Source organism: Haloglycomyces albus DSM 45210, from assembly GCF_000527155.1.
Classification (GTDB): Bacteria; Actinomycetota; Actinomycetes; order Mycobacteriales; family Micromonosporaceae; genus Haloglycomyces; species Haloglycomyces albus.
Genome location: NZ_AZUQ01000001.1, coordinates 515,010 through 571,760 on the forward strand (window position 1 = coordinate 515,010; position 56,751 = coordinate 571,760).

Consider the following 56,751-nt stretch of genomic DNA (forward strand, 5'->3'; position numbering starts at 1 on the left):
TACATTGAAAACGAACGTTTCGACCTGGAGGAATATGACCTCGTCTGTTTCTTCGATGAAATCGAAGTTGGCGCCACGATCGACGTGGAGTTCTCAGTAACCATTACCGATGATGAGCCAGCAACTAACGGTAGCTTTTATGTTCTGAACGGGCGCGATTTCAGCCAAGAACCTCATTACGAGACCAACCTAGACAACAACTCCGCTGTCATCGGTCTCAATTCGCCTGACATTCTGAAGGATATCGACGAAAGCAATGACAACAGTGACCTTCCAGTTACCGGTTCCGCATTGACTTACGGAATCATCGGTGGCGCTGCTGCTCTGCTATCTGGGGCAGTATTGTTTTTCGTTGCACGGCGCCGCACGGTAAGGTAATCAGGCCTCACTTCACCCGTTTTAGTTGGGCGAACTAGCCTGTGGGTCCTGCTTCACGGCAGGACCCATTTTCTTCCTCCAATAACGTAATTATGCAAACTTATTTACGGCCCTATGGGAAGCCACCAGATTTCGAATGCAATATAGAACCGGAACTTGATATTTCCTCACCCATTAGTTCTTTTTGTGGATGATCTTCCTATTGAGTCGGAACTAGATGGTTCTTAGTGTGTATCGGACGTGCTTGCCGTGGAAGTATGATTTGATTCGGTCGCTTTGCTTTTGAACGCTCCAGAAGAACGACCGTACAGGGGCTTTCATCCGCCGTACATCGGTTATGGACTGGTCGGCCAGATCCCGTTTGAGGTCGGCGTTGACCATCTCGTCGGGGTTCAACTGAGGAGAATAGGGAGGCAGAAAGTGCAGTTCAATCGCCTCCGAACGGGCGGCTACCCAGTCCCGGACGGCTTTAGACCGGTGTACGGAGTGTCCGTCGAGCACGAGGTGGATCTTCGGCTTCACTGTGGTGATCAGGCGGTTGAGGAACGTCAGGAACACGTCGGTCGTGGCCGAGCCTTGCCAGGCGGTGAACATCATCGTTCCTTGCATGGAGATGGCGCTCATGGCGTTGATGCCGAATCTGTTTCCCGTCTGTGTCGGAACCGGGGTATGGCCCCGGTGTCCCCAGGTGCGGCCATATAGTTGGTCGGAGCGGACTCCGACCTGGTCGGCGAAGAAGATCAACGCTCCTTCGTCTTTCGCTCTCTGCCGCAGCAGAGGCCAGGACTGTTCGACCCACACGCGCTGGGATTCACAATCGGCCTCCACGGCGCGCTTATCCGGGCGTTGGAGGCTAAATCCCCACCGTGTCAGGAGTGTGCGCATGCCTCGATCGGTGTAGATGGCTCCGAACAGTTCCCTGGCCAGGACGGCGACTGTACGGGCGGTCCAGAGCCTGCCGACCATGCCGACGTCGTCAGGCGTGTGTGTCAGCAGCCTGTCGAGGAGGGCCTTTTCTTCGGAGGCGGTCATTCTGGTGCCCTCGCCGGGCCGCCGGCCCGGCCGCCGCGACCGGAGTGCCTCCCATCCGCCTTGTCCGTATCGGTCTTGCCAGTTGGCGATGGAATCGGTCGATACGCAGAAGACTCGGGTGGCCTCATCAGGGTCCATGCCGTTAACGACAGCGTGCATCACGCGCAGGCGCAGGGCTTCTTGGGCGACAGGCGACAACCGCCGCATGTCCATGCCGGGAGAATCATTCATATCAAGGACTAACGAATGAGGAACGATCAAGTTCCGCCTCAATAGTATGGACGTGCGACGGGTATCTCCCGCCACGCTGGGCGATGTGTCTTCACGTGATTCGCGCTGTTCACGACAGTATAGCCGCTGATGAGAGCGCACGCATGTTCTGTGCATCGATCGACTCGTTCGCTAACTGGCAAGACCGATACGATCACGGCGAATGGGCATCTCTTCGGTTACACCGACCAAGTCAGCGCACTGGTGTAGAAACAAAGATGAACACCACCGAAGAAAAGGCCGTCGGCAACTACCATAAGCCCATACCCCCGAATATATCGGCAGGAACAGGAGGATCTAGACGGTCCGCAAGGGGTCGATGTCGTAATGCGTGATCTGGTCGGAGCGGACTACACAGATCGTTGTATATGAAAACCATTGCGCCGCTGAGGGTTTAGCATCCAATACCCGGACAAGCCGGTGGGATGGCCACAGTACGCTTGGTGCGCGGCGGGCACTCGGAACACCGCTCCAAGGCGGGCCGGGCGTGGCTAACTCAGCGTCGCGGACAGATTGATCTGCATTTCTTGCCGCCCTATCCTCTTCAGTTGAACCCCGATGTTTCGGTCAAAAGTGACCCTCAACACGGACCCGACTGTTCAGTCCATCACCACCGTGAGGTCACTCTTTTTGGGGGCGTTCAAAAACAAAACGACCAGATTAGATCATACTTCCGGAGTAAGCATGTCCGATACACTCTAAGGACCTTATAGTTCCGTCTCAATATTGATTCTGACCGAATCGCCGAAACCGTCTGGCATGATTGACTCTGTATCTGTCCTGGCCACCCGACTTCCTATTCCGTTACAAACAAATTACCGCGAATGCCGGTCAGACGTCGACCCCCTAAGAACGATAGCCGTCTCCTCTGTCCCTATCGTTCTAACGATTTCAAGGCTCCCATGACGACTACGCCGGTTCCAAAATCCACCGTTGGAGCTTCCGCTCTGAATGCCCCCTACCGACGCCCCGAGTCGACCACATGGTCGCCTGGTCCGACCTCTTGTAGGAAGCCGGGAGCGAATACGGAAGCCACATTAGAAAGGAGTCAATCACCAGACAAGGAGGCTCATAGTGAGTGAAGACTACGACAAAGACCTGACCGGTAATGTACCTAAAAAGCTGTCGCGGCGCTTCCTAGGCAAAACGGCGATCGGGACGGCCGGAGCGTTGGCAGGTGCGGCAGCAGGGTTCGCCGGCGGCGTTGCAATGGGCCATGACGCGCGACAACCGGGAATGCCGGAAACCGATAAGCGTCGCTTTGAAGGTAAAAGCGTCCTCATCACCGGTGCCACCTCAGGAATCGGACGGGCCATAGCTCTGGCTGTGGCAGCCGAGGGTGGAAAGGTGGCTTTCTGCGGTCGGCGCGAAAACCTGGGCACTTCGGTGGAACAGACGATCCGTGATGCCGGTGGCGAGGCGAAGTATATTCCCGCTGACGTCACACACGAACAGGACGTCCGCGAGTTTGTGGACACGGCCGTAGACGAGTTCGACGGCCTCGACGTGGCTTTCAACAACGCTGGGATTACCATCCAGAAACCTCTCCACGAGTACACGGTCGATGAGTTCGACCTCGTCCAAGACACTAACCTGCGGGGTGTCTTCCTTTCCATGAAGTATCAGCTTCCCTATATGCTCGAGGCCGGTGGAGGCTCCATTGTCGTTACTTCTTCTAGTGCGGCGCTTGACTGCACGGATTCCCAATCGGCGTATTCGGCTTCCAAAGCGGGGTTGCTGGGACTCATGCGCTCAGCGGCGTTCGACTATGTGGATCAGGGAGTCAAAATCAACGCGCTGCTCCCAGGAACCACTGACACGGAACTGGTGCGAGGTGCGGCGGGAATGACGGGTATTCCCGACTCAGCGTGGACGGTAGCGGCAAAGCAATGGGCGAAGGGGCGTATCCCATTGCAACGCATGGCCACTGCCGAAGAGATCGCCGCCTTCGCGCTCATTCTTGGTTCTGACGACCATCCGTATATGGTAGCGCAGGAGATGACTGTGGACGGCGGACTGTCCGGGCACTCGTAAGGAGAGAACATTGTGGCGCTGAGGTTCGAGGTTCGCACTGCAGTCATAGCGGCCGTTAGCCTGGGATACCTGGCGACCTACGCGCGTCCGTGGGCCGATTTGTCCCCACAGAGTTGGATCTGTGCTGCAATCGCGACGGCAATCTTGATCGCAGTGGCAGGGAGGCCTCGACTCGCAACGGCTGCACTTGCCGGCATGCTGACGTTGACAAACGTTATGGCGGTTGAAACCTCGGTGATCATACTGATCAAGATTTACTTTGGCCTAGCTATGTGCGAAACCGTGGCCCGAAAAGGCACTCGACCGGCCCTGTGGGTTACGGGTTTCGCGATGGTGGCATACGCCGTTCACACCGCTGAAACGTGGAACAGCGATGCTTGGGGCACTCTTTTCCGGACCTCCACCGTCATCGGCGTACCCGTCATTTTGGGGCTATGGCTGTATGAAAGGGAGGCGCGGTCGGAAGCAGAGGTGCGGGCAGCGCGTGCCGCGGAGCGCACTGCTATAGCGCGTGAACTGCACGACCTGGTAGCACATCATCTCGCGTCGATGGTTTTGCGGACCAACATTGCTCGACACGTGGTCACGGATGCCGGTAAGCCGGTCCAGGAGGTTCTCGACGATGTTCACGCCAACGGAACCGAGGCTCTCGAAGACCTGCGATCATTGGTTGCCATATTGCGAGCAGGAGGCGATAGCGCTACCGCCGGCTTCCCTGATGAACCCGTGTCACAGGTTGCGCAAGCGGCAGTGGACAACGCCGTCCAGCTCGGTGCGCACGTTACGTCTACGGTCGATCCAAAAATTAACCTCCTGCCAAAGACAATCGGCATGGTCGTACTTCGACTGACACAGGAGGGGCTGGCCAACGCCATCCACCATGGCAGTTCCGAACTTCGGGTCGAGTTGGACGTGACCTGTGAACAGGATTCCCTAACTTTCGTCATGCGTAATAACGTTGGAGCGCAAAAAGTAGGACGGGTGAACACCGGTTTCGGACTTGCAGGGCTCAAGGAACGTGTCAACGTGTTCGGCGGTGACTTTCAGGCCGGACAGGAAGGCGACACATGGGTGCTCAAATCGAGTCTTCCCCTTAAGGAGTTCCAATGTTGATACGCATACTTCTCGCTGACGACCAACGCCTGGTACGCGCCGGCATACGGATGCTGTGCGAATCGGTCGATGATATCGAGGTGGTCGGCGAGTCTTCCGATGGAACCGAAACGGTTCGTCAAGCCACGTCTCTTAAACCTCACGTCGTGCTGATGGACTTGCGTATGCCACGCGTCGACGGTATCGAGGCTACTCGACGAATCATGTCCGCCCAGTCGTCGATCAGGATCGTCGCATTGACCACTTTCGACGATGACGATCACCTGTATCCAGCGTTGGAGGCAGGAGCATGCGGCTTTCTCGCTAAAGACGCCGATCCGGCCGACCTGCTCGCAGGTATCCGGCAAGCGGCCTCCGGCGGTACTCCCTTCAGCCCTCACGTATTGGATCGGCTCGTCCGGCGTGCCGTGGGAACAACACGGCCCTCGATTCCATCCGAATTGACCGGGCGCGAACGAGACGTTCTGCAGCTGATCGTCGCTGGAAAATCCAACGCGGAGATTGCTTCCGAGCTATTTCTCGGTGCCACCACCGTGAAGGCGCATGTGACGTCAATCATGACCAAGACCGGATGTTCGAATCGAGTAGAGCTGGCCGTTCACGCTGTCCGATCCGGCTGGATGTGATGAACAGATGGTACGCACCGAAGACACAGGGATTATTATGCGGCCGAGCCGCATGCTGGGTTGTTGTCAAGCATCCGTCTAACGACATTACTCAACCAGGAGAACCTCGCTTAGCGTTTAAGGGTGTAAGTACCTTCCAACACTGGAAAAATGTTGGCAACTCACCAGCGCAATGAGACGGGATGGTGTGGCTGTTTGACGCTGGAACCGGTTACGACTAATAACAGCCATCTTACTGCGACAACAGTACTCGTATTTAATAGAACCCAACGGAACATCACGTTGCACCACGGCCCGTCCTATCACAACTGGAATCGCACTTATTGATTCCGTGGCTGAGAACTAGAATGTACATATGGGATTGTCAGAACTTGTGTGGGACATGGATGGGACTTTGTTGAATACCAGTACCGTCGTCCCCGACGCCTTCATCAACGCGACCTTTGAGTTGAGCGGCCGGACGGTCACTCGTGATGTGGTGATCGGTCTCTATCCCGTAGGACCGCCGTCAGTGATTTTGGAACGCCTCATCGATAGATCACTGGAATCAGGAGAGGAGGAGGTCTATTATCAACACCTGAATCATGTGCAGGTGGAACCGTTTCCCGGAATCATCGATACTCTGCGCACTATAATCTATAATAACCGATACGTTGCCGTCGTAACCGGTGCGAGCCACCGCGCCGCGCAGATACTCTTGCACAATGCTGGTATTGCCTCAGACTTCATTGTGGGGGGCGATGAGCTCGACAACGGAAAGCCGGCACCGGATGGGCTTCATTACATGGCAACACAACTAAACGTGCCAGTCTCTAAGATTGCCTATATAGGCGACTCCCACATCGACATGAAAGCCGCACGAGCTGCTGGATGCCACGCATGGTCTCCCTCGTGGGGGCACATGTTCAATCCAACTACACCGGCCGATCGCGTTCTAACAAAACCCACCGATGCACTCGACTTTCTCAATTAGACCTAAGGGTACCAATCCGCCCCAGCAACAACGCAGCAGGAAAAGCGGCCCGAACTACATCGATAACGTTTACCATGTCGATCCCGGTCTCTGCGTCGTCGGGCAGTGGATCGAGACGGTCGGTGCCGTCGTCGACGGTTACTAGGAACGACGCGAAGTACTTGCCCGTGGGGGTCTTGATGACCGTGACCGAGGTCGGATCGGAGGGCAGTTGGCGCGACCCAGCGGCCTTGAGGTCGCCGAGCTTGGGCAGCCGCAGCAGCCCCTTGCCCAGCACCCGAAAACGGGCGGCTTTTGTGAACCGCGCCGTCTGTGTATTCGCCCGGCGTTTGAACCGCGGTGGACCGAAACGCGGCCCCTCCCGCCTCACCTTAAGGGAGTCAAAAAGGTTCTTATAGGCCCTATCGCAGTCCCGCAACGCTTGTTGCAACACCACTGCCGAAACCTCGGCCAGCCACTCACGTTCCGAGGTTTTCTTCGCCTCAGTGATCAGCGCCTTCGCCAACGACACATACGACGGATACTTTCCCCAGCCGCGTAGGCCGCTCTCCGGACCGCGATGGCGTCGTTGGGCACCGCGTCCGAACACACCCGAACGTCCGCGCGAGCTGCCGCCGCTGCGGACCCGTCAGATAGAGGCGAAACCGGTATCTCAGATGCACAGCAAAAAGAGTAACGGGAAGATCCGACATTGCGAACCAACCAGCCTCTAGAAAGGCGCTACACCTTCGCCCTGACAGACGGAGTACTGCGCCTGAAGACGATAGCAGGGTCGAAGTAATGCCTCGATTCGTTCCTACTCAGCCCCTATCACCTTGATGAAACCGAACGTCACACCATCCCAATAGTCAATCGCGTAAGGCGATTTCCCACAAGTGTTACCAGCCGTCTTCTGCATACTCTATCTACCCAAGCACGACTCTCTTCATCCGAACTTAATGCTGAAATGGCCCTTCTTGGTTTTATACGGTTCCAACATGCTCTGAAAGGGAAGTTCCACATTTTCGGGCGCAGCGAGACGCTTTCGAGCGAAACCCCCGGAGTCTTCAATCTCTATATGGAAGTCCAGTACATCTCCGGTTATGTACTGTGCCCTCTCAAGTGGCCACTGAATTTCAAACGGAGAGTCGGGGAGTACGGATTCGATGGGGCTCACCGAAATCCTTCCGAAGACCGGCTTTCCACGTGCCGTCCAGGATAGAAAGACCGATGGGTAATGCATGGACTGGTAGCCCTGGATCGTTCCCTGGAACAACAGATAGTCCTCTTTAAACGAAACATCTTCCAGCGATGCGGTGAAGTCGAGCGAAGTACGTGAACGCCTCTTTCGATCACGTGCTTCGGTGAGCGCCTTGCCCCAGATCTTGGTAATAGCATCACTTTCGAATTCCGCGGCACGCTTTCGCGCGTTCTTTCGCAGTTCGGACAATGACTGGGAATCCAATGCAGATACATTCGCTATTGTGTCGGCAAGGGCTTGCACATCACCGGGTGGAACGAGAAACCCGTTTTCTCCATGAGTAATGATGTCACTCGGGCCGTAGCGGATATCGTACGCTATCGGTATACAGCCATATCCCATACTTTCGATCAGAACCAGCCCCATCCCCTCCGACTTACTGGACAAAACACTGAAGGAAGCGGTTTCAAACTGTTCGATAGCCCGATCGCTGTACCCCATCAATGAGACGCTGGCAGCACACCCGGTTGTATCTATTTGATTCTGCAGGTCGTTCTCAAGTTCCCCGTCTCCGTAAATTTTAAGGCGCGCCTTGCTACCAGCCGATTTCAACAATGCCACAGCCGCAATCGCGTGATCAACCCGTTTAACATCAACTAGACGTGACAGCATCACGCCGGTATTGGGATCTCTTTGGTGGTCGGGGGCGTGTTCTGGAAGCTTGCGAGAGTTCGGAATGGGAACAACGTTTTCGGTATGGAAACTCGCCGTACGAAAATCGTCGACCTGCCGAGCCATCAACGTCACGACCAAATCATACGACGGTAGATTCCGCACTGTATCAAAGATTTCGCCAGTGAGGAAACCGGAGAGTCGGTTATAGTCTGGCCGCAAATGACACTCATGTAGTATCTGCGCCGTCGTCACATTCGGGCGCTGATACGAATACAGGAAATTCCCGATGAACCTCGAGTCGTTGATCAGAAAAGCCGGTTCGGTGCCCATCACGTGATCCAGCCAAGCAAAATAGAAGTCTCTGGCCCTCGTCCATTGGCTGACAGGGTCGCCTTTTCGGGAGAAGAGGACCATCCGACGTCCTCCCAGTTTGCCGCGCTTCTTTACGTCACGCTGGTCGGATAGTAGATGTATTCCATTGGGGCGGAAGTAGTCAACTTGTAGAACGTCACCGGCAGAACTCAAACGAGTAGATGACGGTTCCCCAGTATAAGGAAGCAGCTTGGTTTCAACCTTAGTCGGCACCGCCCCTTCAAAAGCCTTAATTAGTTTCCGATCGGACATTCGAGCCAGTTCATGCCAAAGATTACGCAGACGAGCTTTACTACTAAGGTGTCTTGATTGACGCAAACGACGAGACGTGGTTTTCAGGTCCATATCAGGCGACAATGTGAGGATATCGATCCTGCGACTGGTAAGACGAGAAAAATCGCTGTTTCGGTTGAGACAGGCGTTTGTCAGTCCCCCGAAATTTTCAGGAATTGACCAGGTAAGACCGAATATCGGTTCTTGAGGCAGCGAACTCTGAGCATTCCATCGATATCTGATAGTGTGCATCGGGCAATGCCTCCGTCACGTTTCACTGCGCAGTAACAATCAAATAACGACGGCCCCCTATGTCAAGTTACGTTAGTAACCAGCCAGATCTCGAAGACACGTACCTGTGGACAGCGAATTTGAACAAACGGCACGGCCGTTCGTCGATATAGCAAACGATGAAAGAGATTTGAGGTTTAAATCGGTTCGAAGCGCCGTGGGTATTTCTTTCCCGGGCAACAATCATGCTTCTGTCGAACGTTCATTTCGATATAACCGATTCGATTACTCGTTGCTATGAGCGGGAGCGCTTATATGACGATTCTCAAGCTCGCCCTGATCGACGCGAACCCAGACGGATTCCCGCGAGATTTGGTCCATTTCCCCAGTTCAGCGCCATGAAGCAGTCGCGGCACCTACCTTTTTCGTAGCTTGAGCATGAGTCGGCAGCATCGGTAGACATCACCTGATTTAACCGACATTGGCGGGTCGACATCGTCGCACTACCTGGTGCCGCAAGGCTAAGCTGGCGCACCGCACGACTATCACTGTGGGCACGGCGTTTTCGAGACGATGAGTTGTTCGCTTGCACGCCGCGCGTTGGCAATAGCGTCCGGGACGGCGTGGAGGAATCGCATGACTATGGCCCCTTCATGCAGGATCAGGAGCGTTGCGCCGAGTTCCTCTGCGTCGGGTAGACCCATTTCCTTGAGTATCGCTACGAAACGGTCGCGCAACCATGCTTTTTGATTCTCCGCGATCGTTCTGCTGGGATGGTCGACTTGGGCGAGTTCGGCGCGCGCGTTCAGCATCGCGCATCCCCTGTCACCTTTGTCGGTGATCCATTCCTCGAGGGCATCGAACACCGCGAGAACGCTACCGATTGAGTCTGGAGCGGCAGAGATGTAACGATCGACGTAGTCGTGACGCCAGCACTCGTCTCGTTCGCTCAGATACGCCAGAATCAGAGCGTCCTTGGATCCGAAACGATCGTATATCGTCTTTTTAGTGACGCTTGCTTCCGCTGCAATGCGTTCCACCCCAATGGAATTGATGCCGTTCGTATAAAACAGTTCCGCAGCGGTATCGAGGATTCGTCGCGCCGCAAAGGTCAGGTTCGTCATTGCTGAGCTCCAAAAATTATACTGGTAGTATACCGACCGGTATAGCTACCGTAGCTCCATGACAAACACAGACAAAATCTGGGCCGCTCTCTTCGTCCTCTTCTGGAGTTCCGGATTCGTCGGTGCCGAAATGGGTACCGAACACGCCACCGCTCTCCAACTACTCGTCTGGCGTTTTATCGTTCTCGGCCTACCGGCGCTCGGATGGATTTGGTACCGACGTCACACCCTCCCCGCACGTGCTTCCCTGATCATGTTGGCGGTAGGTGTGCTCGGACAAGCCGTTTACCTGTTCGGAGTATTCGGTGGAGCCGACAACAACGTTCCCGCAGGAACCATTGCCCTCATTGCCAGTCTGCAACCACTCGTGACCGCCATTGCCTCCTACTTCGTGTTGAAGCAGTCCGTCGGTGTCATCCAAGTCGTCGGATTGATCATCGGTCTCGGGGGAGTCGCCGTCGTCGTCCACGGCGACTACACCGCCACCTCCGAAACCCCAGTCTGGGCTTTCGCACTCCCATTGCTGGGCATGAGCGCGTTGGTGTCGGCAACTCTGCTGGAACGGCGCTCGCGTCCTCATTCTCTGACGCCTATCGATTCCATCGCACTACAGTTCGCCGCTGCGCTGCCGGTATTTCTGGTCGCGGGCGCAGTGACGGGGAATATCGTGCCTCCACAACAGGCATCGGAGTTTTGGTTCGCCGTAGCATGGGTCGTCGGTCTTTCCGCGCTAGGCGGCTACGGAGCGTACTGGACCGTGGTTCGACGTAACGGCCCTACAGCCGTTGGAACACTGCTGTATCTGACGCCGCCGGTTACCGCCGTTTGGGCTTGGGTGATGTTCGGAACGGACATCACTGCGACGACCATTGTCGGGCTTGCCATTACGTCAGCGGGCGTTCTTATCGCATTGCGATGGGCACCTGCTCATAACCCAGACCGCACAGGAAACGAAGTGGCTACGCCCCGACAAGGCGGGAAAACAAGTCAGGAAGTGGCCGGCGCGGGGAGCTTATGCTTCGTTACACCCATACCGTTCGGCCCGGAACATTAGACGGCTGTCAATTTAAATGGTTGCCTGTGTAGGGTCACGGCGTCACACCAGGGCCCTTGACGACCTTGTCCGACTCTCCACATGGTTTCCAGGCCCGTCAGCTGGTTGACGTTGCTCGCCGAGCAACGGAGCGTCGTCACTGTCACTTTCTCTCCGCGCCAGAGGAGAACGAGGTAGACGGGAAGGTCGAGCATCGTTCGAAAGCGGTGTTCGACCCTCCAGGCCGACGTTGATATCCGGCTGATTCCGGCAATGGGCAGGGACTGAGCCGGGTGCCCGTCGTGTCGACAAGAGTCCGCCTGACCGGTACGTTCCCAGACGTCGACCGCCCACCGCCGCACGCGGTCGACCGTCTTTCTGGAAGAGGCGTCTACGGGAGTTCGCGTTTGCGAAACAGCAGTCCGTTCGCGATCGCTACGCTTCCGACGACTACCACTGCTCCGCCCAATTGAAGTTGGGTGGGGTGCTCGCTCAGCACAAGCGCGGAGAGCCCGAGGGCAAGGACCGGCTGGACCAGAAGGAGAGCGCTGGTCGTCGTCGTGGGGAGCGTGGAGCCGCCATGATGGATGAATAGCCAGGAGAAAACCTGGCCCACGACCGCCAAGGTCGCCAGCAGGGCCCATGAGCGCGGAGAGATTCCGGTGACGTCGATGCCGCCGGAGAGCGGCGATACCACGATGGTTGCCAGAGCGGCCGAAGCGGTTGCCCAGGCCAACGGCTGGGCGAACAAGCCCGGATCCCCGCGTGTCCCTCTCCCCGTGATGAACAGGTAGACGGCGTATCCGCAGCCCGCGAACACACCAAGAGTGACGCCCAGGAAGGTGTCGGGGCCGCGCAGGGACTCGTTCCACAGACCGCCCACCAGGCTGATGCCGAACAGCATCAGCGGCAGCGTGATGAGGAAGCGTCGCGAGACCTTTTCCCGGTCGATCAGGAACGCCAACGCAGGCAGGATCACGACCTGCACGTTGATCAACACTGTACTGATTCCCGCTCCCACATGGTAGATCGAGGCCGTCCAGGCCGCGTAATCGATGCCCAGGGCTGCGCCGGCCGCGATGGACCAGAGCACGCCGCGTCGGGACATGGCCCGCACCCGTGCCTTCTCTCTCCAAGCCAAGGGAGCCAACACCACGACGGCGATCGCACATCGGGCCACCGCCGTCGTTGCCGCGTCGACTCCCGCGAGCTTCACCAGGATCGCCGAAATCGACAGGCACAACGCTCCAGCCAGGACCAATGTGGACGCGCCGAGCGTTGTACGTCGATCGGTCACCTCCACGGTACGCAGACGGTCCTGTGGCGGAAGAGAGCGGGAAAGAGGCATGCCTAGACGGTAGTTCGATTCACCGATTAGTACCACTTCTGATTGCTACTGATTACTGATAACCTACACTTATGAATTTGGATTGGGACCGTCTGCGGATCCTCAACGTCGTGGCCAGGACCGGTTCCGTGAAGGACGCCGCCGGGGCACTGCACATGACCGGCCCCGCAGTGTCGCAGCAGCTGCGGCGTATTGAGGCCGAGGCCGGGGCGACGATCGTCGTTCCGGACGGACGCGGTCTTCGCCTCACTACTAGAGGACGTCTACTGGCCGATTACGCCCATCAGGTCGCCGATATCATGCAGCGGGCCGAGAACGATCTCCACCGGGACGAGACGTATGTGGACCATGTCCGGATCGCGTCGGTAGCATCTATTATCCGTGGCCTGCTGGGAGACAAGCTGACCGACTTTCTCAGGGACTACCCTCGGGTCCGCGTGACCGTCACGGACGGCGAAACCTCCGACCACCTGGAACAGCTCGCCGCCGGCTCCATGGATCTGGTGCTCGCGGAATCGTGGAGCACCGTGCCGCTGTCCTTGCCCGCCGGTGTCGTTTCCAGAAACGTCGGTCGGGACGATCTCTACATCGCTCTCCCTACCGATCATCCCTGGCAATCCAAAAAGTGCCTCAGCATCAGAGATCTCGCCGAAGCACGGTGGGCCACTTGTGCGCAGGGTTCGGACCCGCATCGCGCGATAGAGCAAATCGCACGCAGGGAAGGTATCGAGCTCGACGTTTCGTTCCACGTTGCCGACCACCAGACCCAGTTGTCGCTGGTGCGCCGGGGTTTGGCCGTCGCCTGCCTACCCCAGGCACACGATATGTCCTCGGTGGTCTACCTGCCGCTTGACACGGAGGTGTACCGGGACCTTCTGCTGCTGTCCACAGACGAGGTCCACACCTTGGCACTGCAGGCTCTGATCGATCAACTGGCGGGTTGACCGGGGCATTTGGTCGTTGGGCATTCTATGGGTCCGGGACGAGACGTGAGCACGCGGTTGTTCGTCGTGCGGCCGACACTGAACTCGACCACCAGCGACATCCACAGCTTCCCAGACCGAGCAACCGGTTGAACGGTACCGAGGCCATCGCGAGTTGCTCGTGACGTGCCGTTGTGTGACGTTGGCGCGAGTAGTTGAGGTCCGGGTTCCGATCCTCATCGACGGCTATAGCGGCAATGCGTCCCCTTAGTCACTCGGTCAAGGCTCGGATCTGTGATCCTCCGTTGCATTCAGGGGCCAATAGCGCCCAGCGTTGAACCTTATAGCGATGGGCGGCAGTCTGATTGACCACCGCCCATCGCTGCGTCCCAAAAGCTCACTGCGCCCTGGCGACGGACAAGGTCTCGCCTATGACACCGCGTAGCCAGAGATCTTGTGCGGCAGCGGCCATCTCCGGCAGCCCTTCGACGATCGTGGCGAACACGTTGCCGGGCACCCAGCCCGCGTCGCCGTTGATCAACAGGTTGTTCCGGCCGTAAAAGATCGCCAGGTCGGTGGCGCCCCGACGACCATGCGCCTCACTGCCTTCGTCGTAGCCGTAGGCGGGATTACCGATCTCCCACGGCTCGAATTCGAAGTACACCACGTCACCGGGAATCGGAGTGATCGTGGGGTTCTCCCGCCCGACCTTGGGATCGGCGAACGGCGGCACCAAGGTATACACCTCGTTGCGAGCGTATTTGGCGTGGTAGGCCGCGCCGCTTTGCGGCAGTGCGTCCCATACCGCGGCGCAGGTGCGCGGTGCCTCAGCGTCCAGCAGCTCGGCACGGCAGGAGACGCCCCGTTTCTCCAGGGCGATCGTGATATAACGCGCCATAGTGGAGTCTCTCTACTTGGCGACCGAGGACACGACCTCGGACCAGATGTCCAGTGCCTCGTCGACCTGTGCGGCGTCGACCACCAGCGGTGGGATCATCCGCACTACGTTCATGTGGGCTCCGCAGGTCAGCAGCATCAAGCCGCGTGCGGCGGCTTCCTTCTGCGCCGCCTGGGCGGTCGCGGTGTCCGGCTGACCGTCCGGGGTGGTGAACTCGGAGCCGACCATCAGACCGAGACCGCGAACGTCACCGATCAACGGCGTCTTTTCGCCGATATGCCGCGCCCCTTCCAGCAACTGGCGACCACGGTCGGCCGCGTTGTCGACCAGCCCCTCTCTCTGGATCACGTCCAAGGTAGCCACCGCCGCGGCGCAGGCCACCGCATTGCCGCCGTAGGTGCCACCCTGCGAACCCGGCCAGGCCTGGGACATCAGCTCCTCCGACGTGGCCATACCGGACAGTGGGAATCCACTGGCCAGTCCCTTGGCGATCAACACGACGTCCGGGTGGACTCCGAAGTGGTCGTGTCCCCAGAACTTGCCGGTGCGTCCGAAACCGGTCTGGATCTCGTCGAGCACCAGCAGGATGCCGTGCTCGTCGGCGCGCTGTCGCAGGCCGGCAAGGAATTCGGGGTTGGCAGGAACATAGCCGCCTTCGCCCAGTACCGGTTCGATGAAGAACGCGGCGGTCTCGGCGGGTGAGGTAACCGTGGCGAACAGGTAGTCCAATTCCCGCAACGCGAACTCGGTGGCGGTGCTCTCGTCCCAGCCGTAGCGGTAGGCGTAAGGGAAGGGTGCCATGTGCACGCCCGACATCAGCGGCGAAATACCGGCACTGAATCGGGTTCCGGAGGTGGTTAGCGTGGCGGTCGCTACGGTTCGGCCGTGAAAGCCGCCCTGGAAGACCACGATGTTCGGGCGACCGGTCGCTTGGCGGCTGAGCCGCAGTGCGGCTTCGACGGCTTCGCTGCCGGAGTTGGAGAAGAACAGGGAGTCGAGCCCGGCGGGGAGCACGTCGCCCAAGCGGCGTGTCAGTTCCAGCAGAGGCTGGTGCATCACGGTGGTGTACTGGCCGTGGATCAGCTTACCGACCTGCTCCTGAGCGGCTTGCACGACGTGCGGATGGCAGTGGCCGGTGCTCGTCACGCCGATCCCCGCGGTGAAGTCCAGGTAACGGCGACCGTCGGCGTCATAGAGATAGACGCCCTCACCGTGATCGGCGACGACCGGCGTTGCCTGCTTGAGGAGTGGAGAAAGCTGAGCCATGACGATGTGCTCCTAACTGATGCTTCGGCGTCGGGCGAGAACAAGCCGAGTAGGCTTGGGTCGTAGATTGTTGACAATATTATATTTCAGTCCGCGTAGCAACCGTGGGACGCTGAAAGCGAGAAAGGAGTCAAATTCGATGCCAAGTGAAACCAACGTCGTTGACAGCGTAGACAAGGAGCTGTTCATCGGCGGCAAATGGACCCGGGCCACCGATGGAAAGACTTTCGGGGTGCGGGATCCCGCCACCGGCGACGTACTCTGCCAGGTCGCCGATGCTTCTCCCTCTGACGGTGTCGCCGCCTTGGACGCCGCGGTCGCCGCCCAGGATTCCTGGGCGAACCACCCACCGCGCGAGCGCGGTGAGATTCTGCACCGGGCGTACCAGGAACTGACCTCCCGAGTCGACGAGCTCGCACTCCTGATGACCCTGGAGATGGGCAAGCCGCTGGCCGAGGCACGGGGCGAGATCGGCTACGCCGCAGAGTTCTTCCGTTGGTTCGCCGAGGAGGCGGTACGTATCGACGGTGGCTACGCCACGGCCCCGAACGGCACGGGTCGTTTCCTGGTAGCCAAGCAGCCCGTCGGACCGTCGCTGCTGATCACTCCGTGGAACTTCCCGATGGCCATGGGAACTCGCAAGCTCGGCCCGGCGATCGCGGCCGGATGCACCTCGGTGATCAAACCCGCTTCGCAGACACCGCTGTGCATGCTCGCGCTGGCACAGATCCTCGCCAATGCCGGACTGCCACAAGGCGTCGTCAACGTACTCACCACCACCGACTCGAACGGTGTCATGGAGCCGTTGATTCGGGACGGTCGGGCGCGCAAGCTGTCGTTCACCGGCTCCACCGCGGTCGGACGCACACTCTTGGAGCAGTGTTCCGAGAAGGTACTACGCACCTCGATGGAGTTGGGCGGCAATGCCCCGTTCCTCGTCTTCGACGACGCCGATCTGGACGCGGCCGTCGACGGCGCGATGCTGGCCAAAATGCGCAACATCGGCGAGGCCTGCACCGCCGCCAACCGGTTCTACGTGCAGCGAGACGTGGCCGAGGAGTTCTCCCGCCGAATGGCCGATCGTATGGGCGCGCAGACGATCGGACGCGGAACCGAGGAGGGCGCCACGGTCGGACCGCTCATCAACGAAGCGGCGGTGTCGAAGGTGACCGACCTGGTCGACGACGCGACCGGGCGTGGCGCCAAGGTGCTGACCGGCGGTTCGGCAGTGGACGGTCCGGGTCATTTCTACCGCCCGACGGTGCTGGCCGACGTGCCCACCGAAGCCCGGATGGCCAAGGAGGAGATCTTCGGCCCCGTCGCCCCGATCTCGGTGTTCGACACCGAGGACGAAGCGCTCCGTATGGCCAACGACACCGAATACGGCCTGGTCAGCTACCTCTACACCAGTGACATTAAGCGTGCGTTGCGAGTCGCCGAGCGGCTCGAAGCCGGAATGGTCGGGCTGAACCAGGGCATCGTGTCCAACCCGGCGGCACCGTTCGGGGGCGTCAAACAGTCGGGCCTCGGTCGTGAGGGAGGCACCGTGGGCATCGACGAGTTCCTCGAGACCAAGTACATCGCGGTGGCTACATGAAGGTATATCGCATAGCAAGCATTCCCGGTGACGGGATCGGAGTCGACGTTACCGTCGAAGCACGCAAGGTGCTCGACCGTGCCGCCGAGCGGCACGGGTTCGGTCTGGAGTGGACCGAGTTCGACTGGAGCTGCGAACTCTACGCCCGTACCGGGGCGATGATGCCGACGGACGGCATCGAGAAGCTGTCCGGATTCGACGGCATCCTCCTCGGTGCGGTCGGCTATCCCGGCGTACCGGACCACGTGTCCCTCTGGGGTCTGCTGATTCCGCTGCGACGGGCGTTCGCGCAGTATGTGAACCTACGTCCGGTGCGACTGCTACCGGGCGTGGCAAGCCCGCTGGCCGACCGCACCGCCGACGAGCTCGAGATGGTGATCGTGCGGGAGAACTCCGAAGGCGAGTACTCGGCGATCGGCGGACGGCACAACGCCGGTCAGCCAGACGAGTTCGTGATGCAGGAGTCCGTGTTCACCAGGGTCGGCGTCGAACGGATCATCCGTTATGCCTTCGAACTGGCCACGAGTCGATCGGGCCGCGTGTGCTCGGCGACCAAGTCGAACGGTTTGATCCATTCGATGCCCTTCTGGGACGAGATCTTCGCCGAGGTGGCGGCCGAGTACCCGAGTGTCGACAGTGAACAATGCCATGTGGATGCGCTCGCCGCGAGGATGGTGCAACAGCCAGAGCGCCTCGACGTGATCGTCGGATCGAACCTGTTCGGCGACATTCTCTCCGATCTCGCCGCCGCGGTGACCGGTGGTCTCGGATTGGCGCCGTCGGGCAATGTCAACCCGCCGAGCGATCATCCGTCCATGTTCGAGGCGGTGCACGGCAGCGCGCCGGACATCGCGGGGCAGGGCATCGCCAACCCGGTGGCCCAAGTGCTGGCCGGGGCGATGATGCTCGAGCATCTGGGTGAAACCGACGCGGCACAGGCAATAGACCAGGCCGTGTCGGACGTGGTGGCCGAACGATCCGTGGTCACTCCGGATCTCGGCGGTTCGGCCACCACGTCGGCACTCGGTTCGGAGATCGCGACCGCGCTCGGATAAGGCGTGGCACCACATCTGGTGTCACGTGCCCTCAGCCGCGGAGCGTCATCCCCGGAGCCAAGCGCCCGACGGCGTCCTCCATGTGGTCTTCCAGGAGGGCGAGAGCCGTTTGGGTGTCGCCCTCCCGGATGGCGTTCAAGATCCGGCTGTGCTCGGCGACCCTTTCGTCTACCCGCTGGTAAGTGGTCTGGAGCAGCGACAGACACATCCGGGTCTCGATGAGCAGGGTGCGTGCTATCCGATTCAGCCGTTTGCTGCCCGACGCCCTGATGAGCACCTCGTGGAATCGCAGGTCCGCGTCGGACAGCGCGGTCGGGTCGTCTTTCTCGGCGGCCGCGACCATCGCCCATACCGTCTCGTCGAGCAGAGCGGCCGCTTGTTCCCGATCGCCGTTCATCACCTCGATGACGGCGGCCCGTTCGATCGCGGAACGCGCGGCGTAGACGTCGCGCACGTCGGCGGGCTCGAGGTCGAGCACGAACAGACCACGGTATCGCTCGCTGCGCAGCAAACCTTCCGAGACCAGCCGTTGCATCGCCTCCCGCAGCGGGCCTCTCGACACGTTGAAGCGGCGTGCCAGTTCGGCCTCGCCGAGCTGGGCTCCCGGTGGCAGCGCACCGGTCATGATCGCCTCGCGCAGTCGGTGGGCGATGATTCCCGCCGTCGATTCTCGGTCGACCGGTTCTATACCGGCAATGTACATGCTCATATGCCTTCCACTGCTGTGTTGTCAGGGGGAATGTCGTTGGGGGAAATGCGAAACAGCGAGCCGAGCGAATCCGACGTCAGCGGCGATCCCGCCAGGCGTAGGCCCTCCCAGACGGTCACCTGGTTGGCGGTGAGCACCGGCTTGCCGATGCGTTCTTCCATCGTGTTCACCAGTGCGAGAGTGCGCATCGCAGTGTCCGGAACCAGGAGCGCGTCAACCTCGGGCCGATCGCATCCGTTCGCCAGCGCGGTGACGGCCTCCGGAGTCATTCTGCCGACCTCTGCGGCGGTGTCGACGTCATGGCTGGACATCGCGGCGACTTCGATGCCTCCGGCGGCCAGGAAATCCACAAACAGCGCGGCGACGTCGGCGGGATAGCTCGCCGCCACGGCGACGGTGCGCACCCCCAAGGCTCGTGCGGCGTGCACGAACGCGAACGACGTACTCGAAGCAGGCAACCCTCCGGCCGCATCGGACAGTCCGGCTACCTGATCGCCGGCGCCCTGCCAACCGTAGACGAAGCTGCCACTGGTACATGCCCACATGACGACGTCCGGATCGTGCTCGACCAACTGTCGCGCGCCTTCGGCCAACCGCTGCGGTGCACCGAGGTCGAGCAGCTCGGGGACGGCGTGCAGATCAGTGCCGTAGATGTGGGCGACCGGCAGTCGCACGTCCGAACCGAACAGCCTTTCCGCGAACGGGTAATCGTCCTCGGCGGCGTGATCGGGGTAGACCATGCCGATAGTCGTCATAAACCCCTCCACCTGTATTGTCGACAATAATACAAGATTATTTCACGTCACTTCACGCAGCCACTCCCCCGGGCCGACTTTCGGAAGATTCATTCGCTTGAGAGAAGCCCACATGGTGAGCTGATTGGCGGTGAGCACCGGCTTGCCGAGCGCACTTTCGAGCGGTTCTATCAGGTCATAGGTGGGTAGGTTGGTGCACGAGACGAAGATGGCCTCGGAGTCGGGATGGTTGGCCGCGATGATTCGCTCGGCGATGGTGCGGTAACCGACCTTCCAGATGCCGCCACCGAGGCCGAGATGATCGCTGGATAGCGTCTCCACGCCCAGTTCGGCGAGGAAGCTGTGCAGCTTGATCGTCAAGTCGGCGTCGTACGGCGTCAACACCGAGATTCGGTGGACGTCGAGCTGATGCAACACCTCGGCCAGGGCGCCCGAAGTGGTCACCGCGGCAGGCGCGCCGGCGTCACAGATCGCCTTGACCAGCGAACGTTCGTAGTCGAGCCCGTTGACAAAACTGCCCGACGAACACAGATACGCGACGACCTCAGGCTCCACCTGCAACACGTCGCGCGTGGCCGCGGCGATGTGCCTACTGTCGCTGACCAGCCGGGCCATCGCAGCACTGACCGGCAGCGGCTCATAAGGAGTGCGGGCCAGGTGCAAGGTGACCTCCATGGGCACCCAGCGCCACAGCTCCCTCTCCAATGCGAGGTCGAAGGGCGCGATCACGCCGATTCCTCGCTGGGCGAGCGGGCCGTCGACTTCCAGGAAATCGAGTTCTGTCAAATCCAAGGCAGCCTCCCGGTGTATCCGACAGAAGTGACCTCCGGGGTAAATCCTCGGATTGTTGACAATCATACGACTTACTTCTAGAGTGTCAACCATGGTCGGCGAAGATTCACCGGTAATAACAGTGCTGTGCGGCGATCGATTGCCAGACGGCATGGAACGCATCGAACAATCCGCGACAGTGCGGTACACGGACGACGAGGGCCTGGCCGAGGCCCTGCCCGGTACCGACGTGCTCTTCGTCTACGACTTCCTCTCCGAGGCCCTTCCCGGCGCCTGGCACGCCGCCGACCGATTGAGCTGGGTCCACATTGCCGGCGCCGGGGTAGACCCGGTCATCTTCCCCGGCATACAGGACAGCGATGTCGTACTCACCAATTCGCGCGGGGTGTTCGACGGTCCGATAGCCGAATACGTCCTCGGTGTCGTGATCGCCTTCGCCAAAGACTTCGCGCGCTCGCTGCGGCTGCAGGACGAGACCCGATGGCTGCATCGGGAAACCGAACGTATCGAGGGACGGCGAGCGATGGTGATGGGCACCGGACCGATCGGACGGGCGACCGCCCGAATACTGCGTGCCGCAGGAATGCAGGTCAGCGGCTTCGGCCGCACCGCACGCGACAACGACCCGGACTTCGGCATCGTATATCCATCGTCGACACTGACCACTCACCTGCCCGACGCCGACTTCGTGGTGGCGATCGCCCCACTGACCGAACAGACCAAAGGCGCCTTCGACGCGCAGGCGTTCGCCGCGATGAAGACCAGTGCCCGATTCATCAACGTCGGCCGCGGCGAACTGGTGGTCACCTCCGACCTGATCGCCGCGCTGCGAGCAAACGAGATCGCGGGCGCGGCACTCGACGTCTTCGACACCGAACCACTGCCGGCGGATAATCCGCTGTGGCAGATGGACAATGTGATGATCACACCGCACATGTCCGGTGACGTCGTCGGCTGGCGCAACACCCTCGTCGAAAGGTTCATCGAAAATTACGAACGATGGCGCGCGGGACGACCACTACAGAACATTGTGGACAAGCGCCTGGGTTACGTACCGTCATCATCAGCGGCCTGAGGAGAAACATGCCAGCCAACACCGATACCGTGCAAACCGCGAGCGAACTCGCCGCTGCCTACGCCACTCGAGAGATATCCCCAGTCGAAGCCACCAAGGCCGCACTGGACAGGATCAACGAACTCGACGGTAAATACAATGCCTACTGTCTGGTCGATCCGGAAGCGGCACTCAAAAGCGCCAGGGATTCCGAAGCACGGTGGTTCGAAGGCAACCCCACCGGATGGCTCGACGGCGTGCCCACCTCCATCAAGGACATGTTCCTCACTCAGGGCTGGCCGACACTGCGCGGTTCCCGTTGCATCGACCCGGAACAATCCTGGAACACCGACAGCCCGGTGACCGCCAGACTCCGCAAGCACGGGCTGGTACTACTCGGCAAGACCACCACCGCGGAACTGGGCTGGAAAGCAGTCACCGACAGCCCGCTGGAGGGCATCACCCGCAACCCGTGGAACCCCGAACTCACCCCAGGCGGATCCAGCGGTGGCAGCGCGGCCGCCGTCGCCGCCGGAATGGGCGAACTCTCAGTAGGCACCGACGCGGGCGGTTCAGTGCGCATACCCGCCTCATTCTGCGGCATCGTCGGATTCAAACCGACCGGCAGCCGGATCCCGCTATACCCGGCGAGCCCGTTCGGACCACTGGCACACGCCGGACCAATGGCGCGCTCGGTAGACGACATCGCACTGTTGCTGGACGTACTCGCGGTTCCCGACTATCGCGACCCGACCGCGCTTCCGCCACTGCCGGCCGCTTACCGGGAAGCCGTCCGACGGGATGTACGCGGACTACGCGCGGCGTACTCACCAAACCTCGGCTACCTCGACGTGGACCCCGAGGTCGACCACATCGTCGGCTCGGCGGTGGCAGCGCTGAACGACGAAGGCCTGCTGGTGGAACAGTCCGACCCCGGCTTCAGTGACCCGGTCGAGGCGTTCGAACTGCTATGGTCCACCGGTGCGGCCAAGTGGATCGACAGCTTCCCCGAGGGATCGGTCGAGAAGTTGGACCGCGGTCTGCAGCAGGTCTGGGAAAAGGGCCTGACCCACTCGGCCAGTGAGTATCTCGACGCACTCGCCGTCAGTGCGGCTCTCGGCATCCGCATGGGAGAGTTTCACGCCCAACACGACGTACTGATCACGCCGACGGTGGCGATCCCGCCGTTCGAAGCCGGATACGACGTCCCGCCGGGTAGCGGATTGTCGAGTTGGCAGCGGTGGGCGGGATTCAGCTACCCGTTCAACATGACCCGGCAACCGGCGATCAGCGTCCCGGTGGGGCTCACGTCGAACGGTCTCCCGGTCGGTATGCAGATCATAGGACCGCGTCACTCCGACGACTTGGTGCTCGCCGTCGCCAAGCTGGCCGAAGAGGTCCAACCGTGGCCGACCGGTCGTCCGGCGACTCCCTAAACACAAACCGACGGCTCGAGGCGGTCGCTCAAGGGATTGACCTGAATCGAGGTGACACGACCATCGCAGGACCGCTGTTCGGGCCCGATATCATACCCGTGTCCGGCCGCAGGCCACTGTCTACTATCGATGTCAGCGCCCTACCGGGTCGCCTTCACAACTCGGATTGACGAAGTCGCGGGCCAAACGACGCTTCGAACGAATGCGAAAAACCGCTGGAAGTGAATTTCGAAAACCATTAATAGACACTGACTAATTTTGAAATTACTATGCCTCTACCTTCATATGGGCAGGCGGCTCGGGTGGCCATACGGACGCTAAGAGCCGGCTCGTACGACGGCAGGGCCACAGAACGCCCCGAATTCCGTCGACGTCGCCGGCTTCGCCTTTATTGGAGGCTCCGATGGGCGCCCGGTGAACACCGGGCGAGTCTCTCCTGCGAGTACGATGTCGCCCATGGAACCCACTACTCATCTCCGTATAGCCCGCCCGTCGCTCGACCTTGCCAAGGCAGAGAGGTTCTGGGTGGACGGAGTCGGACTCTCCGTCCTGTTTCGCCACGACGCCGTCGAAGGCACCGCCGAACATTCGCTTCTCATGGTGGGAAGCGTAGACGCAGCCTGGCATCTCGAACTGACCCGCAATCCCGATGAACCGATCTCTCCCTCACCCACCCCGGACGACCTGCTCGTGCTCTATCTGGAGAACGACATCCCGTCGGACCTTCTCGCCCGCCTCGAGGCGTGCGGGGGAACGAGGGTTGCGGCGCACAATCCTTACTGGGACACATGGGGTGAGACCGTGCAAGACCCCGACGGCTACCGCCTCGTCCTGTGCCGGAGGTCGTGGTCCAACCGGAGTCAGTCCTGACGGGAGGAGACGACGGCCTCGCCCGGTTCGGCTCCGTCACGGTGCACGAACACCCTGTCTCCAGGCGCGATTCCCTCCGGCGCCGGAAGATCGACGACCATCTCACCATAGGCGGTCGACGTGAAGACCCCCAGGTCAACGTCTCCACTGCTCGTCCGGAAGCCGACCTCCCAATGGTCGGGCTCGCTCATAACGCGCGACACCGCCGCCACGCGAAGCGTCCGACCTCGAAGCTCTGCACCAGCGACGACGGACGCGCCCCCGGCTCTGCCGCCGAGCCGCCGCAGACGCCCGTGCTTGACCAACGGGTCCGCCGGTTCCGTCGATATGTGGGTTTGGAGGACGTCGGCGATGTGCAAGCGGTGCACCGGTAGTTCCACGGCCATGTCGCAGCGGCATTCGAACGCCGCGGTCCCACCGTCCGCCCAGGGCACGGACACCTTGTCGGAATCCCGCAACTCCAGGCGGGCCGAACTGGTCTTGGCGAGGTCCGAAGCGTGGAAGTTGCCGACGAAGTCGGCCAGGTCGGCCTGGTCGGCCGAGGCGAACGTCAGGCAGAACTCCGAACCCACTCCAAACGCCGCACGGGTCTCCGACACAGGGCTCAGGACGACGGCGATCTGCAACGGCTCCTTGTTGACGAAGTACGCCCATTCGGCCGCCATGACGTTGATGTCCCCCTCGACCTCCGAAACCACCAGACCGACGTTATTGACCGCCGCGCGCCACGGTTCGCTACTCACGTCAGGCATCGGTGTCGTTCCCATCAATCCGGTTGATACGAAACATGGTCCGTCTGAACAGCGCATCGGCCGTCAAGGCCGGATATCGGACGGGCTGGTGCCCTTCCACCTCGATGTCGGAGGAATTCACGACCGTCCACGGAGTCGGATGGCAGAACTGGACGATGGACAACCGCGGGCCCTCCTGCTCGGCTTCGGCCACGACGCGGTGGACGGCCGCCTTGGCCAGCCCACCGGTGAGCCGTTCCAGTACCATGCCCACATTGACCACGGCGTACGCGGGACCGGCCGACGCGCGGATCCAACCACCATCCGGCCCTTTCACTTCGAGCCCTTCGGCTGTGGCGCGGGGCAGGGCGGTGATGAGGTCGAAGTCCTGGTGCTCAGCCGCCCAGAGGTGTGTTCCGGGTGGGGCGTCGTCCATGGCCGGATACCAGGCGGCACGGTTCACCGTCGGGCCCTCGTCGAGCATCTCGGCGAAGTACTCGGAACCGACGCCTAGCGCCTCACCGAGTACGGCGACCACCGAGAGCTGGAACTCCTTCATACGCCGATGGAGTTCCAGCAGCGTCCGGCCCATCCCGGGAACCAGACTCTCGGCGAATACCGGATCGGGGTAACGGTCAGGATAAGCGGTCCGCAGTGGATGGTGCGACGGAATCGCCGGGCCCCAGTGGAAGAGCTCCTTCCAGTCGGCCACGCGTGACACCTCAGGCGTCTCCACCAGCAACGGAGTGTAGCCGGACTGGCCGTTGCTGCCGGACGTCCTGACGGCCGTCTTCTCTTCTTCGGGCAGTTCGAAGAACGTCCGCAGCATCGCATAGGCCTCATCGAGCAGTGATTCCGGCAGTCCGTGCTCCACGTAGAAGAATCCGGTGGCGAGCGCGTCCAACACCGCCTCCCGGTCGACCGGGGTTTTCAAAGAAATTTCTGCGAGCATCAGTTCTCCTGGGAGGTCGGGGGTCTCCGGCTGGTTGCCAGGCGGAGACCGGCCGGGTACAGCGGGCTGGGGAAGGGGCCGTGGCGGCGGCGTGTGCGGGCGAGGTCCCCGAAGCGCGAGAACCCTCCGCCGCGCAGAACCCGGTAGCGACCTCTGGTTTGAGTGAGGTGGTCGTCGATGGCGGGTCCGCCGGGGTACGGGCGGTAGTCGTCGGAGGTGCACTCTTCTACGTTGCCCGCCATGTCCATCACGCCGAACGGGCTTGCTCCGGCGGGGAACGCTCCCACTGGTGTGGTGGTGTGGACCCCGGTCTCTCTGGTGTTGGCTTTCGTCGGGTCGAAGGTGTTGCCCCAGGGATATTCGAGTCCTTCCGGTCCCTTGGCGGCGTATTCCCATTCGGTCTCGGTGGGCAACCGCCATGGGTGTCCGGTCCGTTCGCTCCACCAGAGGGCGTAGTGGTCGGCGTCGGCCGCTTCGATTCCGGCGACGGGGTGGTTTGAGCGATCCCAGGGACAGGCACCGAGGTACCACGTGGTCGGTCTCGATTCGTGGCCACTGTCCCGTAGGAAGCGCCACCATTGGGCGTTGGTAACCGGGTAGCGGGCGATCCAGAACTCTTCGAGGCGGACCCGGTGGACCGGGGTTTCCTTGAGTATCCAGTCCTCTTCGACTCCCACGTGTTCCCATTCGCACACGACGTCCGCGGCCAGGCTGGGATGCAGTCCGATGTCGGTGACGGCGGAGGGGACGTGGCAGGTCGCGTCGGTCGTGTCGGGGCGTGGGTCGCCGATGGCGGCGAGGATCTGACCGGCGCGTAGACGCACGGCGAGGTCGAGGGTGGGGTCCTCGACGGTCCGTGCGAGTTTTTCCGGTTCGTCCCGGGGGAGGGTTTTCCCGCGGGGACGCATGAGTTCCTCTCCGATGAGGTCGGCCTCGTGGCGGAAATGGGGTGAGGAGTCCACGTCTTCCAGCCTCATTGGTCCTCCTCGCTCAGTGCTATGGCGTGTCCGGCGCTGGCGGCCTTGACCGCCAGGTAACGGTGGTTCGCCTCGGTGACGAAAACGCCCGTCCCGATTCGTTCTGTTATGGCGATGCCCTGTTCCTCTAGTTGCCTTACTTTCTCCGGGTTGTTGGTGACCAGCCGGATCGGACCGACGTCGAGTAGGCGGAGCATGGCGGCGGCGGCCTCGTAGCTCCGCTCGTCTTCACCGCGTCCGAGGTGCCGGTTCGCCTCAAAGGTGTCCAGTCCGCTGTCCTGGAGTACATAGGCGTCCAATTTGTTGTACAGTCCTATTCCGCGTCCCTCTTGACGGAGGTAGAGGAGCACGCCTCCTCGGCGGGCGAACAGTTCCACCGACTCTTGTAGCTGGGGTCCGCAGTCGCACCGGGTGGAGCCCAGTAGGTCGCCGGTCAGGCATTCACTGTGCACTCGGACGTAAGCGGGTTCTTCGGAGCTGTCGGAGGGAAAGACGACGGCGATATGCTCACCGGACGGTCCGGGCAGCCCGGAGAAGCTCACCAGTTCGGCGGCCGCTCCCCCCGCGCGGTCGAGGGCGATCTTCACGCGTGCCCGGATAGAGGGTTCGTTTCCGTTGTCTTCGTTCATGACGACGCCTCGCGCTCGAAGTCGTCGACGCTCCACTCGCGGACCACCTCTGCCTCGCCGTTGTTCAATCCAATGAGGAGTAGGCGACCGTCCCATCCGGCGGCGAGTAGCCGCCCGTCTCCGGCGGGAGCCAGGCAGGAGACGGCTTGGCCGAAGGTGGCCAGGACGCGGCCGCTGGTGATCGACTGGGAGGAGTCCTCCCAGTCGACCGTCCAGCAGTAGAGGTTGAAGTCGTAGGACCCGGCGACGACGATCGGCCGATCGGGTGTGCCGAGGAGACCGACGGCCTTGACGGACTCGTCGGAACCCAGGAAGGTCTGGACCCGGTCGGCGGTCCACTGTCCATTATGTCGGTCGACTACGCCGACCTTGACGGTGTGGTCCCGGGAACCGCTTGCGATGACCTTGTCGCCGAGGGAGGCGACGTCGTTCACGAGGTTGCCGTGCCGCCACAGGCAGGATCGTTCGTCCATGGTGCCGACCTGTATCTCATCGTCCGTTCCGGCGGAGAGGAACGCCTCTCCGAAGGGGAAGAGGGACTTGATCGAGCCGCCGTGCGCCGCAGCCCTCTTCTCCCGGACCCGCATGGTGGTGTCCAGGCGGTAGAGATCGCCGTTGTACGTGCCCGCGACCAGTCCGCCGTCCCAGGGAATGAGGGAGGGAACCGGGGCCTCGAGTCCTGGACCGACTCCGCCCGGCTCTTCGGCGACCTCGCGGACGTCCCCGGCGTAGGTTCCCGCGTAGGTCCGGCCGGCGGCGTAGGCGAGGGAAAGGACGGGCCCGCTGCCGGCCGCGCGTGCAGTGGCCGGGCCGTCCTCCAGCGGGAAGGTGAACACGGTCCCCGAGTCGCAGCCGACCGACGCCGTTCCGACCTCGGCGGTCAGGGCGTTGGGCCCGTGATTGGGCCGGTCCGACTCGCTCAGGGTCCGGCCGGTGGCGAGGTCGAATAGGAACGGCCGGTTGGAGAAAGCGCCGACGGCGATAACCTCTCCCGAGACGTCGACCGAACGCGGCCACAGCCGTTCGTCCTCGAAGGTGCGGATTTCCGCTCCATCGGCTGACACGACGCGGACCGTCCCGTCGTAGGTGCCGACGACGAGGTGGGTGTCGTCCTCCGTCCACGCCGCCGAGCGTGCGGCCGAAGTGGAGATGGCGAATGACGAGGTGGTGTGCAGGTCCGCGTCCAGAATTTCGACTTTTCCGTCGTCACAGGTCAGGGCTAGGAATTGCCCGGAGTGGGACCAGGCACAGCCCTCGATGGAGGAGTCGTAGCTCCGTGTGGCGGCGGGCCGATCGGAGTCGGGGTCGACGACCGACACCAGGCCGTCCTCGCCGACCGTGGCGACCGTTCCGTGTGCGCTGATGGAGACGGCCATGCAGTGCGCGGTGTGGGATCCGATCTCCCCGAGCAGTTCGCCGGTCGTGGTGTCCCACAAGGTGGCGCGTCCGTCCTCCGACACGCAGGCGAGACGTTTGCCGTCGGGCATCCACGCGGCGGCGTTGATGTCGTCGGTGTGGCGGGCCAGGACGGCCGTCAGTCGGGGTCGGAACATTCCCGCTTCGCCCACGTGCCAGATTCCGATGGTCTTGTCCGCCGAGGCGGTGGCGAGTACGTCGGGGTCGACGGGATTCCATGCGGAGGAGTTGACGAGGCGGCGATGGCGGAGGAAGCCGGCCAGGACCGGCTTCTCAGGTTCGGAGGTGTCCCAGACGGCCACGGAGCCGTCGTAGGAGGACGATGCCAATTTGGTTCCGCTCCGGGCGAGCGCCACGTGGGTGATGGGCGCAGAGTGTCCGGAGGGGTTCTGCGGCAGGGAAACGGTATGCACTGAGGCTCCTATCGGTTGTCGGGGCCGTCCTGTGAGGATCCAACGGGGTAACACCGTGTCAGATCCCGATTAGTATTTCACAATCTGTAAATGCCTGCAATAATAAGTTTGCACATTTATTGACGACATCGATTGTCGCTCTTCCTTCTTGACACGTCCTTGTGCCCCTTGTAGTCCGTGTGATACAAAGAGCATCGATCAAACCCTGATCTTACATACCTCGATTTAACCGAGACGGGAGCCGACAGTGGAACCGCACGAGACCGTCCCACGGCTCGACGCAGACCTCGACCTGAGGTCCGAGTCGCAGCTCGAGACCGATTACCACGCCCTCGGGGACAGATACCCCGCATTCGGGAAGTTCGGAGTCGACCTCGGAAACACCTCACTCATGGAGATACCGCACAGCGGTACGGGCGCCCGCGTCCTCGCCAAGTGCGAGTGGGAGAACCCCGAACGCTCCATCAAGGACCGCGTGGCCTACGCCCTGCTCGGCGATGCCTTGCGGCTCTGGGGCGAACGCCCTCTCGACGACCTGAGAATCCTGGAGTACTCCGGCGGGAACCTCTCGCGCGCCATCGCCGCGCTCTCCCACGGGCTCGGACTGCGCGCCAAGGTGATTCTCTCTGACTTCAGCCCCCGCAGCCTCCTTGACGACCTGGACCGATACGGAGTGGAGGTGGAACTGGTCCCCAAAGAAAAGGGCTTCTACGAGGTCATCAACACCGCTCGCCGCATCGCCGCGGACGACCCCGGATGGACCTTCCTCTATCAGCACCGCAATCCGGTCAACATATACTTCCACGAGGCCACCACAGGCGCGGAGACCCTCCGGCAACTGCACGGTCGGCGCCCCGCCGCCTGGGTCGCCTCGATCGGAACCGGCGGCAGCCTCATCGGCGTGTGGCGGGCTCTCAAACGCCGCCACCCCGATGTCCGCGCCGTCGGCGTCACTCCCGCCGAGCTTCCCTACGGTGCCGACCACGCGCCCGACACCCGGCCGAAATACGCCGGATCGGGAGGCATGGGATACGGCGTCCGGCAACCGTTCATCAGCACTTACGAGGACGATGTGGAGCACCACTCGGTCTCCTACCCCGACTGCTTGGAGACGATGGCGTCCTTTTTCGACGAGACCGGCGTCCGGATCGGCAGCTCCGCGGCGGCCAACCTCGTCATCGCCCGGCGGATCGCCGAACGCGCCCCCGAACACCAGGTGGTGGCCACCGTCTTCCCCGACACCGGCACCCCGGAGGAATGGAAGAGGTTGGGACGATGAGCACCACAGACGAAAACATCGCGGTCGCGGACTACGACGAGATCCTCGCCGGATCGTTCCGATCCTGGTACTCCGAGCGGCGCGACTCCTGGAGCCACGACGAGCAGAGCCGCAGGCTTCCGCTCATGCTGCACGACGCCCTCGCCTCACCGTCGCGAGTGCTGGACGTCGGAGCAGGGCGCGGCCTCGACACGGAGATCCTTCTGCGGCACGGCCACACGGTCACCGGCATCGACCTGGTGGACCTCCCCGACTGGAAAGATCTTGCCCGGTCGTGGGGCACGAAGGTCGAGTTCGTCTGCGCCGACGTGGCCGCGGCCGACCTCCCCGGGGCGTACGACGCCGTCCTCGACAACGGTTCCTTCCACCATCAGCACCCTGACCGCTACGAGAGCTACCTGGGACGACTCCACGGACTCCTAAAGCCCGGGGGCCTCTTGGCCATCTGCCTATTCCTCCGTGCCGACGATGCCGGGCCCGGCATGCTCCACACCGCACCCGACGGTCGATTCTCCCGCGAGTTCACCGCCGAAGAAGCCGACGATACTCTGCGCACCAATGGATTCGAACCGATCGGTTCGGCCGTGCTGCCCCGGCACCGGCCGCAGTGGCGCTATCTGCACCTCATCTGCCGGACGACGGAAGGGTGACCGTGGCACATATCGTCATCGCCGAGTCGCCGTCCTTCGATCCCTTCGGTCTCGCGGCGACCGCGAAACGGCTCGGCCACGAGGTCACCGTCGCCGTCGGTTCCCTCGACCCTTATCGACCGGAACGGCACCAGTCCGTCCTAGACCAGGTGGACCACGTCCTGACAGGAGTCGAGACCGCCGATGGGAGCGCGCTGGCGAAGACCGTGCGCGGCATTCCGGGGGCGCGACCAGCGGACGGCATCGTCACGCTCAGCTCGGCGCACGCCGAAGCGGTGGCTCACGCCGCCGCCGAACTTGGGCTCCCGGGCGAAGACCCCACGGCCGTGAACCGAGCCCACAACAAGGAGGCCATGCGCCGCCGGCTGGAAGACGCGGGGATTCACCAGCCGCTTTTCGCCGCCGCCTCCACCGCGAACGGTGCCGTGTCGGCAGCCGAGGGCCTGGGTTTTCCCGTCGTCATCAAACCCGTTGACGGCTACGGCAACCGTGGAGTGGGAATCGCTCATCACGCCGAGGAGACCCGAAACCTGGCCTCCGCGGCCCTCGCGGTATCCGACGACGGGCGATCGGCCCGCACCGCGACAAGGGTGCTTGTCGAGCAATACGTGCCAGGGCCCATCGTCAGCTGCGAGATGTACGTCTGTGACGGAGTGGCTCACGTCTTCGGCTGCGCCGACCGGATCACCGCTCCCCCACCGCACCCGGTGGAACTGGGCGGCACGTTCCCCGCCCGGCTGGCACCGCCCGTGGCCGACAAGATCGCCGAAGCCGCGATGACCGCCGTACAGGCCGTGGGGCTGCGCCGTTCTCACCTGCACGTGGAGCTCGTCCTTAGCGAGGACGGTCCACAGATCATCGAGATCAACCCACGGCTCGTCGGAGGTCCGGTGCCTCGCGAGATGAGCCTCGTCCTCGACGCCGACGTCCACGACGGCGTCGTCGCGATGGCGCTCGGCGACACTCCCGAACCTCTCACCCCCAGCCGGTTCGCCTGCCTGCGCAGCATAGTGGCCCCGACAGCCGGTGTACTCACCGCCGTGGACACCACCGAGGCCCGCCACCTCCCGGGCGTCCACGACATCGTCCTCGACGCCGACGTCGGCGCACCTGTGAGCGGACCACGCTCCAACAGCGACCGCGTCGGCTTCATCTACACCGTTTCCGAGTCCTCCGATGGGGCCGCCCGGGCCGCGGACGAGGCCGCGCGCCTTGTCCGCGTTGCCGTCCATCCCGCCACCTGACCTCCGAAAGGAGAAGCTGCAGTGTCCAACGTCGAGAACGTTCCACCCGGTCGAGGCCGAGGTCCGCACCTACTCGCTCTGGCCGGAGCCGGAGGCCACCCCCTACCGGGGACCTTCGACTCGGCCGAGGCCGTCACCGGGCGACTCAGCGTCGTCTACATCCACTCGTGGGGCCCGGTCGACACCGAGTCCATGAAGGCCACCTGGTCCGAACGATTCGAGGGAACCTGGACCGACTGCGGCACCGTCGAGGAGCTGTACGAGGCAGTCCGCACCGCACACCGCATCGAACCGCTGGACGGTATCGCCGCGTTCTCCGAACTGCTCATCCAGCCACAGGCCGATCTGGCCGCCGAGTTCGGGCTGCCCGGAAACCCGCCCGAAGCCGTCCGAATCGCGCAGAACAAACTCCTCCAGCGTCGCACGCTCATCGATTCCGGTGTGCTCGATATGCGCTGCCACCCGATCGCGGGACCGGACGACCTCGAGACGGCCGCCGCGCAGGTCGGATTCCCGGCCGTCTTCAAACCGGTCAACGGAGCGGCCAGCTTCAGTGTCCGAAAAGTCCGCGACCTTGACGACCTACGCGCCGTATATGAGACGGCCGTGGCCGACGCGGACCGCAATGCCTTCCTCGTCCGCGAAGACCTCTATACCCTGGAGACCCTCTTGGAGGGTGCACAGTGGCATAGCGATCCGCGCCTAGGCGATTACGCCAGTGTCGAGTCACTCGTCTCGCACGGCGAGATACACCACCTGGCCGTGGTCGACCGCCTCGCCCTCGGCGAGACGTTCATAGAAGAAGGCCTGCTCTACCCCTCATCGCTGTCCGGCGAAAAGCAGCGGACGGTCCTTGACCACGCCACCGACGTCATCCGCGCCGTCGGGCTGACCGACAGCGCCGTCCACACCGAAATCAAGCTGACCCCGAACGGTCCGGTGTGCATCGAGGTCAACGCACGCCTCGGCGGCCCCATCGGCCGCATGTTCCTGGCCGCGAGCGATCACGACATCATCGAGTCCATCTACCGCATCGCCGCCGGGTTGAAGATACGCGGCGACGCGACACCCCGCAACGCCGTATGTGGGCGGATGAGACCGTTGCCGTCACGTCCGGTCAGGTTGGCACACATCGCCGACACGAACCAGATCATGGAGGAGGAGACCCACCGGCTCAAGACCATGGCCCTGCGCGCCAGACCGGGAGACATCGCCGACCCCAGGCGCTACCCACACCTGCTCAGTATGACCGTCACCGGCGCGACACCCGCCGAATGCCTGGACAACGTGCAGGACATCGAAAAGCGGCTCGACATCCGCTTCGAAGCCGTCGGGCGCGAGAGGGTGGTCTTCCTCGACTACGCCGGCTACGACCTCTACCGGACGCCGGTCGGGGCCCCGGTGTTCGATCCCGACCGTTACGACGTCACTCTCTTGACCACGCCGGAAAAGGCAGGGCAGCCGCGCTCTGGAGAGTGCTCGGCGGTCCTCGGGATCGATTTGGCCGACTCCGCGCTGAGAGACTCGCTTATCGCCACGATCCGGCGCGTCAAGGGAATCGACCGACTGGAGGTCTTCACCGAGACGCTCCTCGACGACGGTGCCCGCCTTCGGGAGGAACTGGGTATCCTCGGGCCGATGCCGGCCCAGGTGGCGCCCTTCCGCCACAAGCCCGCAATGAAGGCCACCGCCGAGAGGGCGGGCCTTCCCGTCGCTCCGTGGGCCGCCGTGGCTACCGCCGATGAGGCCGCGGACTTCGCCGCCGAGCACGGTAAGACGGTACTCAAACCCTGCGGCGGCACCGGCTCCCGGGGAATCCACATCGTCTCCGACGCGAAGGAGGCGGCCAAGACCTTCGCCGAGATCGACGGCGAGCCGGACGGATACCAGGCCGAGAAGTTCCTTCCCCACCGGCTCTTCCACATCGACGTCGCCGTTCGCGACAGGACGCCGATCGCGAGCGTCACCTCCGAGTACCTGGCCAGCACCCTCTCCTTCACCACCGGCGATACGCTGCTGTCGGTCACCGTCGACGACCCGGTCATCCTGGACCGGGCGAACAACCTGCTGGAACACGTCATTGACGCATTCGGCGTCGAGAACCGCGTCCTGCACTTGGAAGCGTTCCTCGACGACAACGGCGAGTTCATCTTCAACGAGGTGGCCGCCCGCGCCGGCGGCGGTGGAATAGTACCTCTGGTCGAGTCCGTTACCGGGGTCAACCTCTTCAACGCCATGGTCGCCCTGTCGCAGGACACCCGTCCCGACGACGGATACAAGCGCCGGGGACCGCACGGCGGATTCGCCATGTTCTACTCGCCGCCCGGCCGTCTGGAGACCGTCCACGACCGTGACATCCCGGCCGACTGGATCGTCCAGCGCCGCTTGAGAGTCCAGCCGGGAGAGGTCTACCGCCCAGTCGGCATGGCGGGCGGGTGCATCGCCTGCTACACCATCACGGCCGGCAGCACCGCCGAAGCGATCGAGCGGTTGGAATTCGTCAACGACGCCGTGTCCTTCACCGTCACACCGCTCGACGCCGGCGACCACGAGGACTCCGCATGACCGCCAACTCGCACAAGGAGACCGGCACGACGTCCGAGCGCGCGCCGTCTGCCCTGCGGAGAACCGCCGACGACCTCCGAGGCGTCTTCCACAGCGGACCCGACCTGCGCCGCCTCTACCTCGCCATCGCGACCGACTCGATCGGTCTAGGCGTCTACCTCGCCTTCTCGGCGCTCTACCTCGGACTGGCCGTGAAACTGCCGCCCGCCCAGGTCGGCATCGCGCTGTCGGTGGCCGGAGTGGCTTCCCTCGTCGGACTCCTCCCCTTGGGCGCCGTGGCCGACCGGATGGGCGCGGCGCGGGCGCTGACGGTGTTCTTCGTCTACCGGGCGCTGTCGTTCGCCGCCCTGCTCCTCGCCTGGGACTTCGTCTCCGCTGTCGTGGCCGTGGCTCTCGCGGGCCTGGTCAGCAGGGCCACCGGACCGGTCACCCAGGCCCTCGTCCTCCAGCTGACGCCCAGCGAGAAAGACCGAGTCAACGCCATGGCGGCCCTGCGCAGCCTGCGCAACGCGGGCTTCGCGCTCGGTGCCGCCCCGGCCGCACTCGCCGCCGCGGTCGGCACCCCGACGGCCTACCGCTCCGTCCTGGGCATCACCGTTGTCGCCTTCTTCGCCACCGCCCTGATCGTCCGGGGACTCCCCAATGTTCCCGTGCCGCGCAAGGAACGTGTCAAGGCCCGCGCGGTCGCCCGCGACCGCTGGTTCATGGTTCTGACAGTCCTCCATGGTGCGTTCTCCCTGCACGCCTTCGTGCTAGGGATCGGAATGCCCCTGTGGCTGGCACGCGAAACCGGCGCGCCCGAATGGGTCTCACCACTGCTCCTGGTCGTCAACACCGTCATGGTCGTGCTCTTCCAGATTCCCTTCAGCCGGGGCACGGAAGACCCCGCGACGGCGCGAGCCCGCCTGGCACTGGCAGGACTCGTCCTCACTGCCGTGTGCGCGCTGATCCCGTTCTCCGCCCTGCTACCGCCGATCGCCGCTGTCGCCGTCTTGTTGGCACTGCTCATCGCACTCAGCGGGGCTGAACTGTGGCACACGGCCGGCACCTGGGGACTCGCCCAGTCGCGCATACCCGACAACGGGGCCGGAATATACCTGGCCTTCTTCAACTTCGGGTTCGCCGCCGCCACCGTCGCCGGACCCGCCGCCATCGGCCTCGTCCTCGAGGCCGGAACCTGGGGGTGGGCCGCGCTCGCGGTCTGGTTCCTGCTCCTTGCCGGGGCCACCCTGCTCCTCCCCCTCCGACCACAATCCCGTCCCGACCCCACCTGAACGGAAGGAACGGGTACACCATGGGCAATACGATGAAACTGGTCGTCAATGCGGCCGGCGCCGGAAGGCGCAGCGATCCGGATCGTCGTTCCCGCTTGCCACTCGAATATTTCCGTCCGTCAGGCAGGGAACAGCACGGTAAGCGGGTCAGCGCCACCATGATTCACAGTCACGCTGACCCGCTCTCTCCACTGCCCGTGGATCATTCTCACGTCGACGGGCCTCGGTACCGGCACTCCTGATATGCGCCACGGAAATGGCCCTGCACTCATAGGCGAGACCTCTCAACTCGCGGCGGCCCCGCAAGCTATGAGGCCGCGAGCGCTTCGGTCGGAGGCAGTCGCGCCGCCCGCATGGCGGGATAGAAGCCCGCGAAGGCCCCGATCACGACGGTCGCACCCAGTCCTGCGCCGATCGCCCACGGCGGCACCGTGATCGGCCATCCCTGCGCCAGTGCGAACGCCGCCGTGGCTCCCGCACCGAGGGCCGCTCCCCCGATCCCTCCGAGAACGGAGAGGAGCAGGGATTCGGTGATGAACTGGAGCCTGACTCGGCCTCGGGTGGCGCCCAGAGCTCGACGCAGTCCGATTTCGGACCGTCTCTCCAGCACGGAGATCACCATCGTATTGGCCACGCCCACGCCGCCCACCAGAAGCGACACGCCGCCGAGTCCCAAGAGCATGGCCGTCAGCGCGTCGTCGGTGGCCTCCTGCGCCGCAAGCGCGTCGGAGGGGCGGGAGACTTCCGTACCGACCGGATCGGAGGGGTTGATCGCGTCGGCGAGGATGTCGCGGACGTCGACGACGTGGTCGGGATCGGCCTCGACGTACAGGCGGCTGGGGTTCCTTTCCAGATCGAAGGCCTCTTCGGCGGAGTCCCAGCCCATCAGCAGTGCTCCGTCCAGTTCGGGTGCCAGTTCGTTGCGGTCGAGGATCCCGATAACACTATAGGTCTCTCCGTCGATCACCACGCTGGTGTCGGGTTGGACGGCACCGATGCCGAGGCGGTCGGCGGCCGAGGCCCCGAGCACGACGGCCGGATACGATCCGGTGGCCTCGTTGAGCCAAGTGCCGGCGCGGAGATCTCCGCCGATCACGTCGAGCAGGTTGAGGTCCGTGCCGTAGACCGACAGGCCGTTGGTCTCCTGTTCGGGGATCTTGTCACTGCGGTAAGCCTTCGCTCCGACCGCCTGACCGACCGACGCGGCGTCGTCGATGAGCCCGTGCCGCTTCGCCATTCCCGCCGCGTCGGCGGGGAGAACTCCGGGCTTGCCGAAGAGGTTGGTACCGGGCTCGGCGGTGAGCAGGTTCGTGCCCAATGTCTGGAGGCGCTGCTCCACCTCCGCTTTAGAGGACGCGGAAATGCCCACGACCGCGACGACGGCGGCTATGCCGATGGCGATGCCTATCGCGGAGAGGAAGGCGCGCAGGGGCCGCGTGTAGAGGCCCTCGGCACCGGTGCGGATAACGTCCGGGGCGGGCATGCGCTTCGGGCGCGGTGGGGTCGCGGTGTTCATACGTCCACGCCCCTTCCAACGGTGGTTTCGGCGGTCGCGGCGCTGTCGGCCACGATCCGTCCGTCCCGCATCCGCACCTGCCGGGGCAGGCGGTCGGCAAGGTCCGGGTCGTGGGTGATGACGACGACGGCCGTGCCTGCGGCGTTGAGGTTGTGGAGAAGTTCGACCACGCCCTCTCCGGACGCCGAGTCGAGGTTGCCCGTCGGCTCGTCGGCCAGCAGCAGTGGCGGCCGCGCGACCGCGGCTCGGGCGATGGCGACACGTTGGCGCTGTCCGCCGGACAGTTCATGCGGCAGGTAGCCCTTGCGGTCGACTAGGCCGACGCGGTCAAGGGCCTCGGCAGCGAGCCCGCGACGGTCGGGACGCCGCCGGCCCGAGTAGAGGAGGCCGGTGGCGACGTTGTCGAGCGCCGTCAATCGTGGCGAGAGGTGGAAGGACTGGAACACGAAACCGATCCACTGTTCACGCAGGGCCGACAGTGCGCGGTCGTCGAGCTTCGCGACGTCCAGTCCGCGAATCCGGACCGTGCCCTCGTCGGGTCGGTCGAGCGTGCCCAGCATGTTGAGCATGGTGGACTTTCCCGAACCGGAGGGGCCGACGACAGCGGTGAACTCACCTTCGGAGACGGCCAGGGAGACTCCGTCGAGAGCGCGGACGTGCCCCTGGTAGGTCTTGGTGATCTCGTCGACGACGATCATGTCGGGACTCCGACTCGGAGGCCCTCTTCGACGCCCTCTCCGGAGATCTCCACGTTCCCGTCGGCGAACAGCCCGGTCTCGACCGGCAGATACTCCGCCTTTCCCTCTCTTACCGCCTCGACGCCGTAGCCGTTGCCGGGGAGGACGACCAGGGCGGAAACGGGCACGGTGAGGACGTCCTCCCTCACTCGGCCGGCGAAGTCCACGTCCACTCCCGCCGTTTCGACGTCGGTCACGGCCGAGGGGTCGTCCAGATCGATACCGATCTCGACACGGGTGGTCTTCTCTCCGGTGTCGGGGTCGGTGGTGTCGGCCATGGAGACGGAAGAGACAACGCCCTTCAAGGGGTCGCTCCCCGGTACCGAAACGGTGACCTCGTCTTCCTCGGCGATACCGGAGGCCTTGTTCTCGGCCAGCTCGACTATGACCTTGCGTTCTCTGCCGCTGTAGGTGAGTACCTCTTCGCCGCCGGCGAGCTTCTGTCCTTTGTCAACCTCGACGGCATTGACTCGGATATCGCTCTCGGCTACGGCGACAGTGCCGGGATCGAAGGTTCCCGAGTCGTCGAGGCCGTTGTCCTTCTGCCACTGTGCGAGCGCCGTTCCCGTGTAATAGGTGAAGGAATCGTCCGCCTCGAAGCCGTCGTAGCCCAGCTCGGTTAGATTTCGTTCCAGCTGCCGGACGTCATCGCCCCGGTCACCGGGCCCCAGTTCCCGGTAGAAGGGCAGCTTGCCTTGGAACAACAGCACCGGCTTATCGTCGACGCGGTACAGTTCTCCGCCCTGCTCGACGGAAGTACCCGGTTCCGGCACCTTGGTCACCGTGCCGATACCGGCGGCCGTCAGGACTGCCGAGTGCTCGTAGACGAGGTCCCCTTCCTCCGTGCGGGTTTCCTTGAGCGTCTCGCGCGTCACGTCGACGGTTTCGGGAGGGAGCGACCGCTCCTCGGCCGCTCCCTCGTCGGAGCGCGGGTACAGGGAGGCCGCGGCCAATCCGCCGGCCGCCGCGACGCCTCCCAGCGCGGCCAGGACGTAGCGCCTGGTGCGACGGTGCCGGGCGGGCTTCACATGGCGTGGTTCTTCTTCGTTGTCGGTCATGGGTGCCCTATTCCTCGAAGACCTTCTCGCAGGTTTCCATGGCCGCCTGGAATGTTGGATCGTCCATCATCTCCTGCGGCATGGCCTGCATCGAACCGCCCGGTTCGGGGTCCTCGAAGTCATCGACGCCGTTCTCCCGCATGCACTCGGCGTAGGCGAGCATCTGCTGATAGGCCTCCTCGTCGGACTGCGGATCGCCTTCAACGGGCTCGGGTTCGAACTCCTCGCAGGCCTCCTTTGCCTCGCCGAAGGCCTCCATGTCACCCTCGTCAAGCGTCACCGAGCCCATGCCGCCTTCCGAGTCCTGCACGTCGATTCCGTTTTCCCGCAGGCATTCGTTGTATTTGACCCGCTTGTCCTCCTCGGTCATGCCTTCGGCGCCGTTGTCGCCCTCGCCGTCCCCTCCGCAGGCGGCGAGAACCATCGCCAAGGCGGCGGGGAGGGCCAGTAGGGAAGTCCGTGTCGTCTTCTGCATGATCTGCCTTTCTCGAATTGCGTTCGGCGTCCAATAAAGCAGAAGAGGGTTTTCTGATCCGTTTCCAATTCGCTTAACGGCGCAGAAACAGGGTCTCTGGTAACAATGGCTCCGCCGTCCCGGATCGGGATCAGCTCAATAGACTATTACCTGGGGATATAAGACAATGAAAATTCTTCTCGCGGAAGACGAGGAATTGCTCGCCGAATCGATCGCCGAGTGGCTCCGTGGCGAGGATCATGCCGTGGACGTCGTTCTCGACGGCGATACAGCCCTCGACAAGGCCTGCGCCAACCACTACGACGTGATCGTCCTCGACCGCGACCTGCCGGTCGTCCACGGGGACGATGTGTGCCGCTCAGTGGTGCTCTCCGGATTCAACGCCCGCATCCTCATGCTCACCGCCGCGGCCGGACTCGACGACCGCGTCGCCGGACTGGAGATCGGCGCCGACGATTACCTGGCCAAACCCTTTGCCTTCAAAGAGCTCTCCGCGCGGGTCTTCGCCCTGGGACGGCGCTCCCGCCCGGCCGCGCCGCCAACCCTCCGACGCCGGGGCGTCACCCTCGACATGGCCCACCGCCAGGCTTTCTACCAAGGGCGCTATCTGAACCTTTCCAAGAAGGAGTACGGCCTCCTCCGCGAACTGATGCTCGCCGAAGGCGCACCGGTCTCCTCCGAGCACCTGCTGGAGAAAGTCTGGGACGAGAACGCCGACCCCTTCACGTCCGCCGTCCGCATCGCACTACACAAACTGCGTCGCAAACTCGACGCCGACCTGATCGAGACCGTCCCGGGCCTCGGATACCGCATCGCATGAAGATGCCACGACTCAGCGGATGGAGCCTCCGAGCACGACTCACCGCCCTCTACAGCGGCCTCTTCGTCCTGGCCGGGGCGGTCCTCATCGTCCTCATCTACCTCCTGATCCAATCGCAGAGCATCACCAGCGTTGCCGCACAGCAAGCCGAGAACGCCGCTCCCCTCCCCGAAGCCGCCACCGAGGCCGTCCCCGGAGAGAACCCGGACTACACAACCGTGACCGTCGCCAGGCTGGTCGAGGACAGCTTCATGACCGAACTGCTGACTCAGGGCGCGCTCGCGCTGCTCGTCACCGGCCTGATCGCCGGCCTCCTCGGATGGTGGATCACCGGACGACAACTGCGGCCGCTCGCAATGGTCACCGGAGCCGCCCGATCCCTGGCCACCGCCGGGCGAGCCGACCCCGGACGGGCCGAGAAGGTCGGCCTCTCCGGACCGGGCAACGAGGTCAAGGAACTGGCCGACACTTTTGACACCATGATCGACCGCCTACGCGATTCCTTCGACGACCAGAAGCGGTTCATCGCCAACGCCTCTCACGAACTGCGCACCCCCGTCGCCGTCTCCCGCGGGCTGGCCGAAGTCGCCATGAACCGGCCCACCGCCACCCCAGAGATGAAAGAGCTTGGTGAGAAGCTACTCCAGGTCAGCGACCGCCAGGAGCGCCTGATAGGCGCCCTGCTCCAACTCGCCCAGTCCGACCGTCCCGTAGCCGAACCCGAATCGGTCGACCTAGAGCCGGTGCTCGAACACCTCACCGCAGAGTACGAAGACGCGTATCCGCAGGTGCGTTGGGTGCTCGACACCGATCCGGGACGGGTCGCCGGAGATCCGGTCATGATCGAACAGCTCCTACGCAATCTGCTCGACAACGCCGGCCGCCACAACTCCCCCGACGGCGGGCTGGTGGAAGTCTCCCTTACCGCCTCCGACCGGACGGTCCTCACCGTCTCCAACACCGGTGCGCCCTTCACCAACGGGGAGGCCGCCGACCTTCTCAAACCCTTCTACCGCGGCCGTCTCGACCGCGTCGCCGGTCCACGCGGATCCGGACTTGGGCTCTCGATCACCGAAGCGGTCGTTCACAGCCACAACGGAACCCTCCAGGTCGAACCTCGCGTTGGCGGTGGCCTGACCATTTCGGCGGACTTCCCCTCACACGAAACCGGAGTCACGCCTCCGGCAATCGACCAGGACCACATCCATGGAACCCACGACCATCGGGCAGCTCACGACACTGTCCGGTCCTTCGATTAAGCTGAGCGGGCCGACCAGTTACCGACAAGAGCCGTAAGCGAGATCCATGGAAGCCGTTTCAGACTTCGTCGACACACTGACCTCGACGCTCACCCCGCCCACCCGCTGGGTCCTCTACGCATGCCTCGGCGCGGCAGCGGTCATCGTCCTCTACCAGCCTGTATGGCGCTGGGTTCGCAACCTGGTCACCATCGCCCACGAAGGAGGACACGCCCTCACCGCAGTCCTCACGCGCCGACGCTTGACAGGCATCCGACTGCATTCCGACACCTCGGGACTGACCTTCACCAAAGGACGTCCGACCGGACCGGGCGCCGTCCTGACCGCGTTCTTCGGCTATCCCGCCCCCGCGCTGCTCGGCCTCGGCGCCGCCGCGCTCATCGGCGGCGGCTACATCGTCGCCTTCCTCTGGATCGCCGTCCTCATCACCGCTGTCATGCTCATTTTCATCCGCAACTGGTTCGGTGCGCTCGCTTTGGTCATCGTCGGTGGTGGTGCCTTCGCCGCCACCTGGTACGGGTCCGCGGAGGTCCAGATCGGCGCCGCATACATCGCCGTGTTCGTCATCCTCCTCGGCTCGGTCAAGGCCGTCTTCGAACTGGCTGGGCAGCGCCAGGCCGCGCGCCGGACGGGCAACGTCGCCTCGGATGCCGACCAGCTGGCCAACCTGACCCGCCTGCCCGCCGGATTCTGGATGTTCGTCTTCTTCCTAATCAACGGTGCCTGCGCGGTTTACGGGCTCTGGCTCCTCCTGCCCGAGCAGGAGTTCTGGTCCACGCTCTGAAGGTGATCCCGCAACTCGGCTGCAGCCGTGAACTGCTCGCTACCGTTGCCCGTGCCCGAGTCACACCCAACGTATCCACTACGCCCGACCGTCACGACGGACGAACACCGTTCTCACCGCCGGTCAACCTCTCCTTGTGCCGTGTCACGCAGGCCTATCAGCTCGAGACGGCTCATGTCGTCCCTGGCGCTCCAATGCCTCTGAACCCAAACCGTCCGGGTGCAATTTCCAGGCATAGAGGCCCGCACGGAGAGTTCCGTCCCAATCGGCTCGTGCCCGAACATAGGGCCCGAGGCGAATCCCGCACACTCCCCAGCTCGCCATGTTTGGTCGACTACCTCACCAGACACATTGAACGATTCGGCACTGCCAAAGACGCTCGGGCCTTCCACTGCGAGCGCACGAATACTCGTATCGATTCTGCGGCGTTTCGGCAGGTGTGGATGCGAGCGTATGAGGAGGCATTGAGTGACGGGGAGTTGGTTTCTCCTCGTGTGCGTCGTCCGTATGATTTGCGGGCGTCGGGGTGTCGTTGCGTCGTACTGCCGGGGTTCCTTCTCGGCAAGTTACCGAGTGGGCGGGGAATTCAGTGGAGGTTTGCGAACGGGTGTATTCGCGTGTGTTGGATAGTTTCGACGACACGTGGAAAAGCCGCGTGGACGGATTCTTTTAAATTACTTCTTTATTGATACTGGATAGTGCATACTCCCTCTGGTGGGTGCACACCTCAAGCAGATTTCCGTCGCTTTTAACCACAAGAAAACGACCAACGGTTGCAAGACCAATGGTCAAAAAATCATGTTGAATCGAGGCGATGCGGCCCCTGAAGGGCCCCTGGACGAGGCCTATTTATAGGACACCTGTCTGACCACAAGGTACTGTCTACAATCGACGGGGGTATTCCCACCGCCTCCACACAGCCGAAAACCGGTTTTACGGAATTGCAGGTCAGGTAACGCATCGAACGAATGAGCTAAAATAGATGATTCTGAAAATCGAAAACCAGTACTAAATACCGATTGTTTTCGCAGGTCAAATGTGGCAGGGGTGACAGGACTCGAACCTGCAACCTACGGTTTTGGAGACCGTTGCGCTGCCAATTGCGCCACACCCCTAAATCAACCCGCAATGACTTTCGCCAAACGGATCAACGCCCAATATCTTACTTGTTCGCTTTCCGGCTCTGCAACCGGGGCCCTCGACTCACGTCACACCGACTCCATCGATGTCGCAACGGTGGGCACCGCCTGCCTCGGCAACCCGCTTGAACAGCGATACCGCTTGGAGAAGCCCTGGCTCCAACCCCGTCTACCTCGCCTCCAGCACTCGGCTCAAGAAGTCTCGCGCTCGCTGAGTCGACGGCCGTTCCAGAACATCCAGTGGATTTCCTTCCTCCACAATCCGCCCCTCGTCCATGAACACCACACGGTCGGCGACTTCCTTGGCAAAGGTCATCTCGTGCGTCACCACGATCATAGTCATGCCGTCGTCGGCCAACCGGCGCATCACGGTCAACACGTCCCCCACCAATTCGGGGTCGAGCGCCGACGTCGGCTCGTCAAACAACATCAGGTCGGGGTTCATCGCCAACGCCCGGGCAATGGCCACACGCTGTTGCTGACCGCCCGACAGCTTCGAAGGAAAGACGTCGGCCTTATCGGCGACCCCCACCTTCTCCAGCTGTTCCATGGCGACCTGTTCCGCCTTGTCCCGATTGCGCCGCAGCACTTTCTCCTGTGCGATCGTCACGTTCCGCAACACGTTCATGTGTGGGAACAGGTTGAAGTGCTGAAACACCATACCGATCTGTTGCCTGGCGAGGTCGAGGTTGGCGTCGGGGTGGGTCAAGTCGAAGTCGTCCACCACGATCCGTCCCTCAGTGGGCGGCTCGAGCAGGTTAACGCAGCGCAGCAGGGTGGACTTACCCGATCCCGACGGACCGATGATGCAGACCACCTCGCCCGACTCAATCGTCAGGTCGATACCCTGCAAAACCTTCAACTTACCGAATTGTTTGTGGAGGCTCTGAATGTCTACTTGAGGTGTCGGCATCATCGCGCTTTCAGTTGTTTGGCTTCGAGTCGCCGGACTATGACGCTCAACGGCACGGTGATCAGGAGATAGGCAAGGCCGGCCAGGATGTATGGAGTGGAGTTGGCGTGTTTGGTCGCCAGGTCCGAACCGAACTTGGTGAGTTCCGACGTGGCCATCGTGACCCCCATGACGTACACCAGTGAGGAATCCTTGCACAGCAGGATCAGCTCGTTGGTCAGGGGCGGGATGACGATTCGGATGGCCTGGGGCAGAACCACGGTGATCGTCGCCCGGCTTTGGCTCATGCCGAGAGAACGTGCCGCTTCGACCTGTCCCTTGGGCACTGCCTGTATCCCCGCCCGGAAGGTTTCGGCCAGGTAGGCGGCGGCCACGAGGCCGAGCCCCACCGCTACGGTTCCGTAAGTCCCGAACGGAAACGCGAACCCGGGGAACGCGGTGGGAAGACCGAAGGCAAGCAGGAGAAATACGATGATGGCGGGCAGACCACGGAAGATCTCGACATACGTCATGGCGAGCCAACGATTGACCGCCACCGACGACATCTGCATGACCGCTAGAATCAGCCCGAGCACGAACCCGACCGTGTATCCCGACAACGTATATACGACGGTGTTGACCAATGCAACCGTCAAGAGGTCGGGAAACAGGTATGGGAACATGTCCGCGTTGAGGAACGACTCGCGGATCGTATCCCACTGCGCGAAGTAGACAAGCGCCAGAGCCAAACCGACAAGTACCACGTACTGAACGGCTTGGCCGAGGCGTTGCTTCTTCCGGGGGCTCATCCCGGGGTGGAGCCGATATTGTTCAGTGCTCATGATTCGCCTGATTCGGCTCCGAACCACTGCTCGTATAGTTCGTCGTACGTGCCGTCCGATCGCGCGGCGGAAATGGTGTCGTTGACGACCTCGACGAGCGTTTCATCGGCGTCTTTCTTGAACGCGAAACCGTACTGCTCGCCGGTCTCCACGGTGCCGCCGACCTCGAAGGCGTCCGCATTGTCGGAGTCGCTCATCCATTCATTGATGACGGGCTCATCCTGCAAGATCACGTCGATGGTGCCCGATCGGAGCGCCTGGAGCTGCTTACCGGAGTCTTCGAACTGGGTCGGATCCATTCCATTGTCAACGGCATGGTTGAAGCTGGTGGTGGCACTCTGCACGCCGAGTGTGAGGTCGCGTTCCTTGACCTCGTCGATCGAATCGATCGTCTCGCCGTCGGCGGTAAGGAAGGCAAGCGTCTCCTCGAAGTAGGGTTCCGAGAACGTCAAGTTCGGTTTCCGATCGTCGGTAATGGTGATACCGGCGGCCGCGAGGTCGCATTTGTCTCCGGTCATCGCCGCCCCGGATTCGATGGAGTCGAACTTGAGGTCGACGATTTCCTGTTCGACCCCGAGTTCGTCGGCCACAAGGTCCATAAGGTCCACATCAAAGCCCACGATGTCGCCGTCCTCTTCGTATTGGAAGGGAACGTAGGGAAGGTTGGTGCAGACGGTGAGTTTCTCTTCGTCGACCAGCGTGACGGTGTATCCACCGGAAGTGGTGGTGGAGGTGGCTCCGCCGCCACAGGCGCTCAGCGCAACGGTAAGTGTCGCCGTCGCTACTATTCCAGTGACATAGGTGAATCTGTGGTTCACTGTTACTCCTCAACTCGAAATCCAATGGACCCATCATTCCGAGTTGTGAATCACAATACAACCCACGACTTGATCTCAATCATATAACGTTACATTTAGTCATTATTATATCGTCTACATTAGTTACTAAGGGAAACAACGCAATACGATAAACATGAATTCAATATCCGTAGCGCTCTTCGTTAATCCCCGAGTGTTCGGCGAGCATGGACCGCACTCGGCGGCCATGCTCGCTCCACGAAGAAACACTTATACGACGGCCATGACGCGAGCGCGACATTCCTCGACCGCTTCCGGATCAAGCCCCTTGGAAATAAACCATCGTCCGATATTATCGATATCGCGATTGAGGAATTCGAACCCCTTCGGATTAGCGTAGACGTCGACGATTTGCGGTAGATCCACGAATAGAATGTCATCGTTTTCGTCGACGACGATGTTGTAGGCGGACAGGTCACCGTGGGCGTACCCGGTGTGGGCGAGGAGTTCGACGTTGTCGTCGACTTGTTCCCATAGTGCTTCGGCGCGTTCGGGTGTCATGGCCAGATCGGCGAGGCGGGGCGCACATTGGCGTTCGTCGCCGATGTATTCCATGATCAGTTCACGGCCGTGTACTTGGACGGGGTAGGGCACCGCGATTCCTTCCTCGTAGCAGAGGCAGAGGGCGGCGAATTCGGCGTTGGCCCAGCGCCCGGCCGCCAGTTCACGACCGAATCGGCTTTTGCGTTCCAGTGCCCGTTTTTCGCGGGATTTCTTGACGCCTCGGGCGACGGTGTAATCGTTCGAGCGGTGGAACAGGGAGTGGTCGCTGGTTCGATATCGTTTGGAGGCCATGAGGGTGGAGTCGTTGGCGTGGGGTATGGCTCGTTCGATGAGGTGCACGTCGGCCTCTTTTCCGGTTTTGAGAACGCCGAGTTCGTGGTCGACTGCTCCGGTGGCGGTGATGACCCAGTCAGGCAAGGGTTCGGGACCGCGTTGCATTGGTGGGGTGTCGGCCCATGTGCTCCAACGTTGTGCACCGTCGGGCGGGAGGTCGGGGTCGCCTTCCAGGGCGATGTCGGTGGTGCGGAGGGATTCGTAGTGGGCGTGTTCGGCTGCGCTAAAGGGATCGCCGGGGGTTGATCGGCGGGTTTTCTTCAAAGGAGTGTCTCCTGTGTGCGGGGCGATGATTGGCTGTGTCATCGCCGGTTGCTGTGGTCCGGTGGTTGGGTTCGGCGTCGTTCGCAATCATCGCTACCTCCTTTGGTCGGTGTGGTTTCAATCTAGGTGGGTGACGTTGGGGGCGCAAGTTCTTTTTGAGTCATGTGCCCGGTTGGGTGGGGAGGGTCAGAGTTATCGGTGAATTTTTGGTGTGGGTGAGGGTGTCGATGGTGATGGGGTCGAGGGTGGCCATGAAGGCTTCGCGGGCTGCGGCGAGCGCGTGGCGCAGGGAGCAGTTGTGACGTAGTGGGCAGGGGGTGTCGCCTTCGCATCCGGCGACGTCTTCGGTTCCTTCGAGCATTCTGACGATGGTGCCGACGGAGACGTTTCTCCCGGCGTCGGTGAGGCGTAGTCCGCCTCCGCGTCCTCGTTTGGTTTCGATCCACCCGTGGCTGCCGAGCATGGCCACCGCTTTGGCGGCGTGGGTGTAGGGAATCGCGGTGGCTTCGGCCACTTCTCGGGAGGTGAGGCTTTTTTGATCGGTGTAGGCGAGTTGGATGAGGATGCGCAAGGATACGTCGGTGAATGCTTTCAGCCGCATAGGAAAATACTAGTCCTTGGGCCGTTGGGCGCGTCGGCTCTCGTGGTTGAGTGCTAGGCGTGTCGCAGAGGGATTGTTGACGGAGGGTGTCGTGGTGGGTTTGCGGTGCGGATGTTTAGGGTGGGGCCGCTTTGGAAATATGCATCTTAGAGTAGTCAATACATTACGATAACGGTTTATGTCGTTTCAATAACGTGGGAGTTCAAGTTCCGTATCCGCGTTTATCATTGCCGCAGATGGCATATTAACGCAGTTGAACGAGTTGGGGACACCATGTGTGACAGCAGAGGCCGGTGGTCTTTGGGAAGCATCCTGTTGTCCATGATGTTCGTTCTCGTTTCTCCCTCGTCCCCGGCGTTCGCCGCGGGTGGAGCGGAACGCCCGGATGACGCACCGGGCGATTCCCCTCCGAGCGGCGACCAATTGATCAATACCGGAAATCCGTATACCCTGGCGATCGCCATCTCGGTCATTTCGCTGTTGGCCGGTATCATCCTGTTGATCATTATTCGCCGCAACAACCGTTCCGACGAGGGTTGATCAGCTCCGATCGGCGTCCCATTGCTTGGGGAACGGCAGGGCTCCCGCCAGTTCCGTCTCGAGTGACTCGGCGTATTTCGCGGTCATGTGGTTGGTGTCGCGGTATACGAGGAGGTCGCCGACGATTGCCGGACAGACTCGGGACTCCACGTCACATAGCCACGGGAGCGGGTCGATGACCTGGACGCCCATGTCTTCGCTTTGCCGGAGGGTCTCTTCCCGAAGGTCGAAGTCATAGCCGGATTCGTCGAGCTCGAAGGCGCAGCGGGTCGCCTGGTCGAGGTTCTCCGACAGGCAGGTGGGTATGTTTTCGCTGAACGTCGGGGTGGAGGCCATCTGTACGACGTTTCCATCGGTGGCCGACATCAGACGATCGTGCGTGTACTCCCAGCCGTCCAACCAGGCTTGGTCGGGGTCGTCCTCGAGGATCTCATTGTCGTCGGTACTGGATACGACGGTCATGTCGGGCTCGATCTCGTCAATATGGTCCAACGCACTGGAGCGCCATTCGGTGCACTCGTGGTATTCGCGTTCCAGGGTTTTATTGCGTTCCTTTATTTTGGCCGGGGAGCAGCCGGCCTTGGTTTCGACCAGCAGTTTCCAGTCGTTTTGCTGCGCGATGTTCTCCAACGGCGGGAACCACTGAGCCGCGTGCGAGTCTCCGAACACGACCACCGTCGTCTCCCCTTCGGAGTCTCCGAACCAACAGTCGTCGTTCAGTTCCGACTTTTTCTTTCCGACGAGGCAGCTGCGTTCATAGAGGTCGGGTTTGTCCTCTCCGGCCGTTTCGATCGAGGGTGTCAGGTCTTCGGGAACGTCTTCGATCTCAACGGCCGCTTCAAGAGACATCGCGCTGTCGTCGACCTCTTCGGTACCGGCGATCGGTTGCGACACGATGACGAACGCACCGGCCAGCGTCACCGTGGCAAGTCCCGACCCCATGGCCAAGGCACGCGACGGCCGCTGTATCAGCGAGCGCTGCTTACGGATGGGGTCTTCGATGAGATGGAAACTCAAGGCCGCCAGAATGAAGGCGCCGACCATCAAAACCAGGTTATTGCGGGTCGAATCGGCGATCCCGAGTCCAATGGGGCCGATCAGAAGAATCGGCCAGTGCCAAAGGTAAAGCCCATAGGAAATCGAACCGACGTACTGCATGGGTTTGAGTTCGAGGAACGGCTGCGGTCCCCATTCGCCGGGTGCGGTTCCGGAGACGATGACGGCTATCGTCCCCAGTACGGGCAATAGTGCGGCCAGGCCCGGGAAGGTGGTGGATTCGGTGAAGCTCAGGGAGGCGTACGCAATGGTTACCAAACCACCCCAACCGATCAGGGCTGCAACAGTGGTGTTCAATCGCACGCGGTGAATGACAAGAGCCACGAGCGCACCGGCGGCCAGCTCCCACGCTCGGGTGTGAATACCGTAGTAGGACCAGACCGGATTGTCGGCGGTGTTCAAGGCGCTCAACGCCAGTGAAACGGCAATGACTCCGATCAAGATCGTGCCGACGACTCGTGTCACGGTGTGAGCCGTGGCTCGACGCAAGAGGCGATGAACGATCCATGCGGTGGCCACGATCAGCAACGGCCATACGAGATAGAATTGTTCTTCCACCGCAAGGGACCAGAAATGCTGCAGAGGTGATGGTTCAGCGTCGGCGTTCATGTAATCGGTACCGACGACCGAAAGGCGGATATTCATGACATTCAGCGCGGACGCTACGGCGTCGGCGGCGATGTCACGCAGCCGAAGTGGCGCCAACCAAATCCACGAGGCGATCAGTGTTCCGATGAGTACGGTCATCGCGGCAGGCAGCAGGCGTGTGGCCCGACGGGCGTAAAAACTGCGTAGATCGATGCGGCCCTTCTGCTGATACTGCCTCATCAACAGGCCGGTAATGAGAAAACCGGAAATGACGAAGAAGACGTCCACTCCGATGAAACCGCCTTCGAGCCGCGAAATACCGGCGTGGGCGGCGATGACGAGCCCCACCGCGATCGTCCGTAGACCCTCGATGTCAGTACGCCAATGGCGTACCCGTTGCTGATCCATGTCCCCCATAAATCCCTTACTCATGATTGTGCACCGGTTACTCGTACGTCCTGCCACCGATGAATCTCGGCTCGACGCAGGGAAGGGTATGGGCACTTATCGGGGTTTTCGGGCAAGACGTCGCCGCATGGCACAGCAGTGGCCACGCGGGCAACGTTGTAGGAGCCTAGCACAGCGCCCACTACCGTGACGTTGGACCGAACGACGGGTGTTGGCAAGCCTCGTTCGCGACGATGAAGCTCGGTCGCTCCGCTTTACCGGGACATCGCCGAGCTTGCCGGAGCCAAGGCGGATACGGCCTCGACCAACTGCTGATCGCTCAAATACGGCGCGGGCCCGAATCGGAGGAAGTCTCCACGGGCGTCGGTGAGAATTCCCATGGCGCGAAGCTCCTGCTGCAGTTGAACGGCATGAGGGCTGCGTAGCGCCAGGAAGCCCGCCACACCGTCCAGTGCGACCTCGTGGTCGCGCTCGACGACGGCGCGGGGAAGATCGAGATCATCGAACGTATCGGCCAGGATTCCCACCTGCCTACGATAGTTCTCCGCAAGAAGGGGCGGAGTCAACCCTTGCCGCGTAAAGAAATCGGCGACGGCCGCGGCGCGATAATGGCTCGTGGGATCGTAAGTCGAACCCGCCCACCGGGCATGACCGTCGGCATACGCCGTTTCGCCTGACCGACCTTCCGATTCCAGCAGACCGAACATCGCATACCACCCGGTATTGACCGGTCGCAGTCGATCCGAGTGAGGAGGCAACCGAAGATAGCAGGCTCCTTCGCCCCACTGTAGATATTTGTATCCTCCGCCCACGATCCAGGCATTGCCGATCCCTTGATCGCGAACGGACATCAAGGCGGGCCCGACATGGTGATAGACGTCGATGATCGTTTCCACACCGCGTGCGAACACCGTCCGCACCAACTCACCGAGATGCGGAACGATCTGCGAGGTCTGAAACAGCACGCTGGAGACGTACACTGCAGCGGTCTTCTCTCCACAGGCGGCCGCGAGTCGCTCCGCCAAGGTGTCGACCGGTTGGGCCGGAACGACGGTGACATCCACCCCAGTCTCGTTCAGACGTCCCAGTTGCCGGGCCGCCGAATGGAACTCGGTGTCGGTGGTGACGATATGCGGACGCCGATTCATATCGAGCGCCGACAGGACGCGCATGAGAAGTTCGTGAGTGTTGGCTCCGAACGCGATCTCGCCTTCGGGATCGTCGAGCCACCGGCGGAGATGCGAGCGCAATCGCTCGGCTTTCGCAAAAGCCGCTTCCCATTTGTCGTCCACGTGTGCGGCAGCGTCGTCGAAGGCCTCCAAGAGCGCCTCGCGCGCCACGTCCGGCCAGGCTTGATGCGAGTGCCCGGTCAGAAGCAGACGTTCGGAGACGTGAAACCGGCGGTAATGTTCGGCCAAGCGTGCTGCGTCGATCATAGTTGACTGCGCACCGCCCAAAGGTCGGGGAAGGCGGAGTTGAAGATGGTGGAACGGAGGTAGTCCACTCCGGAGGAACCACCCGTCCCGGTTTTGTCACCGATGGTGCGTTTCACCATCATGACGTGGCGATAGCGCCACTCCTGAAAACCCTCGTCGAGATCGACCAACTGTTCGGTGACCAGTGAGGGACCGCCGTCGTCTTCGTAGACGCGACCTAGAGCGTCCTGTACGTGCGAATTCGGTTCGATCGGGGCGCCAAGGTCGTCGCGGACCGGCACTTGATAGCCGTGAGCGTTCAAATAGTTGAGAAAATGGTCCCACAGACCCGGTGACGTCAAGGCGGTGTTGATGCGTCGGAGCTCCTCCCCGTCTGGGGAGTAGAAACCAAGAACCTTCCGGTCGCGACGCCCCAAAACGGCTTCCAGTTCACGGAACTGTGCGGACTGGAAACCCGACGACGAGTCCAGCCGGGAACGGAAGCTGTTGAACTGGGTGGGCGTCATGGTTTCCAGCACGTCGATATTGGCGACGGCGACCTTGAGAATCGACAGAGAACGTCGCAGAGTGCGTAGGACATGGTGTGTATCGCCGTTGTCCAGGCGTCGTCCCGCTTCGTTCAGCTCATGCAACATCTGCTTGAACCACAGCTCGTAAACCTGGTGGATGACGATGAACAACATCTCGTCATGCTCGTCACTACGCGGGTGCTGCGCAGCGAGGACCTCATCCAGCGCCAGGTAGGAGCTGTAGGTCAGTTCGTTCTCCGAGTCGCTCATGGGTTCGGTTATACACCAGAACTCGGGCCCGCGCGGGTCCACGTGCTGAGACGGTTCGAAAGACAACATCCGGCGGATCCACACCCACCGAGGCGGGTGCAACGTGCACAATTACCGTATGGAGTCTTCGGATCGACGCGGCATGATCATGAGCCGCCCCGTATCGCTCTTTCTGCTGCTGTTCGGCGTCTGGTCGTGGTACCTGTGGATCACCTTTGTGCGAAACCTGGTGCAGGACGCCTCCGGCCTGGCCTTTGACGATTCCGGCGATCCCACGTCGTATTTCTGGGTGCACTTGACCCTGGCGGTCGTATCGTTCGTGCTGGGCACGATCATCGGCGTCCTCGGCTGGCGCGGATGGCGCGCCACACGGAAACACCGACCTTAAGACCAGGGGAAGATCTTCGGGTCGATGACGCCGAGCAGTAGTGGACTGCACAGTACGACGGGTACCCAATCCCAATGGCTCGGTTCCATCCGAGACCACTCACGGCCGTCGGGCCGTGTTGCGGGACTGTCCGTGCGCCAACCGTTTGTGGCGGCACGATCAAACCTGTTCGCCCGCTTGATATAGGCCATCATCAGGACGAGCAAAGAGGCGAGGGCGAATAGAAACAGATGAAACAGCCGGGAGTCGGGCACCGGAACGAAATATCCGGCGACGCACAGCGCGACCACCCCGTAGAGAAGCAGACTGATGCAGGTCGCTCGACGTAGGTAGATGGCAACCTGTAGTTCGGCCCGCGTTTCCGGCTTTTTAAAGGCTTTGGCACGTACCTCGACCAAGCTCATCTTCTCCGGTTTCGGCGATTTGCCGGAGTTGCGAACTCTCGCATGTCTTTCCGTCTCATTTCGCACATGAAGGTTCCAGCCGTACATCGCGATGGGAGTGAACGCCCAGATCAACAGCGCGCCAGGGTCGTACATTCTCGTTTGGGATCGGGAGGAAGCCATACCGTCCTTTTCGGGTTTCGTATCGTCACATTACGGTCACATACGGCGACGCCGTTTTGCTCGCGCCTCAGGGCATCTACGGCCGCCCTTCGGCGATCGTACTCGAACTGAACACCTCTCCGCGTACATCACTACTTGGCCCAGGGAAGAACAGCCGGGTCAATGACGGCGACGAGGAACGGTATTGCGACGACCACCGGAATCCAGTCGTACACGCTTGGACACGCGCGTGACCACCAGGGACGGCTCGGTTTATGCGGTACTCCTCGCTTGCCGGCGTTGTTTCGATCCGAGTTTTCGAATATCGAATCACGGACGTAGCTGACAATGGTCAGTACAAAGCTCGGTATGAACACGAAGGCCAAAAATGCGAAGATACGCGATTCGAAGAACCACGGCACGGTGTCCATGATGATGAAACCAAACAGCGCCGTAAGAACCGACGTTACCGCATAGAACGATCTGCGCATTCTCACGATGATGGCGACGTCGTCGGCCGATTCGGGGTTCAGAAACGCGTACCGCCGAACGTCGACGGGTGTGAGGTGAACCGGGACGGCACGGCTGCGCGTATCGGGTTCGTTCGGGTTCCCGCCGACCGGGTTGGATTCCAGAGCCGTACTCCACTGCGAACTGATGATCGGCGCGAACGCCCATATTCCGATCGCCCCGGGGTCGATGATTTTTTTACGTTGTGTCTCTGTCATTGAGATACCTGATCCGAGAGTCGCGTTATCGGAAGGCGACCACGGGAGCACGAGGACCGAATCCACCGGCCGTAGCCGCTGCCATGAAAAATGACACGGTTGTTCATGATACGACATCACGACGAGAACGTATCGATAGCCGATGGGTAAGCGACGCTTGACAATGGGTACGGGCCCGGACGGTTCTCGCACGGACCTGGGTTCGTCATCCTTTGCGGGGCCGGGAAACAGATTTTACGACGACAGAAAGAGCTCGGGCCCGCCCTCAACAGAGAGCGGGCCCGAGCTCCGTAAACCACACGGTGACCGGAGTGCACCGGGAATCGTCATGGTCGGCCGGAACGTTTGTTTACGCCCCTGGCCGACCGACGTTCCGAGTTTAGTGGTGGTGGCCGTGTCCGGCGTCTGCTTCGTCCTCTTCCGGCTTGTCGACGACCGTCACCTCGGTGGTGAGCAGCATGCCGACAATGGACGAGGCGTTGAGCAGCGCGTTACGGGTCACCTTGACCGGGTCGATGACGCCCTGTTCGATGAGGTCACCGTATCCACCGGTGGCGGCGTTGTAACCTTCACGCTCGGAAAGTTCGGCCACCTTGGCGGCCACAACGTCGCCCTTCTGGCCGGCGTTCATAGCGATGCGGCGCACCGGCTCACCGAGAGCCTCGCGCACGATGTCGATGCCGAGCTGCTCTTCCTTGTCGTCCACCTTCAGACCGTCGAGCACCGGAGCGGCGTGGATGAGCGCGGAACCACCGCCGGCGATGATGCCTTCCTCCGACGCGGCCTTGGTGGCGGCGACGGCGTCTTCGATGCGGTGCTTACGCTCTTTCTGCTCCACCTCGGTGGCCCCGCCGACCTTGAGGACGGCGACTCCACCCGACAGCTTCGCCAGACGCTCTTCCAGTTTCTCGCGGTCCCAGGAGGAGTCGGTCTGCTGGATCTGAGTCTTGATCTGCTGCACGCGAGCGTCGACGACGCTCTTGTCACCGGCACCGTCCACGATGGTGGTGTCATCCTTGGTGATGGTGACGCGACGAGCGGAACCCAAGTGGTTCAGTTCGGCCTGCTTGATGCTGAGGCCGACCTCGTCGGAGATCACTTCGGCACCGGTCAGAGCCGCGATGTCGCCCAGCATGGCCTTGCGGCGGTCGCCGAACGCCGGAGCCTTGACCGCCGCGACCTTGACGGTACCGCGCAGAGCGTTGACCGACAGGGTGGCGAGCGCTTGGCCTTCCAGGTCCTCGGCGATGATGATCAGCGGCTTGGATTCGTTGACGACCTTTTCCAGGAGGGGAAGGAGGTCTTCGATCACCGAGATCTTGTTGTTGGTGACCAGGATGTAGGGGTCTTCGAAGACCGCCTGACGGGATTCCTGGTCGGTGATGAAGTTCGGGGAGATGTATCCCTTGTCGAACTGCATGCCTTCGGTGACGTCCAGTTCGGTTTCCAGGCTGGAGCCGTCTTCGATGGAGATGACGCCGTCGGTGCCGACGGTGTCCATCGCGTTGGCGATGAGTTCACCGATTTCTTCGTCCTGGGCGCTGATGGCGGCCACTTGCTGGATGTGCTCGTGTCCGTTGATGTCGATGGAGCGCTTCAGGAGTTCGTCGCTCACTGCAGTGGCGGCCTGGTCGATGCCACGGCGAATGGCGACGGGGTTTCCGCCCGCGGTGACGGATTTAATGCCGAGGTGCGACATAACCTGGGCGAGAACCGTCGCGGTCGTGGTTCCGTCTCCGGCGACGTCGTTGGTTTTGGTGGCGACTTCCTTGACCAGCTGGGTACCGAGGTTGTCGTCGGCGTCTTCCAGTTCGATCTCTTTGGCGATGGTGACACCGTCGTTGGTGATCACCGGGGCGCCAAAGGACTTCTCCAGAACGACGTTGCGTCCTTTGGGGCCGAGGGTCACCTTCACGGTGTCGGCCAGCTTGTCCACCCCGTGGAGGAGGTGTTCGCGCGCGCTGTCTGCGAATGTTAGTTCTTTAGCCATTTCCTTGTTCCTTGGATAGATAGGCAAGAAGGCCCCACATGCGATGTAGGGCCTGGCCGTGTGCG

53 protein-coding genes, 1 tRNA gene and 1 pseudogene (1 of these 55 cut by a window edge) are annotated in these 56,751 nt (G+C 62.1%); 23 read left to right on the top strand and 32 right to left on the bottom strand.

The window, feature by feature from the left end:
• Positions 1-378, top strand: the end of a protein-coding gene (locus HALAL_RS0102550; RefSeq protein ID WP_025272499.1) for an LPXTG cell wall anchor domain-containing protein. 1,245 nt of this gene lie to the left of the window's left edge; 378 of the gene's 1,623 nt are visible here — the last part of the coding sequence; the start codon falls outside the window, past its left edge; the stop codon is at positions 376-378.
• A 213-nt stretch (positions 379-591) separates the two neighbouring features.
• Here HALAL_RS0102550 and HALAL_RS16430 read toward each other — a convergent pair whose 3' ends face one another.
• Complete coding sequence (locus HALAL_RS16430; protein WP_029767251.1) at positions 592-1,641, bottom strand: IS630 family transposase; 1,050 nt, start codon at positions 1,639-1,641, stop codon at positions 592-594.
• Positions 1,642-2,754: 1,113 nt separating this feature from the next.
• Between HALAL_RS16430 and HALAL_RS0102560 the strand changes: the two genes are divergently transcribed.
• The 4 genes from HALAL_RS0102560 to HALAL_RS0102575 all read left to right on the top strand — a co-directional run bounded on the left by HALAL_RS0102560 (position 2,755) and on the right by HALAL_RS0102575 (position 6,426).
• Complete coding sequence (locus tag HALAL_RS0102560) at positions 2,755-3,714, top strand: SDR family NAD(P)-dependent oxidoreductase (protein WP_025272500.1); 960 nt, start codon at positions 2,755-2,757, stop codon at positions 3,712-3,714.
• A 195-nt stretch (positions 3,715-3,909) separates the two neighbouring features.
• Positions 3,910-4,827, top strand: coding sequence for a sensor histidine kinase (locus HALAL_RS17280; protein WP_156937566.1), 918 nt, complete (start codon positions 3,910-3,912; stop codon positions 4,825-4,827).
• Complete coding sequence (locus tag HALAL_RS0102570; protein ID WP_025272502.1) at positions 4,824-5,453, top strand: response regulator; 630 nt, start codon at positions 4,824-4,826, stop codon at positions 5,451-5,453. Before HALAL_RS17280 ends, HALAL_RS0102570 begins: the two co-directional genes overlap by 4 nt.
• A 355-nt stretch (positions 5,454-5,808) precedes the next feature.
• Positions 5,809-6,426 (top strand): HAD family hydrolase, encoded by a 618-nt coding sequence (locus HALAL_RS0102575; protein ID WP_025272503.1) that lies wholly within the window; start codon positions 5,809-5,811, stop codon positions 6,424-6,426.
• Here the strand turns inward: HALAL_RS0102575 and HALAL_RS16435 are convergent.
• The 4 genes and pseudogenes from HALAL_RS16435 to HALAL_RS0102590 all read right to left on the bottom strand — a co-directional run bounded on the left by HALAL_RS16435 (position 6,419) and on the right by HALAL_RS0102590 (position 10,281).
• Positions 6,419-7,015, bottom strand: a complete 597-nt coding sequence (locus HALAL_RS16435) for an RNA-guided endonuclease InsQ/TnpB family protein (RefSeq protein WP_245598013.1) — start codon at positions 7,013-7,015, stop codon at positions 6,419-6,421. The two genes, HALAL_RS0102575 and HALAL_RS16435, sit on opposite strands and share 8 nt — an antisense overlap.
• A 28-nt stretch (positions 7,016-7,043) precedes the next feature.
• Positions 7,044-7,118 (bottom strand): annotated as a pseudogene (locus HALAL_RS19420) (hypothetical protein); the annotation flags it as partial.
• A gap of 233 nt (positions 7,119-7,351) precedes the next feature.
• A complete protein-coding gene (locus HALAL_RS0102585) occupies positions 7,352-8,998 on the bottom strand; it encodes a glycosyltransferase (protein ID WP_169732394.1) in 1,647 nt (548 codons plus the stop codon).
• Between the two features lie 704 nt (positions 8,999-9,702).
• A complete protein-coding gene (locus HALAL_RS0102590; RefSeq protein WP_025272505.1) occupies positions 9,703-10,281 on the bottom strand; it encodes a TetR/AcrR family transcriptional regulator in 579 nt (192 codons plus the stop codon).
• 58 nt (positions 10,282-10,339) lie between these two features.
• Here HALAL_RS0102590 and HALAL_RS0102595 point away from each other — a divergent pair, with 58 nt between their 5' ends.
• Positions 10,340-11,335, top strand: coding sequence for a DMT family transporter (locus HALAL_RS0102595; protein ID WP_025272506.1), 996 nt, complete (start codon positions 10,340-10,342; stop codon positions 11,333-11,335).
• A 370-nt stretch (positions 11,336-11,705) separates the two neighbouring features.
• On the opposite strand, the gene HALAL_RS0102605 is transcribed toward HALAL_RS0102595, so the two are convergent.
• Positions 11,706-12,662: a DMT family transporter gene (locus HALAL_RS0102605; RefSeq protein WP_084471824.1), complete on the bottom strand. Its 957-nt coding sequence runs from the start codon at positions 12,660-12,662 to the stop codon at positions 11,706-11,708.
• Between the two features lie 71 nt (positions 12,663-12,733).
• Here HALAL_RS0102605 and HALAL_RS0102610 point away from each other — a divergent pair, with 71 nt between their 5' ends.
• The gene (locus HALAL_RS0102610; RefSeq protein WP_029767263.1) at positions 12,734-13,606 is read left to right on the top strand and encodes a LysR family transcriptional regulator; all 873 of its coding nucleotides are present in this window, start codon (positions 12,734-12,736) and stop codon (positions 13,604-13,606) included.
• 376 nt (positions 13,607-13,982) lie between these two features.
• Here the strand turns inward: HALAL_RS0102610 and HALAL_RS0102615 are convergent, their stop codons facing one another.
• Both HALAL_RS0102615 and HALAL_RS0102620 read right to left on the bottom strand, forming a co-directional pair.
• Positions 13,983-14,483 (bottom strand): DUF3830 family protein, encoded by a 501-nt coding sequence (locus tag HALAL_RS0102615; RefSeq protein WP_025272510.1) that lies wholly within the window; start codon positions 14,481-14,483, stop codon positions 13,983-13,985.
• A 12-nt stretch (positions 14,484-14,495) separates the two neighbouring features.
• On the bottom strand, positions 14,496-15,749 hold the full coding sequence (locus HALAL_RS0102620; protein WP_025272511.1) for an aspartate aminotransferase family protein: 1,254 nt from the start codon (positions 15,747-15,749) through the stop codon (positions 14,496-14,498).
• A 139-nt stretch (positions 15,750-15,888) separates the two neighbouring features.
• On the opposite strand from HALAL_RS0102620, the gene HALAL_RS0102625 reads away from it, so the two are divergent.
• Positions 15,889-17,346, top strand: a complete 1,458-nt coding sequence (locus tag HALAL_RS0102625) for an NAD-dependent succinate-semialdehyde dehydrogenase (RefSeq protein ID WP_025272512.1) — start codon at positions 15,889-15,891, stop codon at positions 17,344-17,346.
• The gene (locus HALAL_RS0102630) at positions 17,343-18,401 is read left to right on the top strand and encodes a tartrate dehydrogenase (RefSeq protein ID WP_025272513.1); all 1,059 of its coding nucleotides are present in this window, start codon (positions 17,343-17,345) and stop codon (positions 18,399-18,401) included. Before HALAL_RS0102625 ends, HALAL_RS0102630 begins: the two co-directional genes overlap by 4 nt.
• A 31-nt stretch (positions 18,402-18,432) precedes the next feature.
• Here HALAL_RS0102630 and HALAL_RS0102635 read toward each other — a convergent pair whose 3' ends face one another.
• Genes HALAL_RS0102635 through HALAL_RS0102645 form a run of 3 tightly spaced genes read right to left on the bottom strand, consistent with a single transcriptional unit; the run spans position 18,433 to position 20,657 of the window.
• The gene (locus HALAL_RS0102635) at positions 18,433-19,104 is read right to left on the bottom strand and encodes an FCD domain-containing protein (protein WP_025272514.1); all 672 of its coding nucleotides are present in this window, start codon (positions 19,102-19,104) and stop codon (positions 18,433-18,435) included.
• 2 nt (positions 19,105-19,106) lie between these two features.
• Positions 19,107-19,865, bottom strand: a complete 759-nt coding sequence (locus tag HALAL_RS0102640) for a maleate cis-trans isomerase family protein (protein ID WP_025272515.1) — start codon at positions 19,863-19,865, stop codon at positions 19,107-19,109.
• Between the two features lie 42 nt (positions 19,866-19,907).
• On the bottom strand, positions 19,908-20,657 hold the full coding sequence (locus HALAL_RS0102645) for a maleate cis-trans isomerase family protein (protein ID WP_025272516.1): 750 nt from the start codon (positions 20,655-20,657) through the stop codon (positions 19,908-19,910).
• A gap of 91 nt (positions 20,658-20,748) precedes the next feature.
• On the opposite strand from HALAL_RS0102645, the gene HALAL_RS0102650 reads away from it, so the two are divergent.
• From HALAL_RS0102650 to HALAL_RS0102660, 3 genes are all read left to right on the top strand, one after another.
• Positions 20,749-21,732: a D-2-hydroxyacid dehydrogenase gene (locus HALAL_RS0102650; protein ID WP_025272517.1), complete on the top strand. Its 984-nt coding sequence runs from the start codon at positions 20,749-20,751 to the stop codon at positions 21,730-21,732.
• An 8-nt stretch (positions 21,733-21,740) separates the two neighbouring features.
• Positions 21,741-23,147, top strand: coding sequence for an amidase (locus HALAL_RS0102655; RefSeq protein WP_025272518.1), 1,407 nt, complete (start codon positions 21,741-21,743; stop codon positions 23,145-23,147).
• A 447-nt stretch (positions 23,148-23,594) separates the two neighbouring features.
• The gene (locus tag HALAL_RS0102660) at positions 23,595-24,017 is read left to right on the top strand and encodes a VOC family protein (RefSeq protein ID WP_035534323.1); all 423 of its coding nucleotides are present in this window, start codon (positions 23,595-23,597) and stop codon (positions 24,015-24,017) included.
• Here HALAL_RS0102660 and HALAL_RS0102665 read toward each other — a convergent pair.
• The 5 genes from HALAL_RS0102665 to HALAL_RS0102685 are packed head-to-tail and all read right to left on the bottom strand — an operon-like array spanning position 24,008 to position 29,135.
• Positions 24,008-24,769 (bottom strand): flavin reductase family protein, encoded by a 762-nt coding sequence (locus HALAL_RS0102665; protein WP_051462703.1) that lies wholly within the window; start codon positions 24,767-24,769, stop codon positions 24,008-24,010. The genes HALAL_RS0102660 and HALAL_RS0102665 overlap by 10 nt on opposite strands.
• The gene (locus tag HALAL_RS0102670; protein ID WP_025272521.1) at positions 24,762-25,700 is read right to left on the bottom strand and encodes an isopenicillin N synthase family dioxygenase; all 939 of its coding nucleotides are present in this window, start codon (positions 25,698-25,700) and stop codon (positions 24,762-24,764) included. Before HALAL_RS0102670 ends, HALAL_RS0102665 begins: the two co-directional genes overlap by 8 nt.
• Positions 25,700-26,677, bottom strand: coding sequence for a formylglycine-generating enzyme family protein (locus HALAL_RS0102675; RefSeq protein WP_025272522.1), 978 nt, complete (start codon positions 26,675-26,677; stop codon positions 25,700-25,702). The genes HALAL_RS0102670 and HALAL_RS0102675 overlap by 1 nt, the downstream gene beginning before the upstream one ends.
• The gene (locus HALAL_RS0102680; protein WP_025272523.1) at positions 26,674-27,306 is read right to left on the bottom strand and encodes a GTP cyclohydrolase II; all 633 of its coding nucleotides are present in this window, start codon (positions 27,304-27,306) and stop codon (positions 26,674-26,676) included. The genes HALAL_RS0102675 and HALAL_RS0102680 overlap by 4 nt, the downstream gene beginning before the upstream one ends.
• Positions 27,303-29,135 carry a WD40 repeat domain-containing protein gene (locus HALAL_RS0102685; RefSeq protein ID WP_025272524.1) on the bottom strand — a complete coding sequence of 611 codons (1,833 nt, stop codon included), beginning with the start codon at positions 29,133-29,135 and terminating at the stop codon, positions 27,303-27,305. The genes HALAL_RS0102680 and HALAL_RS0102685 overlap by 4 nt, the downstream gene beginning before the upstream one ends.
• A gap of 247 nt (positions 29,136-29,382) precedes the next feature.
• Here HALAL_RS0102685 and HALAL_RS0102690 point away from each other — a divergent pair, with 247 nt between their 5' ends.
• From HALAL_RS0102690 to HALAL_RS0102715, 6 genes are read left to right on the top strand one after another with little or no spacing between them, the layout of a single operon-like run.
• Positions 29,383-30,414: a PLP-dependent cysteine synthase family protein gene (locus tag HALAL_RS0102690; protein WP_025272525.1), complete on the top strand. Its 1,032-nt coding sequence runs from the start codon at positions 29,383-29,385 to the stop codon at positions 30,412-30,414.
• A complete protein-coding gene (locus tag HALAL_RS0102695) occupies positions 30,411-31,064 on the top strand; it encodes a class I SAM-dependent methyltransferase (protein ID WP_025272526.1) in 654 nt (217 codons plus the stop codon). Before HALAL_RS0102690 ends, HALAL_RS0102695 begins: the two co-directional genes overlap by 4 nt.
• 2 nt (positions 31,065-31,066) lie before the next feature.
• Positions 31,067-32,308, top strand: a complete 1,242-nt coding sequence (locus tag HALAL_RS0102700; protein ID WP_156937567.1) for an ATP-grasp domain-containing protein — start codon at positions 31,067-31,069, stop codon at positions 32,306-32,308.
• A gap of 21 nt (positions 32,309-32,329) precedes the next feature.
• Positions 32,330-34,873 (top strand): ATP-grasp domain-containing protein, encoded by a 2,544-nt coding sequence (locus HALAL_RS0102705; protein ID WP_025272528.1) that lies wholly within the window; start codon positions 32,330-32,332, stop codon positions 34,871-34,873.
• Positions 34,870-36,147, top strand: coding sequence for an MFS transporter (locus tag HALAL_RS0102710; RefSeq protein ID WP_025272529.1), 1,278 nt, complete (start codon positions 34,870-34,872; stop codon positions 36,145-36,147). The genes HALAL_RS0102705 and HALAL_RS0102710 overlap by 4 nt, the downstream gene beginning before the upstream one ends.
• A gap of 20 nt (positions 36,148-36,167) precedes the next feature.
• Positions 36,168-36,389, top strand: a complete 222-nt coding sequence (locus HALAL_RS0102715) for a hypothetical protein (protein ID WP_025272530.1) — start codon at positions 36,168-36,170, stop codon at positions 36,387-36,389.
• A 65-nt stretch (positions 36,390-36,454) separates the two neighbouring features.
• Here HALAL_RS0102715 and HALAL_RS0102720 read toward each other — a convergent pair whose 3' ends face one another.
• Genes HALAL_RS0102720 through HALAL_RS0102735 form a run of 4 tightly spaced genes read right to left on the bottom strand, consistent with a single transcriptional unit; the run spans position 36,455 to position 39,933 of the window.
• Positions 36,455-37,663: an ABC transporter permease gene (locus tag HALAL_RS0102720; RefSeq protein WP_025272531.1), complete on the bottom strand. Its 1,209-nt coding sequence runs from the start codon at positions 37,661-37,663 to the stop codon at positions 36,455-36,457.
• On the bottom strand, positions 37,660-38,361 hold the full coding sequence (locus HALAL_RS0102725; RefSeq protein ID WP_025272532.1) for an ABC transporter ATP-binding protein: 702 nt from the start codon (positions 38,359-38,361) through the stop codon (positions 37,660-37,662). The genes HALAL_RS0102720 and HALAL_RS0102725 overlap by 4 nt, the downstream gene beginning before the upstream one ends.
• On the bottom strand, positions 38,358-39,458 hold the full coding sequence (locus HALAL_RS0102730) for a peptidoglycan-binding protein (RefSeq protein ID WP_025272533.1): 1,101 nt from the start codon (positions 39,456-39,458) through the stop codon (positions 38,358-38,360). Before HALAL_RS0102730 ends, HALAL_RS0102725 begins: the two co-directional genes overlap by 4 nt.
• Before the next feature lie 7 nt (positions 39,459-39,465).
• On the bottom strand, positions 39,466-39,933 hold the full coding sequence (locus tag HALAL_RS0102735) for a hypothetical protein (RefSeq protein WP_025272534.1): 468 nt from the start codon (positions 39,931-39,933) through the stop codon (positions 39,466-39,468).
• Between the two features lie 166 nt (positions 39,934-40,099).
• Between HALAL_RS0102735 and HALAL_RS0102740 the strand changes: the two genes are divergently transcribed.
• From HALAL_RS0102740 to HALAL_RS0102750, 3 genes are read left to right on the top strand one after another with little or no spacing between them, the layout of a single operon-like run.
• Complete coding sequence (locus HALAL_RS0102740) at positions 40,100-40,753, top strand: response regulator transcription factor (RefSeq protein ID WP_025272535.1); 654 nt, start codon at positions 40,100-40,102, stop codon at positions 40,751-40,753.
• Positions 40,750-42,012: a sensor histidine kinase gene (locus tag HALAL_RS0102745; RefSeq protein WP_051462705.1), complete on the top strand. Its 1,263-nt coding sequence runs from the start codon at positions 40,750-40,752 to the stop codon at positions 42,010-42,012. Before HALAL_RS0102740 ends, HALAL_RS0102745 begins: the two co-directional genes overlap by 4 nt.
• Before the next feature lie 46 nt (positions 42,013-42,058).
• Complete coding sequence (locus HALAL_RS0102750) at positions 42,059-42,796, top strand: M50 family metallopeptidase (protein ID WP_025272537.1); 738 nt, start codon at positions 42,059-42,061, stop codon at positions 42,794-42,796.
• Positions 42,797-43,835: 1,039 nt separating this feature from the next.
• On the opposite strand, the gene HALAL_RS0102755 is transcribed toward HALAL_RS0102750, so the two are convergent.
• From HALAL_RS0102755 to HALAL_RS0102780, 6 genes are all read right to left on the bottom strand, one after another.
• Positions 43,836-43,911, bottom strand: a tRNA-Trp gene (locus HALAL_RS0102755).
• Positions 43,912-44,104: 193 nt separating this feature from the next.
• Positions 44,105-44,848 carry an amino acid ABC transporter ATP-binding protein gene (locus tag HALAL_RS0102760; protein WP_025272538.1) on the bottom strand — a complete coding sequence of 248 codons (744 nt, stop codon included), beginning with the start codon at positions 44,846-44,848 and terminating at the stop codon, positions 44,105-44,107.
• Positions 44,848-45,669: an amino acid ABC transporter permease gene (locus HALAL_RS0102765; RefSeq protein ID WP_025272539.1), complete on the bottom strand. Its 822-nt coding sequence runs from the start codon at positions 45,667-45,669 to the stop codon at positions 44,848-44,850. Before HALAL_RS0102765 ends, HALAL_RS0102760 begins: the two co-directional genes overlap by 1 nt.
• On the bottom strand, positions 45,666-46,487 hold the full coding sequence (locus HALAL_RS0102770) for a transporter substrate-binding domain-containing protein (RefSeq protein ID WP_025272540.1): 822 nt from the start codon (positions 46,485-46,487) through the stop codon (positions 45,666-45,668). Before HALAL_RS0102770 ends, HALAL_RS0102765 begins: the two co-directional genes overlap by 4 nt.
• A 249-nt stretch (positions 46,488-46,736) precedes the next feature.
• Entirely contained in the window at positions 46,737-47,669 is a 933-nt protein-coding gene (locus HALAL_RS0102775; protein ID WP_156937568.1) for a serine protein kinase RIO, read from the bottom strand.
• A 118-nt stretch (positions 47,670-47,787) separates the two neighbouring features.
• Positions 47,788-48,228, bottom strand: a complete 441-nt coding sequence (locus HALAL_RS0102780) for an RrF2 family transcriptional regulator (RefSeq protein ID WP_025272542.1) — start codon at positions 48,226-48,228, stop codon at positions 47,788-47,790.
• 273 nt (positions 48,229-48,501) lie between these two features.
• On the opposite strand from HALAL_RS0102780, the gene HALAL_RS0102785 reads away from it, so the two are divergent.
• Positions 48,502-48,768: a hypothetical protein gene (locus HALAL_RS0102785; RefSeq protein ID WP_156937569.1), complete on the top strand. Its 267-nt coding sequence runs from the start codon at positions 48,502-48,504 to the stop codon at positions 48,766-48,768.
• Here the strand turns inward: HALAL_RS0102785 and HALAL_RS0102790 are convergent, their stop codons facing one another.
• The 3 genes from HALAL_RS0102790 to HALAL_RS0102800 all read right to left on the bottom strand — a co-directional run bounded on the left by HALAL_RS0102790 (position 48,769) and on the right by HALAL_RS0102800 (position 53,035).
• Positions 48,769-50,844, bottom strand: coding sequence for an acyltransferase family protein (locus HALAL_RS0102790; protein WP_084471828.1), 2,076 nt, complete (start codon positions 50,842-50,844; stop codon positions 48,769-48,771).
• A gap of 230 nt (positions 50,845-51,074) precedes the next feature.
• Positions 51,075-52,256, bottom strand: coding sequence for an aminotransferase class V-fold PLP-dependent enzyme (locus HALAL_RS0102795; protein WP_025272545.1), 1,182 nt, complete (start codon positions 52,254-52,256; stop codon positions 51,075-51,077).
• Positions 52,253-53,035, bottom strand: coding sequence for a tryptophan 2,3-dioxygenase (locus HALAL_RS0102800; protein ID WP_025272546.1), 783 nt, complete (start codon positions 53,033-53,035; stop codon positions 52,253-52,255). The genes HALAL_RS0102795 and HALAL_RS0102800 overlap by 4 nt, the downstream gene beginning before the upstream one ends.
• 142 nt (positions 53,036-53,177) lie before the next feature.
• Here HALAL_RS0102800 and HALAL_RS0102805 point away from each other — a divergent pair, with 142 nt between their 5' ends.
• Positions 53,178-53,423, top strand: coding sequence for an SCO4848 family membrane protein (locus HALAL_RS0102805; RefSeq protein WP_025272547.1), 246 nt, complete (start codon positions 53,178-53,180; stop codon positions 53,421-53,423).
• Here HALAL_RS0102805 and HALAL_RS0102810 read toward each other — a convergent pair.
• From HALAL_RS0102810 to groL, 3 genes are all read right to left on the bottom strand, one after another.
• Positions 53,420-53,989: a hypothetical protein gene (locus HALAL_RS0102810; protein ID WP_156937570.1), complete on the bottom strand. Its 570-nt coding sequence runs from the start codon at positions 53,987-53,989 to the stop codon at positions 53,420-53,422. The two genes, HALAL_RS0102805 and HALAL_RS0102810, sit on opposite strands and share 4 nt — an antisense overlap.
• A gap of 131 nt (positions 53,990-54,120) precedes the next feature.
• Positions 54,121-54,696 carry a hypothetical protein gene (locus tag HALAL_RS0102815; protein WP_025272549.1) on the bottom strand — a complete coding sequence of 192 codons (576 nt, stop codon included), beginning with the start codon at positions 54,694-54,696 and terminating at the stop codon, positions 54,121-54,123.
• Positions 54,697-55,075: 379 nt separating this feature from the next.
• Complete coding sequence (gene groL, locus HALAL_RS0102820; protein WP_025272550.1) at positions 55,076-56,686, bottom strand: chaperonin GroEL; 1,611 nt, start codon at positions 56,684-56,686, stop codon at positions 55,076-55,078.
• Positions 56,687-56,751 lie beyond the last annotated feature (65 nt).

Bases quoted from the DNA above. Each gene is read 5' to 3' on its own strand.
- HALAL_RS0102575 (WP_025272503.1), top strand. From the start codon at position 5,809: ATGGGATTGTCAGAACTTGTGTGGGACATGGATGGGACTTTGTTGAAT.
- HALAL_RS0102585 (WP_169732394.1), bottom strand. From the start codon at position 8,998: ATGGACCTGAAAACCACGTCTCGTCGTTTGCGTCAATCAAGACACCTT.
- HALAL_RS0102595 (WP_025272506.1), top strand. From the start codon at position 10,340: ATGACAAACACAGACAAAATCTGGGCCGCTCTCTTCGTCCTCTTCTGG.
- HALAL_RS0102745 (WP_051462705.1), top strand. From the start codon at position 40,750: ATGAAGATGCCACGACTCAGCGGATGGAGCCTCCGAGCACGACTCACC.
- HALAL_RS0102730 (WP_025272533.1), bottom strand. From the start codon at position 39,458: ATGACCGACAACGAAGAAGAACCACGCCATGTGAAGCCCGCCCGGCAC.
- HALAL_RS0102765 (WP_025272539.1), bottom strand. From the start codon at position 45,669: ATGAGCACTGAACAATATCGGCTCCACCCCGGGATGAGCCCCCGGAAG.
- HALAL_RS0102725 (WP_025272532.1), bottom strand. From the start codon at position 38,361: ATGATCGTCGTCGACGAGATCACCAAGACCTACCAGGGGCACGTCCGC.
- HALAL_RS0102635 (WP_025272514.1), bottom strand. From the start codon at position 19,104: ATGTACATTGCCGGTATAGAACCGGTCGACCGAGAATCGACGGCGGGA.
- HALAL_RS0102675 (WP_025272522.1), bottom strand. From the start codon at position 26,677: ATGAGGCTGGAAGACGTGGACTCCTCACCCCATTTCCGCCACGAGGCC.
- HALAL_RS16430 (WP_029767251.1), bottom strand. From the start codon at position 1,641: ATGAATGATTCTCCCGGCATGGACATGCGGCGGTTGTCGCCTGTCGCC.
- HALAL_RS0102620 (WP_025272511.1), bottom strand. From the start codon at position 15,749: ATGGCTCAGCTTTCTCCACTCCTCAAGCAGGCAACGCCGGTCGTCGCC.
- HALAL_RS0102775 (WP_156937568.1), bottom strand. From the start codon at position 47,669: ATGACACAGCCAATCATCGCCCCGCACACAGGAGACACTCCTTTGAAG.
- HALAL_RS0102670 (WP_025272521.1), bottom strand. From the start codon at position 25,700: ATGCTCGCAGAAATTTCTTTGAAAACCCCGGTCGACCGGGAGGCGGTG.
- HALAL_RS0102810 (WP_156937570.1), bottom strand. From the start codon at position 53,989: ATGGCTTCCTCCCGATCCCAAACGAGAATGTACGACCCTGGCGCGCTG.
- HALAL_RS0102735 (WP_025272534.1), bottom strand. From the start codon at position 39,933: ATGCAGAAGACGACACGGACTTCCCTACTGGCCCTCCCCGCCGCCTTG.
- HALAL_RS0102785 (WP_156937569.1), top strand. From the start codon at position 48,502: ATGTGTGACAGCAGAGGCCGGTGGTCTTTGGGAAGCATCCTGTTGTCC.
- HALAL_RS0102790 (WP_084471828.1), bottom strand. From the start codon at position 50,844: ATGAGTAAGGGATTTATGGGGGACATGGATCAGCAACGGGTACGCCAT.
- HALAL_RS0102590 (WP_025272505.1), bottom strand. From the start codon at position 10,281: ATGACGAACCTGACCTTTGCGGCGCGACGAATCCTCGATACCGCTGCG.
- HALAL_RS0102625 (WP_025272512.1), top strand. From the start codon at position 15,889: ATGCCAAGTGAAACCAACGTCGTTGACAGCGTAGACAAGGAGCTGTTC.
- HALAL_RS0102815 (WP_025272549.1), bottom strand. From the start codon at position 54,696: ATGACAGAGACACAACGTAAAAAAATCATCGACCCCGGGGCGATCGGA.
- groL (WP_025272550.1), bottom strand. From the start codon at position 56,686: ATGGCTAAAGAACTAACATTCGCAGACAGCGCGCGCGAACACCTCCTC.
- HALAL_RS0102650 (WP_025272517.1), top strand. From the start codon at position 20,749: ATGGTCGGCGAAGATTCACCGGTAATAACAGTGCTGTGCGGCGATCGA.
- HALAL_RS0102795 (WP_025272545.1), bottom strand. From the start codon at position 52,256: ATGATCGACGCAGCACGCTTGGCCGAACATTACCGCCGGTTTCACGTC.
- HALAL_RS0102665 (WP_051462703.1), bottom strand. From the start codon at position 24,769: ATGCCTGACGTGAGTAGCGAACCGTGGCGCGCGGCGGTCAATAACGTC.
- HALAL_RS0102605 (WP_084471824.1), bottom strand. From the start codon at position 12,662: ATGCCTCTTTCCCGCTCTCTTCCGCCACAGGACCGTCTGCGTACCGTG.
- HALAL_RS0102780 (WP_025272542.1), bottom strand. From the start codon at position 48,228: ATGCGGCTGAAAGCATTCACCGACGTATCCTTGCGCATCCTCATCCAA.
- HALAL_RS17280 (WP_156937566.1), top strand. From the start codon at position 3,910: ATGCTGACGTTGACAAACGTTATGGCGGTTGAAACCTCGGTGATCATA.
- HALAL_RS0102740 (WP_025272535.1), top strand. From the start codon at position 40,100: ATGAAAATTCTTCTCGCGGAAGACGAGGAATTGCTCGCCGAATCGATC.
- HALAL_RS0102720 (WP_025272531.1), bottom strand. From the start codon at position 37,663: ATGAACACCGCGACCCCACCGCGCCCGAAGCGCATGCCCGCCCCGGAC.
- HALAL_RS0102660 (WP_035534323.1), top strand. From the start codon at position 23,595: ATGTCGCCCATGGAACCCACTACTCATCTCCGTATAGCCCGCCCGTCG.
- HALAL_RS0102710 (WP_025272529.1), top strand. From the start codon at position 34,870: ATGACCGCCAACTCGCACAAGGAGACCGGCACGACGTCCGAGCGCGCG.
- HALAL_RS0102655 (WP_025272518.1), top strand. From the start codon at position 21,741: ATGCCAGCCAACACCGATACCGTGCAAACCGCGAGCGAACTCGCCGCT.
- HALAL_RS0102715 (WP_025272530.1), top strand. From the start codon at position 36,168: ATGGGCAATACGATGAAACTGGTCGTCAATGCGGCCGGCGCCGGAAGG.
- HALAL_RS0102640 (WP_025272515.1), bottom strand. From the start codon at position 19,865: ATGACGACTATCGGCATGGTCTACCCCGATCACGCCGCCGAGGACGAT.
- HALAL_RS0102615 (WP_025272510.1), bottom strand. From the start codon at position 14,483: ATGGCGCGTTATATCACGATCGCCCTGGAGAAACGGGGCGTCTCCTGC.
- HALAL_RS0102760 (WP_025272538.1), bottom strand. From the start codon at position 44,848: ATGCCGACACCTCAAGTAGACATTCAGAGCCTCCACAAACAATTCGGT.
- HALAL_RS0102750 (WP_025272537.1), top strand. From the start codon at position 42,059: ATGGAAGCCGTTTCAGACTTCGTCGACACACTGACCTCGACGCTCACC.
- HALAL_RS0102805 (WP_025272547.1), top strand. From the start codon at position 53,178: ATGATCATGAGCCGCCCCGTATCGCTCTTTCTGCTGCTGTTCGGCGTC.
- HALAL_RS0102695 (WP_025272526.1), top strand. From the start codon at position 30,411: ATGAGCACCACAGACGAAAACATCGCGGTCGCGGACTACGACGAGATC.
- HALAL_RS0102610 (WP_029767263.1), top strand. From the start codon at position 12,734: ATGAATTTGGATTGGGACCGTCTGCGGATCCTCAACGTCGTGGCCAGG.
- HALAL_RS0102680 (WP_025272523.1), bottom strand. From the start codon at position 27,306: ATGAACGAAGACAACGGAAACGAACCCTCTATCCGGGCACGCGTGAAG.
- HALAL_RS0102800 (WP_025272546.1), bottom strand. From the start codon at position 53,035: ATGAGCGACTCGGAGAACGAACTGACCTACAGCTCCTACCTGGCGCTG.
- HALAL_RS0102630 (WP_025272513.1), top strand. From the start codon at position 17,343: ATGAAGGTATATCGCATAGCAAGCATTCCCGGTGACGGGATCGGAGTC.